This window comes from Rhabdaerophilum sp. SD176, assembly GCF_030143245.1.
GTDB lineage: Bacteria > Pseudomonadota > Alphaproteobacteria > Rhizobiales > Beijerinckiaceae > Rhabdaerophilum.
This window is the reverse complement of record NZ_JARJNS010000004.1, coordinates 509,899-556,468: the sequence shown is the minus strand read 5'-3', so window position 1 is coordinate 556,468 and position 46,570 is coordinate 509,899. Positions and strand designations below refer to the sequence as shown.

42 protein-coding genes and 4 pseudogenes (1 of these 46 cut by a window edge) are annotated in these 46,570 nt (G+C 59.1%); 14 read left to right on the top strand and 32 right to left on the bottom strand.

Features of this window, described 5'->3' with window-relative positions; translation table 11 throughout:
* Positions 1-382 precede the first annotated feature (382 nt).
* The 9 genes and pseudogenes from P0652_RS18790 to xylF all read right to left on the bottom strand — a co-directional run.
* Positions 383-1,189 (bottom strand): annotated as a pseudogene (locus P0652_RS18790) (EAL domain-containing protein); the annotation flags it as partial.
* 72 nt (positions 1,190-1,261) lie between these two features.
* A pseudogene (locus P0652_RS18785) lies at positions 1,262-1,891 on the bottom strand (GGDEF domain-containing protein); the annotation flags it as partial.
* Positions 1,892-2,858: 967 nt separating this feature from the next.
* Positions 2,859-3,287: an anthrone oxygenase family protein gene (locus tag P0652_RS12220; RefSeq protein ID WP_284179079.1), complete on the bottom strand. Its 429-nt coding sequence runs from the start codon at positions 3,285-3,287 to the stop codon at positions 2,859-2,861.
* Positions 3,288-3,540: 253 nt separating this feature from the next.
* Positions 3,541-3,747: a hypothetical protein gene (locus tag P0652_RS12215; protein WP_284179078.1), complete on the bottom strand. Its 207-nt coding sequence runs from the start codon at positions 3,745-3,747 to the stop codon at positions 3,541-3,543.
* Between the two features lie 24 nt (positions 3,748-3,771).
* Positions 3,772-4,065, bottom strand: coding sequence for a hypothetical protein (locus tag P0652_RS12210; RefSeq protein WP_284179077.1), 294 nt, complete (start codon positions 4,063-4,065; stop codon positions 3,772-3,774).
* A 142-nt stretch (positions 4,066-4,207) separates the two neighbouring features.
* On the bottom strand, positions 4,208-4,954 hold the full coding sequence (locus tag P0652_RS12205; protein WP_284179076.1) for an SDR family NAD(P)-dependent oxidoreductase: 747 nt from the start codon (positions 4,952-4,954) through the stop codon (positions 4,208-4,210).
* A 7-nt stretch (positions 4,955-4,961) separates the two neighbouring features.
* Positions 4,962-5,741, bottom strand: a complete 780-nt coding sequence (locus tag P0652_RS12200; protein ID WP_284179075.1) for an ATP-binding cassette domain-containing protein — start codon at positions 5,739-5,741, stop codon at positions 4,962-4,964.
* Between the two features lie 12 nt (positions 5,742-5,753).
* Positions 5,754-7,004 carry a sugar ABC transporter permease gene (locus P0652_RS12195; RefSeq protein WP_284179074.1) on the bottom strand — a complete coding sequence of 417 codons (1,251 nt, stop codon included), beginning with the start codon at positions 7,002-7,004 and terminating at the stop codon, positions 5,754-5,756.
* Positions 7,005-7,125: 121 nt separating this feature from the next.
* A complete protein-coding gene (xylF, locus tag P0652_RS12190; RefSeq protein WP_284179073.1) occupies positions 7,126-8,169 on the bottom strand; it encodes a D-xylose ABC transporter substrate-binding protein in 1,044 nt (347 codons plus the stop codon).
* A gap of 260 nt (positions 8,170-8,429) precedes the next feature.
* Between xylF and P0652_RS12185 the strand changes: the two genes are divergently transcribed.
* From P0652_RS12185 to P0652_RS12165, 5 genes are all read left to right on the top strand, one after another.
* Positions 8,430-9,644 (top strand): ROK family transcriptional regulator, encoded by a 1,215-nt coding sequence (locus P0652_RS12185; protein WP_284179072.1) that lies wholly within the window; start codon positions 8,430-8,432, stop codon positions 9,642-9,644.
* Positions 9,645-9,966: 322 nt separating this feature from the next.
* Positions 9,967-10,434, top strand: coding sequence for a DUF2269 family protein (locus tag P0652_RS12180; RefSeq protein ID WP_284179113.1), 468 nt, complete (start codon positions 9,967-9,969; stop codon positions 10,432-10,434).
* Between the two features lie 24 nt (positions 10,435-10,458).
* Entirely contained in the window at positions 10,459-10,881 is a 423-nt protein-coding gene (locus P0652_RS12175; RefSeq protein ID WP_284179071.1) for a DCC1-like thiol-disulfide oxidoreductase family protein, read from the top strand.
* Positions 10,878-11,495 (top strand): DUF4166 domain-containing protein, encoded by a 618-nt coding sequence (locus P0652_RS12170; RefSeq protein WP_284179070.1) that lies wholly within the window; start codon positions 10,878-10,880, stop codon positions 11,493-11,495. Before P0652_RS12175 ends, P0652_RS12170 begins: the two co-directional genes overlap by 4 nt.
* Complete coding sequence (locus P0652_RS12165; RefSeq protein WP_284179069.1) at positions 11,485-12,576, top strand: saccharopine dehydrogenase family protein; 1,092 nt, start codon at positions 11,485-11,487, stop codon at positions 12,574-12,576. The genes P0652_RS12170 and P0652_RS12165 overlap by 11 nt, the downstream gene beginning before the upstream one ends.
* A 123-nt stretch (positions 12,577-12,699) precedes the next feature.
* On the opposite strand, the gene P0652_RS12160 is transcribed toward P0652_RS12165, so the two are convergent.
* From P0652_RS12160 to P0652_RS12120, 9 genes and pseudogenes are all read right to left on the bottom strand, one after another.
* A complete protein-coding gene (locus tag P0652_RS12160; protein ID WP_284179068.1) occupies positions 12,700-13,254 on the bottom strand; it encodes a nucleotidyltransferase family protein in 555 nt (184 codons plus the stop codon).
* A gap of 245 nt (positions 13,255-13,499) precedes the next feature.
* Positions 13,500-14,879, bottom strand: a complete 1,380-nt coding sequence (gene otsA, locus P0652_RS12155; RefSeq protein WP_284179067.1) for an alpha,alpha-trehalose-phosphate synthase (UDP-forming) — start codon at positions 14,877-14,879, stop codon at positions 13,500-13,502.
* Entirely contained in the window at positions 14,861-16,657 is a 1,797-nt protein-coding gene (locus P0652_RS12150; protein WP_349774983.1) for a glycoside hydrolase family 15 protein, read from the bottom strand. Before P0652_RS12150 ends, otsA begins: the two co-directional genes overlap by 19 nt.
* Positions 16,654-17,397, bottom strand: a complete 744-nt coding sequence (otsB, locus tag P0652_RS12145; protein WP_284179066.1) for a trehalose-phosphatase — start codon at positions 17,395-17,397, stop codon at positions 16,654-16,656. The genes P0652_RS12150 and otsB overlap by 4 nt, the downstream gene beginning before the upstream one ends.
* Positions 17,398-17,553: 156 nt before the next feature.
* On the bottom strand, positions 17,554-18,078 hold the full coding sequence (locus P0652_RS18780) for an IS6 family transposase (protein ID WP_502947516.1): 525 nt from the start codon (positions 18,076-18,078) through the stop codon (positions 17,554-17,556).
* A gap of 74 nt (positions 18,079-18,152) precedes the next feature.
* Positions 18,153-18,542: a type II toxin-antitoxin system VapC family toxin gene (locus P0652_RS12135; RefSeq protein WP_284179065.1), complete on the bottom strand. Its 390-nt coding sequence runs from the start codon at positions 18,540-18,542 to the stop codon at positions 18,153-18,155.
* Positions 18,539-18,802, bottom strand: a complete 264-nt coding sequence (locus tag P0652_RS12130) for a type II toxin-antitoxin system VapB family antitoxin (protein ID WP_284179064.1) — start codon at positions 18,800-18,802, stop codon at positions 18,539-18,541. The genes P0652_RS12135 and P0652_RS12130 overlap by 4 nt, the downstream gene beginning before the upstream one ends.
* Positions 18,803-18,945: 143 nt before the next feature.
* Entirely contained in the window at positions 18,946-19,653 is a 708-nt protein-coding gene (locus P0652_RS12125) for an IS6 family transposase (protein ID WP_284179063.1), read from the bottom strand.
* A gap of 704 nt (positions 19,654-20,357) precedes the next feature.
* Positions 20,358-21,026: pseudogene (locus tag P0652_RS12120) on the bottom strand (IS6 family transposase); the annotation flags it as partial.
* A 285-nt stretch (positions 21,027-21,311) separates the two neighbouring features.
* Here P0652_RS12120 and P0652_RS12115 point away from each other — a divergent pair.
* Positions 21,312-22,652 carry a DNA cytosine methyltransferase gene (locus P0652_RS12115; protein ID WP_349774982.1) on the top strand — a complete coding sequence of 447 codons (1,341 nt, stop codon included), beginning with the start codon at positions 21,312-21,314 and terminating at the stop codon, positions 22,650-22,652.
* On the opposite strand, the gene P0652_RS12110 is transcribed toward P0652_RS12115, so the two are convergent.
* From P0652_RS12110 to P0652_RS12095, 4 genes are all read right to left on the bottom strand, one after another.
* Entirely contained in the window at positions 22,602-23,417 is an 816-nt protein-coding gene (locus P0652_RS12110) for a hypothetical protein (protein WP_284179061.1), read from the bottom strand. The genes P0652_RS12115 and P0652_RS12110 overlap by 51 nt on opposite strands.
* A 175-nt stretch (positions 23,418-23,592) precedes the next feature.
* The gene (locus P0652_RS12105) at positions 23,593-24,561 is read right to left on the bottom strand and encodes an O-methyltransferase (protein ID WP_284179060.1); all 969 of its coding nucleotides are present in this window, start codon (positions 24,559-24,561) and stop codon (positions 23,593-23,595) included.
* Positions 24,558-25,913, bottom strand: a complete 1,356-nt coding sequence (locus P0652_RS12100) for an ATP-binding protein (protein ID WP_284179059.1) — start codon at positions 25,911-25,913, stop codon at positions 24,558-24,560. Before P0652_RS12100 ends, P0652_RS12105 begins: the two co-directional genes overlap by 4 nt.
* A 140-nt stretch (positions 25,914-26,053) precedes the next feature.
* Complete coding sequence (locus tag P0652_RS12095) at positions 26,054-26,425, bottom strand: DDE-type integrase/transposase/recombinase (protein WP_284179058.1); 372 nt, start codon at positions 26,423-26,425, stop codon at positions 26,054-26,056.
* A 290-nt stretch (positions 26,426-26,715) separates the two neighbouring features.
* Between P0652_RS12095 and P0652_RS12090 the strand changes: the two genes are divergently transcribed.
* The 6 genes from P0652_RS12090 (at position 26,716) to P0652_RS12065 (ending at position 39,419) form a co-directional block, all read left to right on the top strand.
* On the top strand, positions 26,716-27,045 hold the full coding sequence (locus P0652_RS12090; RefSeq protein WP_284179057.1) for a plasmid mobilization protein: 330 nt from the start codon (positions 26,716-26,718) through the stop codon (positions 27,043-27,045).
* Entirely contained in the window at positions 27,042-31,733 is a 4,692-nt protein-coding gene (locus P0652_RS12085) for an LPD7 domain-containing protein (RefSeq protein WP_284179056.1), read from the top strand. Before P0652_RS12090 ends, P0652_RS12085 begins: the two co-directional genes overlap by 4 nt.
* 224 nt (positions 31,734-31,957) lie before the next feature.
* A complete protein-coding gene (locus P0652_RS12080) occupies positions 31,958-32,389 on the top strand; it encodes a hypothetical protein (protein WP_284179055.1) in 432 nt (143 codons plus the stop codon).
* A gap of 130 nt (positions 32,390-32,519) precedes the next feature.
* On the top strand, positions 32,520-33,215 hold the full coding sequence (locus tag P0652_RS12075; RefSeq protein ID WP_284179054.1) for a hypothetical protein: 696 nt from the start codon (positions 32,520-32,522) through the stop codon (positions 33,213-33,215).
* Between the two features lie 7 nt (positions 33,216-33,222).
* Complete coding sequence (locus P0652_RS12070) at positions 33,223-34,350, top strand: AAA family ATPase (protein ID WP_284179053.1); 1,128 nt, start codon at positions 33,223-33,225, stop codon at positions 34,348-34,350.
* A gap of 344 nt (positions 34,351-34,694) precedes the next feature.
* Positions 34,695-39,419, top strand: coding sequence for an NACHT domain-containing protein (locus P0652_RS12065; protein ID WP_284179052.1), 4,725 nt, complete (start codon positions 34,695-34,697; stop codon positions 39,417-39,419).
* A gap of 316 nt (positions 39,420-39,735) precedes the next feature.
* On the opposite strand, the gene P0652_RS12060 is transcribed toward P0652_RS12065, so the two are convergent.
* A complete protein-coding gene (locus P0652_RS12060) occupies positions 39,736-40,140 on the bottom strand; it encodes an RrF2 family transcriptional regulator (protein WP_284179051.1) in 405 nt (134 codons plus the stop codon).
* 82 nt (positions 40,141-40,222) lie between these two features.
* Between P0652_RS12060 and ric the strand changes: the two genes are divergently transcribed.
* Both ric and P0652_RS12050 read left to right on the top strand, forming a co-directional pair.
* Complete coding sequence (gene ric / locus P0652_RS12055; RefSeq protein WP_284179050.1) at positions 40,223-40,888, top strand: iron-sulfur cluster repair di-iron protein; 666 nt, start codon at positions 40,223-40,225, stop codon at positions 40,886-40,888.
* A gap of 3 nt (positions 40,889-40,891) precedes the next feature.
* Positions 40,892-41,251 (top strand): hypothetical protein, encoded by a 360-nt coding sequence (locus P0652_RS12050; RefSeq protein ID WP_284179049.1) that lies wholly within the window; start codon positions 40,892-40,894, stop codon positions 41,249-41,251.
* Here P0652_RS12050 and P0652_RS12045 read toward each other — a convergent pair.
* The 9 genes and pseudogenes from P0652_RS12045 to narH all read right to left on the bottom strand — a co-directional run.
* Positions 41,246-41,833: a DUF2478 domain-containing protein gene (locus P0652_RS12045; RefSeq protein ID WP_284179048.1), complete on the bottom strand. Its 588-nt coding sequence runs from the start codon at positions 41,831-41,833 to the stop codon at positions 41,246-41,248. The genes P0652_RS12050 and P0652_RS12045 overlap by 6 nt on opposite strands.
* A 15-nt stretch (positions 41,834-41,848) precedes the next feature.
* The gene (gene mog / locus P0652_RS12040; protein WP_284179047.1) at positions 41,849-42,391 is read right to left on the bottom strand and encodes a molybdopterin adenylyltransferase; all 543 of its coding nucleotides are present in this window, start codon (positions 42,389-42,391) and stop codon (positions 41,849-41,851) included.
* A 176-nt stretch (positions 42,392-42,567) separates the two neighbouring features.
* Positions 42,568-43,149: pseudogene (locus P0652_RS12035) on the bottom strand (carbonic anhydrase); the annotation flags it as partial.
* Positions 43,133-43,732, bottom strand: coding sequence for a hemerythrin domain-containing protein (locus tag P0652_RS12030; RefSeq protein WP_284179045.1), 600 nt, complete (start codon positions 43,730-43,732; stop codon positions 43,133-43,135). The gene P0652_RS12030 and the pseudogene P0652_RS12035, both read right to left, overlap by 17 nt.
* Positions 43,713-44,069 (bottom strand): hypothetical protein, encoded by a 357-nt coding sequence (locus P0652_RS12025; RefSeq protein ID WP_284179044.1) that lies wholly within the window; start codon positions 44,067-44,069, stop codon positions 43,713-43,715. The genes P0652_RS12030 and P0652_RS12025 overlap by 20 nt, the downstream gene beginning before the upstream one ends.
* 10 nt (positions 44,070-44,079) lie before the next feature.
* Positions 44,080-44,937 carry a peptidylprolyl isomerase gene (locus P0652_RS12020; protein ID WP_284179043.1) on the bottom strand — a complete coding sequence of 286 codons (858 nt, stop codon included), beginning with the start codon at positions 44,935-44,937 and terminating at the stop codon, positions 44,080-44,082.
* A gap of 5 nt (positions 44,938-44,942) precedes the next feature.
* Positions 44,943-45,674, bottom strand: a complete 732-nt coding sequence (gene narI, locus P0652_RS12015; protein ID WP_284179042.1) for a respiratory nitrate reductase subunit gamma — start codon at positions 45,672-45,674, stop codon at positions 44,943-44,945.
* A gap of 18 nt (positions 45,675-45,692) precedes the next feature.
* Positions 45,693-46,445 (bottom strand): nitrate reductase molybdenum cofactor assembly chaperone, encoded by a 753-nt coding sequence (gene narJ, locus P0652_RS12010; RefSeq protein ID WP_284179041.1) that lies wholly within the window; start codon positions 46,443-46,445, stop codon positions 45,693-45,695.
* A 1-nt stretch (position 46,446) separates the two neighbouring features.
* Positions 46,447-46,570 carry the end of a nitrate reductase subunit beta gene (narH, locus tag P0652_RS12005; protein ID WP_284179040.1) on the bottom strand. Its footprint extends 1,403 nt past the window's final position, so only the last 124 of its 1,527 coding nucleotides appear in the window; its start codon lies off the right edge, out of view — the gene reads right to left on this strand; it ends in the stop codon at positions 46,447-46,449.

The following is a 46,570-nucleotide window of genomic DNA, read 5'->3' as shown; positions in this document are numbered from 1 at the left end:
CTGATCACATGCCCGACCGTGCCCAAGATTCTGCTTGCATCCAAGGGGGCGTCCACACACGTCCGGTGAGCGCGCCTTTTCGATTTCCCGCGAACGGCTGAAGTTACGTCGCTAATTCCATATTTAGCGACGTCACGAGGGCTCGGGTGAGACGGTTGGAGATATTGACGGGGGTCGAGCGGCGCCGCGGCTGGTCATTTGTGTTGTCGTTCTTTAGAATTTTTTACAGCAGCAAAGCCAAAAGTGGATGTGTTAGACAGCTTCGGCCCCCATGGCAGCCATTCAGGTCTAAGGTGTCGTTCCTCAACAGCGGTCATTCGCTTGTTGGCTCGAAGCCGAGAAGCCATACAGGATCTTTGTCGATGCTTGGCACATGCAGCCGTCAGCCGGTGGATCGCTTTGCTTTGGAAAGCGGGGTATTGTCCTCGAAATTCAGCAATCCGAGCATCCGGCGAACATTCTCAATCTCCTGAGGCACCAACAGCGCAGAACAGGGGCGCGCGAAGAAATAGCCCTGAATGGCATTGCAGCCTGTTCGCATGAGGAAGCGTGTTTCCGCTTCGGTCTCTGCGCCCTCGACAATCACCTCAAGCTTCAGGCCTGCGGCAAGGGCTGTGATCCCCTTGAGGAGCCGTTGCTTGGCCCGATCCTTGTCAATATCCACCGCGAAGCTCCGGTCGATCTTGATCTGGTCGAGATGGACCCGATGAAGATAGCCAAGGGATGAATAGCCGGTCCCGAAATCGTCGAGCGCAATCTTGACGCCAACCGCATGCAGGCCGGCAAAGATGGACTGGATTCGTTCTTCGGAAAAATTCACAAACAGACCTTCGGTGACCTCAAGATAGATCATCCGTGGCGGAATCCGATGCCGCTCGAGTGTTTCCTTGACGGTCTCGACGAAGTTCGGTTGCCAGAGTTGGGCCGGAGACACGTTGATCGAGACATGCGGGACGAGGATTGCCGAATCGAGCCATTGCCGGATGACGCGGCAGGTCTCATCGAGAACCCACGAGCCAAGCTCGACAATCAGGCCATTGGCTTCGGCAATCGGAATGAACTCTCCGGGCGGGATCATGGAACCGCCGCCCTGTGGCCAGCGAACCAGGGCTTCGAGACCAAAGATATCGCGCGCCGTGGTTGATGCCTGAAGCTGGAAATGAACAGTCAGTTCGTTCCGTTGAAGCGCTTCGCGAAGGGCGATCGAAAGATCGTGTTCACGCTTTGCCCGAGCATCAAGCGTTGGGTCGAAAACCGACACGTTCCCCTTGCCCCTAGCCTTCGCAGCGCGGAGCGCAAGCTGGACGTTTCGTTCGGCCTCGTCGGCATTCGCGGCATGTGCGGGGAGTGAGACCACGCCGAAACCGACCGTGAATTCGACAATGGTACCGTCGAAGGCCCAGGGGCGAGACAGCCTATCCCGAAGATCATCAAGCGCATGATCCAGCCGCTCCGGCGGGCAATCCCGGAGGATCAGCGCGAATTCATCGCTCCCAGTCCGGGCGGGGCGCGGGTTGTCTGGGCCGGACCACGCCTTCAGCCGATCGCCGATCTCGATCAGAAGGCGATCTCCGATGGTGGCACCGAAACCTTCATTAATGCCCCGAAACTGGTCAATATTGATGAGGATCAGAGCACTCACTTGCGTCCAGGCTTCACGAGCAAAGGTGCGCTTCAACTCACGGCGCAAATGTGCACGATTGCCCAGTCCGGTCAGCGGATCCGAAAAGGCGAGGATCTCCAGTTCGTGATAAAGCTGGTTGGTGCGCTCGAGCCCCTCGGCAAGATGCCCGACTTCATCGGCCCGCCCGAGGCCTGGGACGGAAATGCCCTGTTCACCCGCGCCAATACGGTGGGCAACCCGTGCCAGTGCAGGGATCGGGGCGAGCATGCGCCAATGGAGCAAGCCGCCGATCGTCGTCGCAATGGCCAGAATCAGCAGACTGGCGATGAAGATTCTCTCCTTCAGCCGTTCCTGTCCGGTTACGAGGTCATCGCTCCACCCCACGTCGATGGCCAGCAAGCCCGCGAGTTCGCCGCCGGAAAATACGATTGGCGTCAGATAGGCATATCGCATCCGTCCCATGACGGGCACATCGCCCGTGAACACTTTGGCATCGCGGATCGACCCATAGGCGGGGTGCCCGGCTCCGATTGAAAAGGCTGGCGGCAAGGATCCGTCAGGTCGACGGAACGTTGTTGCAAAGCGGTCAAACGCCTGGGTCGTCGCGTTCCAGGCAAAGACGTTCGCCGCGCCATTGTTGATCCGGCCAATCTCTTTGACCAAGCGATCAAAGGCCGCCGGTTCGGCGCGAGATATCAGCGGTTCAGACCCCTTGAGGCGAACCAGTGCCGGCAAGTCCTTGTCCGTGCGTTCAACAAGGAAGGCATCCGGGAAACGGGCTTCCGTGAGGCTTGCGGCAGCCTTGGCCGCCCGCTCGATCCGCATCAGCGAATTCTCTGCCGTGTAATCCCTTAGATCCCGATAGCTCAATCCAGCCATCAGGGCGATGCCGCCCGAGACAAAACCAAGAAGCAGCATTGTTGCGCGAAGTGAAAGAGACCTTAGCGCTGTCATCGTCGGGGCATCCTCAGAACAACTCCGCGTTGTTAGCAGAAAGGACTTAAAATTTGCTGGAGATTGGCCGGCCGGAAAAATGACCTGGCTATCGGATCCAGCCTTGCAGCTCCGCGCGCCCCAATTGGTCGCTTGCGGCCCTTAAGAGTCAGACCGGAACTGGACATCCACACCGTCGAGAAAATCTGGGGCGAATTAGCCTGTCGATTCAGGCAAATTCCGCGCTTCGCAGACCATCACCAGCATCAAATTCGTGGACGGTCCGGAACGCACCGTGGGCTCAGTTCAACGCCCAAAGATATGCAAGCGTCGCAGAAATGCCGAGCGCCGTTCGAATGGCATGGAGGCGTCCCCAAGACTCGATCATCTTTCGGGCAACCGGCCCAGCATCGTTTTCGGCAATCGCCTTGAGCTTGTTGTTCGTAGGCATCATGCCAAAGAGTGTGTAGGGCCAGTTGGCTAGGATCAGTGCCGCACCGATAAGCCAACGCCAATCCTTAGTGAGCCAAGCCGCAGCAAATCCCATAATGGCAGACATGACAGCCAAGGTGCCCTGCATCGCGAAGCCGCCCGCATAGCTTGGCTTCCACTCCATGAGCAGGCTCTTGTCGTCAAGGCCGAGGCGCGCTGGTTGCTCCGCAACGTTGATGTAAAAGGCAGCACCTGCAAAGGCCGCAGCCAGCACAAGAGCAATTTGCCCTGCAATCATCTGGATTGGCCTTTCTGATCCCGAACATTGACGAGGACGTTAGCCCAAGTTTCTGGGGTTGAACATCACTTCATTTCGCGGCTGGCGGTCTCGGGATTTCTCCATTTGAAGCGCCCGCAGTGTCTTGGACGGCTTCGCGCCGCCGTTTCAGACACTCAAGGTGCGGTACGTAGACGCCGAAAGCCGACATTCACTAGATGGTGCTGTCAAACAAACCAAAAAAGTCTCGGAGTGCCCCCTACCCCGGCATGGATCAGGCCGCACAAAGCTGACGCCACTCGGCGAGTGAGGCGGCGCGGCGATCCTTGAATGCTGTTCTGGATGAGAGGTGTCGTTCCTGGTTGAAGCGGTTGTGAACGGAGCCGTGAACCGCGGCGAATTTCTGCAAACTTCGCGGCCCGGACCTGTGGTTCAATGCCGCCTTCTTGTCGCGACGCTTCGTGACGAAGCCTTCGGGCACCTCGCCCTCGTGATCGACGGGCCATCATAGATCGTGCTTCACGCCGTTGATCTTTACAAAAACCTCTTCGAGATGCCGGCGCCGATGCCGGAAACTCCACATCGCCTGGACCCGGCTGCGCCGGATCTCGGCCGCAAAAATCGTCCCGAACCGGTTCCACCAGAACCGCACCGTCTCATGGGTAATGTCGATGCCGCGCTCGTGCAGCAGGCCCTCGATGCTCCGGAGCGAGAGCGGGTAGCGGACGTATATCGCCACGGCGCTGCGGATGATCTCGGGGCCGGCCTTGAAACATCGAAAAATCCGGGCGTTGCTCATCCGGTCCGGCTATCCACCCTCCCCTTCAGCGGCAAGCCGATCTTGTTCTGACAGTGCCGCCGCGCGCGTTCCGGCGGCACCCCGATTTTCCATTGTCACTGTCGCGCTGACCAGGAAGGCGGGCCGCGCATATCAGCCCGCATTACACCCAGCCGCCATCGACAATCATCGTTTGGGCGGTTATGGCCGCGCTGAGATCCGAGGCGAGGAACAAAGCCGGCCCGGCAATGTCCTCCGGTACAAGGCGACGCTTGATGCATTGCTGGCGAAGCAGCTCTTCCTCACTTTCGGGCGTAAGCCACAAGTGCACCTGTCGCTCGGTCATGATCCAGCCGGGGATCACGCAATTGACGCGGATCCTGTGTTCCCCCAGTTCGCGCGCAAGGGCCCGCGTGAGGCCGACCACTGCGCTTTTCGCGGTTTTGTAAGCGGCAAAGGAATCCTTGGATTGCATGTAGCTTGTCGAGCCCATGCAGATCATGGCCCCGCCGCCAAGGCTGATCATGTCCTTGTAGACCGCCTGCGCCGCAAAGAACTGGTGGTCTATATTCGTTGCGAAACGCTCGCGCCAATAGGCGGGGGTCACCTCGTCGATGGTGTGGCGATCATCGCGCGCGGCGTTGTTGACGAGCACCCCGAACGGGCCGGTCTTTTCACGCAGACGGCTGATGGCCTGAGGAAGGGCATCGAGATCACGCAGGTCTGCGGTCTCGAAGGCCGCACGGGCTCCAAGTTCGGCCGCAAGACGCTCGCCATTCGCACGGTCGAAATCGAGGAAACCGACATGCGCCCCCTCACGATGGAACGCGCGCACCAGCGCTTCGCCAATGCCGGTCGCTCCGCCGGTGACAAGAACAGCCTTGCCCTGAAGATCGGAAAATCGCGTCATGTCGTCCTCACAGGCTTGCGCCAGGGCCGGGAATGGCGCCGGGCGGGCATTTGCCACCGATGATCATGCCGAGCACCTCATCGCGCGTCACGGCGCCGATGGGCGCCGTGCCCACCACCTTTCCGTTCTTCATGACGGCGATGCGATCTGCGAGATCGAACACATCATGCAGATCATGACTGATGAGGAAGATGCCGATCCCCTCGGCCTTGAGCTGCTTGGTAAGTTCACCAACCTGCGCGGTCTCGGCCGGGCCAAGTGCCGCGGTGGGTTCGTCCATGATGAGCACACGCGCGTTGAAATGGATGGCGCGACCAATCGCGACGGATTGGCGCTGCCCGCCCGAAAGCGCACTGACCGGCTCGTTGAAGCGGCGGAAATGCGGGTTCAGACGCGCCATCACCTTTCGGGTTTCGCTTTCCATTGCGGCATCATCGAGCGTCCCCCAGCGCGTGAGCTTCTCCCGGCCAAGGAAAATATTCGCTGCGGCATCGACGTTATCCGCGAGCGCCAGTGTCTGGTAGATTGTCTCGATGCCCAGCGCCTTCGCGTCGCGCGGCGAGTTGATTTCGGCCTTCTGGCCATCAACATGGATCTCGCCGGAATCCGCGCGATAGGCCCCGGAAAGGATCTTGATCAGGGTTGATTTGCCTGCGCCATTGTGGCCAAGCAGGCCAACGACCTCGCCGGGATAAAGATCGACGCTCGCCTCTTCCACGGCCTTGATGCCGCCGAAGGCGATGGAGATAGAACGCATCTCGACGAGTGGTGTCCGGGTTTCGGCCATTTCTCCCTCCCCTCAGCGAATTCGGCGGCGGTAGAGGCCGTCGAGCCAGATCGCCGCCACCAACACGATGCCCACCACGATGTTCTGGAGCGGCGTATCCAACCCCAGCAGCACCATGCCGGATTGCAGTGACTGCATGATAAGCGCGCCCAGCATGGCGCCGACAATCGTGCCCACCCCACCCGCAAGGCTCGTGCCCCCAATGACCGCAGCGGCAATGACATACAGCTCATCGAGCGTGCCGGCTGAATTCGTCGCAGCATTGAGGCGCGCTGTGGTGATACAGGCGGCAAGGCCTGTCAGCATGCCCATCAGGCCAAAGACCTGCATGGTCACGGCCCTGGTCTTGATGCCGGAGAGCGAAGCCGCGTCCGGATTGCCGCCGATCGAGAAGACATAGCGTCCAAAGCGCAGGCGTTTGGTCACGAAGGTCATCACCACACCGACCAGCACGGCAATCAGCACGGGCACAGCAAATCCGTGCGCGATATGCACGCCCCCTTGCGGCCAGGCGAGGCCCTGCGCCTCGATAAGGCGCCGCGCGATGCCGGGCGGAAGCGGATAGGCGTTCACCACCAGGGTTACCGCAACCACGCTTGCCGCCGCGAGGATGATTACCAGCGCTTCGGCCCAGGCCGGACGCAGGCTGAATCCGAATTCGGCGCGTCGCCGCCGCCGCGCGAGCATGGACATCACAATGGCGAGGATGGCGCTGGCAGCGATCACCCAGCTGGCCGTCGAGCCGATCGCACCCTCGATGCCCCCCCCGATCGCGCGGAAACGCCCGTCCATGGGCGCGACCGTCTGTCCTGTGGTGACCCACCAGGCGGCGCCGCGCCAGACAAGCAACCCACCCAGCGTGACAATGAAGGACGGGATGGCGAGATAGGCGATCAGCACGCCATGAAAGAGGCCGATGATGCCGCCGCAGAGCATGGCGAAGACCAGCGTCGTCGGTGCAGTGAGCGGGTTTTCGAGGCCCCAGAGTTCAGGAAGCCAGCGCGCCTGGAAGACGCCGATGGCCATGCCGACAAAGCCCAGCACCGACCCGACGGACAGATCGATGTTGCGCGTCACGATCACCAGCACCATGCCGCAGGCCATCACAGCGATGGCAGAGGTCTGGACTGACAGGTTCCACAGGTTGCGCGGGGTAAGGAATGCGCCCTGCGAGAGGATGTGGAAACCCAGCCAGATGACAGCCAGGGCCGAGAGCATGCCGATCAGACGAGCATCGATCTCGAGCTTGCGCAAAAGCTCCATGGCACTCTCCCGAAGGTATGGTCCATGAGTGAATGAAGGGGCACAAGACCCGGAACCTGCATCTGGATGACCAGCGACGCCACGCGCGCCGCAGGTCATCCGGGGATGCGTTCATACGGGCTCAGTTGCAGGCTGCGACCTTGCCGGCCGGAACGCCCTGACACACGGCCGATTTCGGTGCCCAACCGGCGCCAATCACGACATTCAGATTGTCTTTGGTGATGGCGACCGGCTTGAGGAAGATGGCGTTCATCTGGGCCTTGGTGGGACCCTCGTTCCACTTCACCGCCCCGGCCACTTCATCGACTTTTTTGCCCCCGGCAAGCTGGATGGCGATTTCGGCCGCTGTCTTGCCAAGCTCGCGCGCATCCTTCCAGACCGTCATGGTCTGGGTTCCGAGCGCGACACGGTTCAGCGCCGCGCGGTCAGCATCCTGACCGGAAACGAGCACCGAGCCGGCCAGGCCTTGGGCGGCCAGAGCGGCGACCGCACCGCCAGCCGTGCCATCATTGGCAGCCACGACTGCATCAACCTTGTTGTTGTTCCGGGTCAGGAACTGCTCCATGTTTCGCTGGGCATTGGCGGGAAGCCAGCCGTCGGTGAATGCCTCACCGACATTCTTGATCTTGCCTGCATCAATAGCCGGCTTCAGCACTTCCATCGAGCCCTTGAACAGGAAAGCGGCATTGGGATCCGCGCCCGAGCCCTTGATGAAAACGTAATTGCCCTCCGGCTTCGTCTTCTGGATCTCGCGGGCCATCATGCGGCCTACCTCGACGTTGTCGAAGGTGAGGTAGAAAGCCTTGGGATTTTCGATCAGCCGGTCATATCCGACTACGGAAACGCCCTCGTTCAAGGCCTTTTCAATGGCAGGACGGACCGCATTCGCATCTTGCGCGAGAACGATCAGTGCCTTGGCGCCACGCGCAATGAGGCTCTCGACATCTGTCAGCTGCTTCGCGGGCGAAGACTGTGCATCCGCAGACAGATAGGTTCCACCGGCCTTCTCAATGGCAGCCTTGATGGCGGCCTCATCGGTCTTCCAACGCTCTTCCTGGAAATTCGACCAACTCACGCCGATCACCGGCCCCTTGGCCTGAGCAAACGCTGCGGGCGAAAAGGCTACAAAAGCGGCCAGAGCGGCCGCGCCAAGCAACTTGTTCATATCATCCTCCCGAACCGCGCCCGGGCGGGGACAAGAGACCTGTCCACTTCCATGCCTTTCCCGGATGCTGGGCATCAGAACACAGCGACAATCACCGAGAGTCAACTGGAATAAGTTTATTCATCGAAAAAATTATTCTCGTGAATGTCCCTTCGCAGGTGCAAAAATTTTCATGCTCTCGATTTTCCCTCCATAATTGCCGATAATGCCCCCGTTCCTGGCCTTGCGGGCTTGACCTCATCGGCATATTATTTCGATTAATGAACATATCATCGGCGACCCGCGACAATCGATCCGGCAGACGCGACGACGCGCGCGCCCGTCTTCTCGAAGCCTTGCGGCGCAATGGATCGCAGAGCCGGGCCACGATCGGCCGCATGCTGGGCATGAGCCCCTCTTCCATCTCGGGGCTGACGAGCAAACTGATCGAAGAAGGGCTGCTTGCGGATATCGGCACCGATACCGCAGACCTCCAATCGGGACCGGGGCGACCGGGTGCTCTGATCGGCTTCAATCCGGCACGCGGGCAGATCATCGGCCTCTGGGTGGGGTTGGATCGGATTGCGCTGCACCTGGCTGATTTTGCCGGGAATACATTGGCGCTGGCCGACGAGGCCATCGCAATATCGCGCCTCGAACCCGCGGCGCTTGTGGCCGCCCTGGCAGAACGAATTGAGGCCTTCCGGCAGCTTCATGCCCCGGCGGGACGGGTGCTGGCCATCGCGGTTGCATTCCAGGGCTTCGTGGATCGCGGACAGGGCATCGTGGCCTGGAGCCCGGTGACCCCGCATGCCGACCTGCCTCTGGCACGATCGCTGGAGCAGGCAACGGGCCTGATGGTCGTGATTGATAACGATGCCAGCGCCATGGCGCATGCGATCCTGGTCGCAGAAAAGGAGTTGCGTGCGGGTGTAACCGCCTGCGTGATGATCGGCGATGGCGTTGGCCTCGGCGTCTTCATCGACGGCGAGCCCTTGGGTGGTCGGCGCGGTGGCGGGATCGAATTCGGGCATATTCCGCTTGATCCCGATGGCCCGCAATGCCGTTGCGGCGCGCGCGGCTGCGTCGAGAGTTACCTCGCTGACTATGCGCTGTTGCGCGATGCCATGGCGATCTCTGCCTTTGCCGACCCGATCCGACGGCTTTACCCTGGCGAGAGCGAGATGCAGGCCCTGGCGTCGCGCGCTGATGAAGGCGACCGCGCCATTCTCGGGCTCCTGCAGAATGCCGGTCGGGTGCTCTCGCAAGGCGTTGCCACGCTGATCCATCTGTTCCAGCCGCGCGCGGTTGTCTTCTGTGGCCCGGGCATGCGCGCGTGGCCACATCTCGAGCGCGGACTTCTGGAAGGTCTCAAGCGATATGCCATCCCCGGATTGTCGCGGGATGTGACGATCAGCGCACGCGCCTTCCGGGCCGAGATGCTGACGCGCGGCATCGTGCTCAGCGTGCTGGCGGAGATCGACCGCACATTGTAATCGCGCCCATTGCAGCAAGGGCGGAGGCTGTCTGGAGTTGGAGCTTACCCGTTTCCGTGGACTGTTCACGGCTATGGCGGGGGCACTGTCAGAGGAAAACTTGCGGTCGATGCTTCGCCGCCCCCATCGCAATCAATTGAGCACAAAATATCGAACTTTGAGGGAAAACCCCTCAGAAGATGGCAAAGCGCTGGCGATCGGGCGGTCAAAAAGTACAATTCCGACCCGATCGTCCGCAAGCCCGTTTTTTATCTGACAGTGCCCGATCAGGGGATGACGCGAGCATCGCCAAAGGATAGACCGCCTGCGCCGAGGCAGGTTGATCGTGGAATATCTGTTGTTGAAATTCGTCCATGTGCTGGGTGCTGTCGTCCTGCTCGGCACCGGAACGGGAATCGCGTTCTTTATGCTGATGGCGCATCACACTGCCGAGCCCGCCTTCATTGCCCGGACGGCCCGTATCGTCGTGATGGCGGATGCGATCTTCACGGCTACGGCAGCTATTCTCCAGCCCGTCACGGGGTATTTGCTGGTTGTTGCAACGGGGCGCTCGCTCGCGGAACCCTGGATTCTCGCGTCGCTCGCCCTCTATATCGGAGCAGGGGTTTTCTGGTTGCCCGTGGTCTGGATCCAAATGAAATTGCGCGATTTGGCAACGTTGGCCGCCGAGACCGGCACGCCCCTGCCAGATGCGTATCATCGATATTTCCGCATCTGGTTCGCTTTCGGAATTCCCGGCTTCGGCTTCACGATGGCGATCCTTTGGCTGATGATCGCGAAACCATTCTGAGTCGCAGGGCAACGATATGATCGGGTGCAGGCCGATATGCTGACCGGACAGGAAACGGGTGAAATCTGGTTCGCCTATGACGGCGAATGCCCGATCTGCACCTACGCGGCCCATGCGCTCCAGATCCGTGAGTGCGTCGGGCAGCTTTATCTTGTTGATGCGCGCGTCGACAAGGATCATCCCCTGATCCAACGGATCAATGCCGAACGGCTCGACCTCGACGAGGGCATGGTCATCCAGTTCGGCGACCGGCTCTATCACGGTGCGGATGCCCTTCAGGTCATGGCTCTGCTTGGTTCGAGATATGGCTGGTTCAACCGGGCGAATGTGCTGCTGTTCCGTTCGCCGAGGTTGGCTAAGCTGGCCTATCCACTGATGCGCGGCACCCGGAACCTGCTGATACGGATGCTCGGCGTGGCCCAGATCGACAATCTGAAGACGCGATGAGCGGGCATGACCCCATTTTCCGGAACATTTTCGGCGCGGGCTGGAATCAGCTGCCGGCGGTATTCCGGCAGCATTACGCGAACCGACCGTTTTCGCATGATGAGGTCGTGGTCGAGGGCGTGATGGCGGTCCAGCTTTCCCGGCTGGCGCGCCTGTTTGCCCCGCTGCTGCGCATGTCGGGCGCGCTTGTGCCGATTGCAGGGCGCGACGTGCCGGTGACGGTGACCTTTCGCAGCGAGCCGGGAAGCGCGGCCTTCGTTCTTGATCGGGAATTCCGCTTCCCCGATCGCAAGCCCTACCATTTCCGCTCCGCAATGGTGCCGGTGGGAGGCCATGAGGTGATCGAGTGGATGGCGATCGGGTTTGGCTGGCGCGCGGCTTTTTCCTATGACGAGGGGCAAGTCCGGCTTGACCATCGGGGCTACGCCCTGCGGTGTTTCGGCAGGGTGATCCCGATGCCGGTGGAATGGCTGTTCGGGCGCGGGGAAGCTTGGGAGCGCGCGATCGACGACACCTGCTTTGCGATGGAGATGACGATCCGGCACCGGCTGTTTGGGATGCTTTATGGCTACAGCGGCACCTTCCGCATCGGTGAGATGCGCCTTGACGGGTAAGGTCCTCATCCTTGGTGGCTATGGCAATTTCGGGAAGCGGATCGCCCGAGCGCTTACGGCCAACGGCACGCCGGTCATAATTGCCGGCCGCGATGAAGGACGTGCCAAGGCGGAATCCGCCGCGCTACCACACGGGCTCGCAACGCCAGTTGCGTTCGATGCTCGACATGATCTGCGCCGGCATCTCGACAAGGATCAGCCCGCTGTTGTCGTGAATACCTGCGGGCCGTTCCAGAACAGCGATTATGGGGTAGCGCAGGCCTGCATCGAAGCCGGCACCCATTACATCGATCTGGCGGATGGCCGTGATTTCGTAACCGGGATCAGCGCGCTCGATGCGCAGGCGCGAGACCAGGGTGTGGCCGTGATCAGTGGAGCCAGCACGGTTCCTGCTCTTTCGTCGGCTGTGATCGAGCATCTGCGACCGCAATTCTCGCAGCTCCACACCCTTCACTTCGGCATCAGCCCCGGCCAGAAGGCCGAGCGTGGCCTCGCTACCACTCAGGGTATCCTGTCCTATGTCGGCAAGCCCCTGCGCGCCTTTGCCGGGGATGACGGCCCTTCCTACGGCTGGCAGAACGTCCATCGACAGCTTTTCCCTGTGCTGGGCCAGCGTTGGATGGCCAGTTGCGACATTCCGGATCTCGATCTCCTGCCGCGGGCGTATGGGCTGCGAGCCATCCGTTTTTCCGCCGGGCTCGAACTCGCTCCGCTGCATCTTGGGCTCTGGGCGCTCTCTTGGCTCGTCAGGATCGGGTTGCCGATCGACCTGCCGCGCCATGCCGGATGGTTGCTCAAGGCCAGCAACCTTTTTGATCCGCTGGGCAGCGCCGATGGCGGGATGTTCGTGATTCTTGGCGGGCTGGATCGTGATGGTCGCCCACGAGAGCGTCGCTGGTTCATTGTGGCCAGGCGGGGCGAAGGCCCGCAAATCCCAACCATCCCCGCGATCATCCTGGCGCGGAAGGCTGCATGCGGGGAACTAGATTTCCGAGGCGCAACGGCCTGTGTAGGCCTTGTTACACTCTCCGAGTATCTCGCTGAGCTGAGACCTTATCCGATCGAGACATTTCTCGAATAAGCCTCGCGCGATCTGGCAGCTCTGCACCCAAGTTTCAGACACTCAAGGTGAGGTACGCAGACGCCGAAAGCCGACATTCACTAGATTTTATCAGCCTCCGGCAATCCGGGGGTGTTTCAGAACCTAGGTCTCAGCCTCTTTGAGTAGAGGCCAAGTGACCGTCCAACCTTTCGTTCGGACACGATCTTTATAGATATTGCGCTTCACACCAAAGAAATGTGGTGTCGGTCGCAGAAGTAGGCTCACCAGATCATCAATGCCAAACGGCGCGGCTATTTCGCAACCGTTCAGGCCTTGCCGACGAGCGGCGATTGCCGTTGCCGTTTCTGGCCAGTAGCACATGGCGTCGGTCGCAGAACTGTAGGGAGCATCGCCGTTCCGGACGTGCATCCGCGACTGGTTCTTTACTGACCACGAAATTGTCGGCTCAGCTCTACTCAAAGCTGCTTCATAGGCCTGGTCTTCGGCAGGGTCTGCTCTTTCAGGATCAAACCAGATGACGTCAACGTCGCCAGTCAACGGTGACGCAGGGCGTTGATGGAGATGATCCCAGATCGCGTTCCTGACGAAGCCTGCACCAATCCAGCAGTCCGGCAGATCGAGGGCGCGAACTACCCCCAAAAGGTGCCAGCGCAGCGGATCGGAACGAAGAATAGCACGAACATCGAAAACAGTCATGATGGCAAACCTAGCATCCACGACTGAGCGGGTGAATGCCTGCTGAGGCGTCAACTCGAGCGCTGAACGGCATTCATGCAAGCCGGTGCATAATTCTTGAATTGTGCAATCCGAGCCCATCCGCTTCGCGCCCCCATTCAGGTCGTTCAGGCAGTCCCTACGTTTGCTGGAAACCGGACATTCGCTGGAATTCCTCATGATCCCAGCAATGAAATAATAAAAAATGGATATTTTTGAATTGAGGACTAGAATTTTTTCATTTCATTGATGAATTTTTTAAGCCACCAATTCACATCCTGAGATTTTATGCAGTCAAACATTGATTTCCAGCGTTCAATACGCTCTTCTCTCGGCATCCTCAGGGCATTCTCTATTGCTTCAGCAATGTCATCTGCGCTGTAAGGGTTAACCAGAAGCGCCTCTTTCAATTGTTCTGCGGCCCCGGCGAATTGCGAGAGAATGAGAACACCGGGATCGTCGGGGTCCTGCGCGGCGACATATTCCTTCGCAACAAGGTTCATACCGTCCCGTAAGGGCGTTACGAGACCGATCCGCGCTGCGCGATAGATTCCGCCAAGCATGCTTCGCGACATCCCCCGGTTGACATAACGAATGGGGACCCAGTCGATATCGGCATGCGTGCCGTTGATCAGGCCGGATTGTGCATTGAGCGCCATCCGGATGTCGCGATAGCTCTGGACAGCTTCTCGGGTGGGCGGCGCAATCTGCAACAGATAAACTTTTGCAGCGCGCTCCGGATGCTTGCTCAGGAAGCGCTCGTATCCGGTGAAACGTTCTTGCAGGCCCTTGGAGTAATCCAGCCGGTCGACACCGACGATCAGGTCACGACCAATCGAGCTCTCGACCATTCGACTGTAGGCCGTGATCGCATCCTTGTGCGACCGCGCCTCGACAAAATCCTTTGTATCGATGCCGATCGGGCAGGCGATTGCCCGGATCGTCCGTCCGCCAACCCTGATCTCGTCTCCCTCGATCGTCGCATCCAGGTGGTTTGCGACGTAATCACGGAATGAATCCAACCATTCCTCGGTCTGGAAGCCGACAACATCATAAGCGAACAAGGTTTCGACCAGCTCCCGATGCTCCGGCAGAGCTGTAAGCAATCGTTTGGGCGGCCAAGGAATATGGAGAAAGAAGCCGATCTTGTTCTGAATTCCCTTGGATCGGAGAATGTCACCCAACGGAATAAGGTGATAATCGTGAACCCAGATCAGGTCATCCGATTGAATATGCGACTTGATCGTATCTGCAAAATTTTGGTTTACGCGCCGATAGCCGCCCTGAAAATCGCGTTCATGCTCAGCGATATCCAGCCTGTAATGGAAGAGCGGCCACAGGGTACGATTGGCATAGCCATTATAGTATTCTTCAACATCCTGTTCAGAGAGGTCAATCGTGGCGGTTGTGACGTCTGAATTGACTTCGAAGCGGAGTTCCCTGGAATCGCTCGTATCCCCGGACCAGCCGAACCAAATGCCCTTCTGCTGGCGCAAGGCTGCGAAGAGCGCCACGGCAAGGCCACCTTGCGCGCCCTCGTCATCGCTTCGGGGGACCTGCACGCGGTTGGATATGACGATCAGCCGGCTCAGCGCACTGTCCTCCATGGTTTGGAGATCAATGCCGCACAATTGATGAGGCCAACAAGCGAGTATGTTTGCGGGTAGTTGCCCCAGAGCTCTCCGGTTGACGGATCGATGTCCTCCGACAAAAGTCCGGACTGCGTCCGCCGGGAGATCATTTCGTCGAATAGGATCCGTGCCTCCTCGGTACGCCCAGTGATATGCAGGGCCTCGATGAGCCAGAATGTGCAGACATTGAAAGCGGTGGCCGGAAGTCCAAAATCATCCTCGGTGTTGTAACGAAGCATGTGTGAGCCGCGCCGCAATCCTTTTTCCACTGCCGCAAGCGTGCCGAGATACCGTGGATCGTCCGGCAAAAGGAATCGCAGGTCGAGAAGCTGCAACAGGCTCGCATCGAGATCATCGCCGCTGAACGTTGCCGAGAGGCGACCGGTTTGCTCCCGCCACGAAGCCTGTTCGATCCGATTGTGCATGATATTTGCGCGTCCGCGCCAGAAGCGTGCCCGCTCTTCAAGACCCAGCGCGGCCGCGGCATTCGCGAGGCGGTCGCATCCGGCCCAGCACATCGCGGCCGAGTAGGTATGGATGTGGTTGCGGGTGCGCAGTTCCCAGAGGCCGGCATCCGGCTTGTCGAAAGCAAGCCAGGCGCGTTCGCCGATTGATTCCAGCGCCTGAAAGTCGCTGATTTCGGCCATGCGGAACAACCGATGATCGAAGAAGGCCTGGACGTTGGAGAGGATGATCTGCCCGTAGGCATCATGCTGTACTTGCTCATAGGCCTGATTGCCGAACCGGACCGGCCCCATGCCGCGATAGCCTTTGAGCGCCGGAGCGATGCTTTCCGGCAGCAATTCCTCGCCTCCGACACCGTAGAGCGGCTGGATCTTTCCGCCCTTCGTGTTGTCAACGATGTTCCGGAGGTAGGAGAGATAGCCTTCCAGCGCATCAAGCGCGCCCAGCCGGTTGAGGGCCTGAACCGTGTAATAGGCATCGCGCAGCCAACAATAGCGGTAATCCCAGTTCCGGCCCGACCCGGCATGTTCCGGAATCGACGTGGTCAGTGCTGCAACGATCGCACCGGTCTCCTCGTGCTGGCAAAGCTTCAATGTGATCGCCGAGCGGATCACGGCTTCCTGCCATTCCACAGGTGTTGCCAGTCCGCGCACCCAATGGCGCCATTCGTCGCCGGTGCGGGTGAGCATGCCGTTGAGGGTCTCTGCAAGGTCGCCGTCGAAGCTCTCGTCGGGTCCGAGGAAAAAATAGAGCGGGTGCTCGACCCGAAATGCATGTTCAGACTCAATCCAATCGATGGGCGAAGTCGTCGTCAGCCGCAGATTTTGCTGAGGGGCGATGTAGCGAATGTGGTTGGAGCCGCGTGTTTGAACGGGGCGGCCTGCGCGATAGCTATGGGCTGGCCTCAGTCGCACAGTGATGCGCGGACTGCCCGAAACCGGCCGGACGATGCGGGCAAAGGCAACAGGGCGATACATCCGTTCGTGGCGTTTGAAGCGTGGACAAAAATCGATGATCTCGACGGCATTGCCATCGCCGTCCTCATGGCGGGTAACAAGGATTGCCGTGTTGCGCAGATAGCTTTGCCGGGTTGAGACTCCGCCTTCAAGATCAATCGCCCAGAAGCCGAAGGCATCGCGCGGATGATCGGCGTCATCCAGCAACGAACAAAAGACCGGATCCCCATCGACCCGCGGGATGCAGCCCCAGACAAAATGCCCGGACCGATCCACCAAGGCCGACACCTGGCAATTGCCGATGGGCCACAGATCGAGTGTGGGCATTGTCATGCTGTCTTTCCTGCCAGCCACTCGCGCACGCGCAAGACGTCGTCCAGACGATAACGTGCAGCGGTCGGTCTTTGTGCCCCGACAAGGATGCCCGCACCGCCGTTGCTTTCACAGACGGCAAATCCAGATTCGTCCGTAAGGTCGTCGCCTAGGAAGACGGCCGGGTGCCCGAGGAAAGAGGGGTGTCGAAGCAGAGCGGCAATTGCCGAGCCTTTGTCATGGCCCGATAGCCGCAGTTCGATCATCATCTTGCCTTCCTGGATCGCAAGCCCGTTCTCACGGGCAAATGTCCCGAGAATGGCTCGCACCTCTGGTTCCGCCGAGGGCGCCAGCCGGTAATGTACGGCAACACCCAGGCTCTTGTTCTCCACCAGCACGCCAACATGGTCGGCAAACGCTTTCGAAAGCACATCTGCGGCTTTTGCCAGCGCCGCAGGGCGCGGCGGCCGCATCAGACTCCCATTCACGATCTTGAGTTCGGCCCCGTGGCTTCCGATCAAGGTCAGGACTTTTGCGCAATCGCCAAGCATGTCCTGGAGTTGATCGATGGGACGTCCACTGACAATCGCGACGCGGCCTGATTGCCGCATGACAAGGCTATGCAGCAGGGTGGCCAGTCCGGGATCAATGAAAACTTCCGTCGGTCTCGCAGCGATTTCGACAAGCGTTCCGTCAAAATCCAGAAGTACAGACTGGGCGCCAGTCAGAGGCGGCGGCTTTGGCAACGCACGTTCATCCATGGGTGCATCATAGAGACCGCGCGCAGCATGACCAGCATTCTATCATCGTCCCCTGATCTCGAACTGCTTCTTGACCCAATCTTGGTCGCGCTAAGCCAAAAAGGTGCTGTCAGACAAACCAAAAAAGTCTCGGAATGTCCCCTACCCCGCCATGGATCAGGCCGCGCAAAGCTGGCGCCACTCAGCAAGAGCGGCGGCGCGGCGTTCCTTGAATGCTGGCCTGGATGAGAGGTGTCGTTCCTGGTTGAAGTGGTTGAGAACCGAGCCGTGAACCGCGGCGAATTTCTGCAAACTTCGCGGCCTGGACCTGCGGTTCAATGCTGCCTTCTTGTCGCGGCGCTTTATGGCGAAGCTTTCGGGCACTTCGCCCTCGTGATCGACGGCGCGCCAAAGATAGTGTTTCACCCCCTTGATCTTCACGAAAACCTCGTCGAGATGCCATCGCCGATGCCGGAAAGACCGCATCGCCTGGACCCGACTCCGCCGGATCTCGGACGCAAAAATCGTCCCGAACCGGTTCCTCCAGAACCGCACCGTCTTATGCGTGATGTCGATGCCGCGCTCGTGCAGCAGGTCCTCGACGTTCCGGAGCGAAAGCGGGTAGCGCACATACAGCATCACCGCGAGGCGAATGATCTCGGGGCTCGTTTTGAAATACCGAAAAATGAGGGCGTTGCTCATCCGGTCCGGCTAGCCGCCTTACCCATTACCGGCAAGCCGATTTTCCTCTGACAGTGCCTATCCAACAAGCATGGTCACGCCGCTCCCGTCACATCGGTGTGGACGAAGTCATTGCCCTTGTAGAGCAACGGCTCCTGCCGCGACTTGGCGAGCGCATAGGCGAACACGTCGCCGAAGTTCAGCCCGGCGCGGTGCCGGCCCTTGCCAAACATCGCATAGGCGCGACGTGCCAGACGGGTGTGTTCCACCGTCACCGGCTCGATCGCGATGCCGCTGAGTTCGATGAAGGCGTCGAAGGCCTGTGTCGCCACCACACTGTCCTGCTGGTCAATCCGGATCGCCGCTTCAAGGTAATTGACGGCCGACATGCGCGGCGCTTCCGCCTGCGCCAGAAGCGCCGCGAATTGCTCCGCCTCCGGTTCGTCGAAGAGAATGGCGAGCAGTGCGGAGGCATCGACGATCATTGCGGCAGCCCCTGTTCGTCATAGAGGTCCGAATGATCCGAGCTCACGCCCTTGGCCTTCATGGCCGCCGCGCAGGCGCGGGCGACATCGAGCAGCTGCGCGGCAGAGCGGGCCGGCTTTCCCTCGCCCTGCCCCTTTTCAACCTGGCGCAGCCGGGCTCCGAGCGCATCGCGCACCGCCGCCGTGATGCTGGTGCCGGTCAGGCCGGCCAGCTTGCGCGCCTGGGCATGCACGGTTTCGTCCTTAATGTTGAGCGGCATAATTCCTCCATTTCCTCCAAAATATAACGAAATGGAGGAAAGCTCAAGAATATTCTCTCGTTTCTCGTCTATGAGCATCCTCTTTTGAGGGTGCTGTCAGACTAAACAAAAAAGTCTCGGAAAGTGCCCTACCTGAGCATAGATCAGGCCGCGCAAAGTTGACGCCACTCGGTCAGTGCAGCGGCTCGTCTTTCCTTGAATGCTGGTCTGGATGAAAGGTGTCGTTCCTGGTTGAAGTGGTTGTGTACCGAGCCGTGAACCGCGGCGAATTTCTGCAGACTTCGCATGCGCCGGAACCGGAGCATCGCCCGCTCTCGTCGTCGAAATGGCTGGTGAGAATTCTCGATACGATTATTCAGCCAGCGCCCAACTTCGCGTTTGTCGATGGCACCGATGGCTTTCAATGCCGCGCCGTATGAAGCAAGGCGATCCGTGACGATCGTATCGGTCGGACCATGCATGCGCAGCGATTTCCTGAGGAATTTCAACGCCGCCTTCTTGTCGCGACGCTTCGTGACGAAGCTTTCGAGCACTTCTCCCTCGTGGTCGACAGCCCGCCAGAGGTAATGCTTCACTCCGTTGATCTTCACGAAGACCTCGTCGAGATGCCACCGCCGATGCCGGAAATTCCGCATCGCCTGGATCCGACTCCGGCGGATCTCGGCCGCGAAAATCGTCCCGAAGCGGTTCCACCAGAACCGCACCGTCTCATGGGTGATGTCGATGCCTCGCTCGTGCAGAAGGTCCTCGACGTTCCTGAGCGAGAGCGGGTAGCGGACATACATCATGACCGCCAGGCGGATGATCTCGGGCGACGTCTTGAAGTACGGGAAAATGCGGGCGTTGCTCATCCGGTCCGGCTAGCCGCCCTCCCCGTCAGCGGCAAGCCGATTTTCCTCTGACAGTGCCCCCGCCGCTTGCGGGGCTGATCAGGGAACCGAGACGTGTTGAGGGGGTGGGTGGCGGAGACGGAGGGAGTCTACGCCAAATTTTCTATTTTTATTTATTTCAATAGGTTAGCGTGCATCGCAGACAGGATTTTGACCAATTTTTTGACCATGATTTTGACCACGATTTTAACCAGCCAGATATCCACAGACTAATTTCAATGTGGGCACGGCAACCGCATCATTCCGGAGACGAAATGCTTGAAAAAGGGAGCGGAGATGATCGCAGGCTACCCTCAAAATGGTGACACGGTTACAGCGCCGCGGGTCCGAACTTGGATTGCCATAAATCAAAGGCGCGGTCGACAAGTCCCCTGGCCTTCAGGGCCTGGCCCATCCTTGGCGTTCCCGCTATTGGCTCGCGCTCTCTGTGAAGGGGTTGAGGATTTTTAAGTCATCTATTGTTCGGCCATGCTGCATGTCCTCGCTATAGAGCGTATCGCAGCCAGCCTCGATCGCGGCTGATCTGCTCCCGCCAAATTAGACCGTTTTTGGATAGAGTTTTCCGTGTCATGAGCCTGCCCCCGATGTTGGACCGGCTCGCTGGCTGACGCGGTGCTGTCAGACTAACCAAAAAAGTCTCGGAAAGCACCCTACCCCGCCATGGATCAGGCCGCGCAGAGCTGACGCCACTCGGTGAGAGCGGCGGCGCGGCGTTCCTTGAATGTTGGCCTGGATGAGAGGTGTCGTTCCTGGTTGAAGTGATTGTGGATCGAGCCGTGGACTGCGGCAAACTTCTGCAGACTTCGCATCCGCCGGAAGCGGAGCATCGCCCGTTCTCGTCGTCGGAATGGCTGATGCGAGTTCTCGGCGCGATTGTTCAACCTGCGGCCAACCTCGCGCTTATCGATGGCGCCCAAACTCTTGAGCGCGGCGCCATATGAGGCCAATCGATCCGTGACAATCGTCTCGGTCGGGCCATGCATGCGCAGCGATTTCCTGAGGAACTTCAACGCGGCTTTTTTATCTCGGCGCTTCGTGACGAAGCTCTCGAGCACCTCGCCCTCGTGATCGACAGCCCGCCAGAGATCGTGCTTCACGCCGTTGATCTTCACGAAAACCTCGTCGAGATGCCAACGCCGATGCCAGAAACTCCGCATCGCCTGGACCCGACTCCGGCGGATCTCCGCCGCGAAAATCGTCCCGAAACGGCTCCACCAGAACCGAACCGTTTCATGCGCAATGTCGATGCCGCGTCCGTGCAGCAGGTCCTCGACGTTCCGGAGCGAGAGCGGGTAGCGCACATACATCATCACCGCGAGGCGGATGATCTCGGGCGAGGTCTTGAATTAGCGAAAAAGACGGGCGTTGCTCATCCGGTCCGGCTAGCCGCCCTCCCCGTCCGCGGCAAGCCGATTTTCCTCTGACAGTGCCTTGGAACCCAAGGATTGAAACAAACAGAGAACGTGATAACAGAGCCTTAATCGAGCTGAGGGAAGCTGGCGGGGAGCCGCTTGTTGTCTGGCAATGCGAACTTAGGGACCTCGAAGAAGCCGTCGGCCGCGTCGAGGCCTTCCTCGGAAGCTAGGTTTCGCTGGTCAATCCAGCACCACACCGATATCATGAGTAAAGACGACGGGGAGCAAGGCATGGCTAGACCGATAGGAGTCGACCTGTTCGCAGGGGCCGGAGGTATGAGCCTCGGCTTTGAGCAAGCCGGCTTCGATGTGGTCGCGGCCGTCGAACTCGACCCTGTCCACGCTGCGGTGCACAAGTACAACTTCCCGCGGTGCGCCGTTCTCCCACGATCTGTCACGGCTGTCTCAGGCGACGATATCAGGGCGGCAGCCGGGATCGGCAACAGTCGTGTGGATGTAGTGTTCGGTGGCGCTCCGTGCCAAGGCTTCTCGCTGATTGGCCAGCGGGCCTTGGACGATCCCAGGAACGGACTCGTCAAGGATTTTGTACGCATCGTCAGAGAACTGGATGCCGCCTATTTCGTCTTCGAGAACGTGAAGGGGCTCACGGTCGGAAAGCACCGAAAATTCCTGTTCGAACTGATCGAAGAGTTCGAGGCTGCCGGTTACGCGGTGCAGAAGGATTGGCGTGTGCTGAATGCGGCCGACTATGGCGTGCCGCAGGATCGTCAGCGCTTGATTTTGATGGGTGCAAAGAAGGGCCGCTCACTACCAGACTACCCTAAGGCATTCGCTGAACGCCCGACCTGCCGGGACGCTCTTGCCGATCTTCCAAACGCGGAGGAGTTCGAGCGCCTTCGAAATTCGGACTCCATCGAGACAGCAGTCTTCGGAAAGCCGAGCGGATACGCAAAGCCGCTGCGGGGCATTGGCAACGACGCATGGTTGTATGGCCACCCTAGAATTTGGGATCCGAAGAAACTTACCTCCAGCGCGCGTACCGAACACACCGAGATTTCCCGTCGGCGCTTTCGTGAAACGGAACAGGGTCGCGTGGAACCGATCTCGCGCTTGTTCAAGCTGCCCGCCGACGGCGTTTCGAATACGCTGAGAGCGGGGACGGATTCTGCTCGTGGGGCGTTCACTAGCCCGAGACCGATTCACTACGCATTCGACCGGTGCATAACTGTGCGCGAAATGGCGCGCCTCCATGGCTTTCCAGATTGGTTTCGCTTCAACGTAACCAAGTGGCATGGCGCTCGCCAGATCGGAAACTCAGTGCCGCCCCCACTGGCGCGTGCAGTGGCCAGCGTCGTTATCGCTGCGCTGGGGGTCCGCGCCACGCGGCCGACCGAGGCCGTGGATCTCGGCGACGAAAAGCTTCTGAGTATGGGGAACATCGAGGCCGCTGCGTATTTCGAGATCCACAACCCTATCGGACGCCGCGACAAGAAGAGCGGTGCGCGAAAGCGGAAGCAGGAAGAGATCGAGGCTTCATATGCCCTTCACACGGGGGCGCAACTCGTAGATGGCGTCGCTGGCTAGGGTCAATTCCTGCAGCGCCGATGCTTCCGACCGCTCCACGGCGGTGAACTCGGTCAGGTAGAACCCGACGCCTTTGATCGTGCGCAAACCGATGGGAACGACCGTGTCCACCTCCGCTTCCGCGAAGGCGGCACGGACCTGGTTGATAATCTGACTCTGAATAAGCGGGTCCTTGGCCTGCTTCGCTTCGCAGGTGACTAGAACGCATTCCGGGCGTTGCGGATCGCCAGTCTTGCCAAGAAAGAGGGCGTCGATTTCAGTCGAGCGCAGCTTGATCCCCATTTGAAGATGGGCAAGTTCGAGCAATGGAAACGCGCCTGCCACCGCGAAATGGGTCTCGACAACACGCAGGTTGATCGCAGTTTGAACCAACCAAGTTTCGTCTGAACGCCCCAGCGACTTGGTAACGAGCGGAATACTGATCGACTGGACTGGATACCGCGGCGCATCTTCGCGAACTCCGAACGCATCGGGAAACGGCTCGGTCTGCCCAGGTCGGTAGGGTATGAACTCGAAGCACTCTCCGTCGCCGGTCCGCTGGACCGCGGCGAAGCGTTTTGCCGCGACCGAAGTCGGCCAGTTGCTGGAGGCATTTGCGCCGCGCAGCAGATCTTTCATGAAGTTCGCAGGATTGCGATCACTGAGCGTCGAACCGCAAAGATCGTTGCACTCGCGAATGGCCTGCGCGACGTCGTCCAAGCTCATAAGGCTCTTGTCCAGAGCGCCCGTCGAAGCGTTCCAGTACTTGTCAAACAGATGCTCCACGACCCTTGTTTTCTGCGAGCGTGCCAATCGACCTCTTCCCACTTGGAACTCAAGCACTTATCGCCCAAGTGTAAGCATCCAATCAATCCCAATCCGTCGAAGAAAACTGCGAAGCACTCCGATTCCCTGCCAAGTCTTCCACTGAAGTCGTCGATCCGAGCTGCTTGTCCAACCGTTACTGCTCGAACGAGGCAAAATTCGGCAGGTATCGGTAGAGCTTGGCGTAGTGTTTTCCGTCCGCCTCTGGGATCGGGCCCAAGTCCAGGTGCCCAAAATCGTGACAGGGAAGGCTGCGGTCAAGGTGACGCATTTCTCGGGGCGTGAGCATCGGAACCTTAACACGCAAGGCTTCGTCACCATCGCGAAAGAAAGGCAGGGCACGAAAACCAGCAGCCTCGAAATGACCGTTTTGGCCATGGTCGACAAAAACCCCGACAATCGTCGTCATCTTTGCACCATCCGCATATTCGAAAGCGCTGATCTGATGAAAGCGAAGGACTTGCCCAGCGTTGCGCCCCGCGTTAACGGATTTAAGCCCCGCATCAATCTCGTCACGGATTACCCGTCGAGATGTCTTAGAAAGCGACCATCCGCGCAGACCCGCTGGTTCAAGGTCTTGTGGTGTGCGAGCATCGCCGAAACAATCGCGAAATCCGTGAGCGGATGTAATCTCCAGCGGTTCCTCCAAATGAGGTCGCTTGTCGACGAGGCCTTCAGCCTGCACAGAGACGGCCAGAACCGTCCCGCTGGTTGCACGCGTCGCAACGGTTCTGACGTCGTCTAGGATCCCTGGGTTGAGCGGGTCATCGTAGTCGAGCCACACTATGGAACGATGTGCCCAATCCAGTCCTGGCAAGACATCTGCCGCAAACCCCATCATGAGTCGAATGCCTTTGTAAGGCTTGTTGAATTCAAATCGAGCCTTGTGTGCCTGCTCTTTTTCGATTGAAATGACATCTTCGACACCAAGGGCTTTGTGTAACAGAATGCAATCCGAAAACCAAATTGAGCCAAAACCGATGTAGCGATAGCTTTCAAGTGAAGCGAAGACTTTTAATCTTGAGCATACTTCGCTGATCATTTTTCTCTCAGCGAATTTTGCTGGCCGTAGCGAATAGTCAATAATCCTATAGCTGGCGGTCATTGATCTTCACCACCCTGCTCTTCGAAAATGATATCGAACGTTTTTTCTCCAACCGCTTTCGCCGAAGTGACTCCCAACGCGGCCATAAGGCTCTGAATCTTTGTCTCCTCTCTCGAGTACTGTATTTTTATCATCTTGGGCCCTGGGATTTGCGGAGTTCGGTTCCAAGAGAACGTCGTCGGGCCCCGAAACTTCTCGACTTCCTTCGCTAACGTCTCCTTGTTGAGCGCGACCAACAAGGGCGACGCTTTCGCGCCATATTCCTCAATGCTGCTGTCAAGAGCGTTCAAGAAATTGATGACCGTTCGAGTGTGATCCAGCATCTTCGGGAAGGTCAGTTGCCAAACCGTCGTAGACGCGTCGAGACCAGTTTTGGTCGTGTTCCATGGGAGCTTTTTTGAATCGCGACAACTGAAGAAGACCGCACCACGGAATCGAGCGTATTGGTTGTGGTACTTGGGTATTCCGTCCTTTTGTTCGGAAACGGAGTTCCATCCAGTTGCCTCGGATCTATCCGCTGAAAGAATCACTCGGCTATTGCAGATTACATACCAGCCAGCGGCTGTAGGAGAGGACTCCGAGACACCTGCGACGATACGAACGTTCACCGGTGCATCGGTGTCATCATCAACGGCAAACTCCTCGATTGCTGGATTAAACTGACCGCCTGACCGAATGCGAAGGTCCGTATTGGTCAAGTGCAGGCCGCCGAAATCTATTGCCAAACCACAAGCCAGAAACTGTCGCTGGTGTGAGCGGATCATCTCGGAGAGCTGGCGCTTGAAGTGCTCAGATGCGAACTGCCGCGACACCTCCGGCCGCAGGCGCTTCACTATGATTCTTGTTCCTACCTCGGCGTCTGCAAATTGACCCTCTTCAACATTCGCAAAGTCGAAAAACCAGTTTCCCTCGTCCCGTTCCCAGGTGTCTACATCGACATGCATCGACCATCTTTGCTTGGTGGTCGTGGAATGTACTTCGAAATAGCGCCCGAATTTGAACAGTGCGCGCTTCATGCCAACGCCGAATTGGCCTATCGAATAGTCGGTGGACGCTGCTTTTTCGGGCCTGCCGAACCGGAAGGCATAATTCCGAGCAGTTTCCACATCGAAGCCGCCACAATTGTCTGCAATCTCAAACCCGTCCCCGTCCAAGAGGACTGAAACGTTTAGCCCGGTAAAATCGGGCTCCTCTCCGGGGCGCATACGTTTCGCGCCATCAATACAGTTGTCGACCAAGTCAAGTACGGCACGCTCCAAGGGGATATCCCGAACCAGCATGTCGACAAAGAATGCCTTTGTCGGCATCGCATCAATGTGCAGTTCCTCGTTCGGCATAGGAATACGGCTCATGTTCCGGTTGCTCGCTTCACTCCAGTTTTCACCGTGATACTGTTCTATTACTGCGTCAAGGGAGCGTGGGCTCCTGACGATCGTTTCGGTCGGGCCGTGTAGGCGAAGCGATTTCCTGAGGAAATTCGCTCCGCGGACCTTCAGTTCAACGCTGCTTTCTTATCGCGCCGCTTTGTGACGAGTCTTTCGAGCACTTCACCCTCGTGATCGACCGCGCGCCAGAGATCGTGCTTCACGCCGTTGATCTTCACGAAAACCTCGTTGAAATGCCAGCGTCGATGCCGGAAATTTTGCATCGCCTGGACCCGACTACGCCGGATCTCCGCGGCAATGATGGTGCCGAAACGGTTCCACCAGAACCGAACCGTCTCATGCGTTATATCGATGCCCCGCTCGTGCAGCAGATCCTCGACGTTCCGGAGCGACAGCGGGTAGCGCACATACATCATAACCGCGAGGCGGATGATCTCGGGGCTCGTTTTGAAATACCGAAAAATGCCGGCGTTGCTCATCCGGTCCGGCTAGCCGCCCTCCCCGCCAGCGGCAAGCCGATTTTCCTCTGACAGTGCCCCTGGCGAAGCTAAAGCGTCTCGCGCGCGCGTGAAGCGGGAATGCCGGTAGACGAAGGGCTGCGCTGGGATCCAGGTGCTATCCGTGCTTATGGTCGAGACTTGAAAAGTTCATAAGTAAACGATATTTACAGGATGGCATATGCTATACATATTCATGTATCTCATATGCGGACCTCGCTCGGCACTGACGTGTCTCGCGGGAGGTCCCCTGCCCTCCGGGGGTTTAAGCCATGGCACCAAGACGCGGCCGCCCGAGGCGCGGCGAGGAAGAAAATCGAAAGGCACAGGTCAACGTTCGCCTGACGACCGCAGAGCATGAGGACCTGCGCCAGGAAGCCGATAGCGCTGGTCTCTCGATCGGCGATTATGTCCGCCGTCGGGTTATCGGTCGCCCAGTGGCAGCCCATGTCGACCGAGCGATGATCAACGAACTCCGCCGGTTGGGCGGATTGCTCAAGCTGGTTCACGGCGAGAGCAAAGGTTCATACCGCGCCGAAACGCGGGACACGATTCTGGCGATCCAGGCAGCAATCACTCGGGTCGGGATAAGCGACCAATGATCGTCAAAAAGGTCCCTGACCCCAAGCACTCCGCTTCGGTTGCGGACCGGATCCGAGCTTTGACCAATTATATCGTGCGCCCGGAGTTAACCGACCCGGCAGAGAAGTGCCTCTATGCCGGCGCCCGCGGCTTTATCTGCGCGGATCTCCGTGACCAACAGAACGAAATGATCGGATTGGCGACCGCGCCGCGCCGCGCGTCCAATCCGATCATCCATTATGTCCTGAGCTGGCACGAGGACGAGGTGCCCACCTCGCAAGATATCGAAGAGGCGGTCGATCTGTTCCTCGGCCATCTCGGCTTGGCCGAATGTCAGGCCATCTACGGGTTGCACGTGGATACCTCCAACGCCCACCTGCATATCTGCGTGAACCGCGTAGATCCGGTGGAGGAAAAGCTCATCCGCATCAATGGTGGCTTCGACCTGGAAGCCGCGCACCAGGCTATCGCGATCATCGAGGAGCATCAGGGCTGGCGGCGGGAAATCAACGCGCGCTACGTCGCCTCTGGCCCCAATGTTTACCGTTCTGGCTGGGACGCCGAGCGACCCGAAATCAGCGCGGCGGCACGCGACAAAGAACTCCGGACGGGTGAGATCTCGGCCGAATTAAAGGCGCACCATGTCCTGAAGCTCGCCCTCGAAAGCGCGCCGAATTGGGCAGAGTTCCACAGCATCCTCGGGCGCGCCGGCATGGTCTATCGGAAGGAAGGCAACGGCGCGATCGTCATCATCGATGGCGTGCAGGTCAAGGCCTCAAAAGCTTTGCGGGCAGCATCCTGGAGCAAGCTCGTCAAGCATTTCGGCGCCTATGAGGAGGCGACAGTAGCGCCAAAAGCAGACCCATATTTCACCCCCTGGCTGGATGAGCGGCGGGAAGCGACCTGCTCCATCATCGGCAAAGGCGAGTCCAACCAATCGCTCGGCTGGCACAAGGTTGAAGGGTTCGAGGCGTATCGTATCGACGGCCGAACCTATTACAGCCGCCGGCGTGGGGGAGCCGTTTCCTTTGTCGATGAGGGCGAGCGCATTCGGGTCCTGGCTTCCCGCGACGAGGAGGCTGCGCGCGCAGCCCTGAAGCTCGCAGCTGCGAAATGGCCGCAGGGCGTAAGCGTTGAGGGCAGCGCAGATTTCAAGCGCTTGATGATCCGCCTGGCGGTGGAGGAAGGCATCACCATCGGCAATCCCGAGCTGCAAGCCGACATCAAGAGGGAACAGGCGATCCACCGCACGAAGACTGTCTTGTTCGCGCGGCAGCACGATCTCAAACGTGCCGTCGCCAAGATGGTTGAACCCCTGGGGGCAGAACGTTACGAAGTCTTGGTACCAGGTCGGACAAAGGCAGGCGAGAAGGCCCGGGACGCTCGCCAGGTTCTCGCCAGCCCTGATGGTCGCGGGTTTACGGCAAGCGCTTTGGCAGCTGCCATCCACGATGCGCTGGCACGCGGAGCAAAGCCACCGGATATCAATCTTGCCCCTCGCGTGATTGGGCGCGATTACCTTTGGGCCTTACTGAATGAGCCGGCAGATCCGAAGGAGCGCCCGAAACTACCCGGTCCTGCTCGGATTGCGTGGCACCTCCCGGAATGCAGCCCGCTCGCCATCGGGTCGGTCCGGCGTAGCAACCGCCTCGCGCTTGGTTGCCTGGCAGCAGAACTCGCCGAACCGGGTCTTCATGATAAAGGCAATCCGAGCTTGGCACTCTCTCGCCATGCGCTGCCGCTCGGATTCGTGAACCTCGAGCGCGCTCGAATTATCGCAGCTTCCGATCATGATAATTCAGCACTCGCTAACCGCCTCGCTGCGATTGCGAAGGACTGGGACAATGCCGAGGCGTCGCTGAGTGCGATCGCTCTCTCCTCGCGACATTGCTTGCGCCCTCCGCCGACCCCGGCGACTTCAAACTCGGGCATCCAGCAATCCGACCACGACAGCTACACGCGGCTCAGGGCTCTCGTGATCCAGGATTTTCCCAACGACCTCCGCGTTCACCCTTCGCGCATCGATGCGGCCATTGCTCTCCGTCTCCGGGCGATGGGGCGATCGCCCGACGAAATCCAGAACATCATGATGGCCAGCGCAGCGGACCATGGGCGTGACACCTATGTCACGCCAGCCATTTATGCCGGGCGTATCCGGGATTTTTGCTGGTCAACGGCTGCCGAGCAATGGCTTAAGGACCACCAACATCTTGTTGAGGGCTGGCAGGCGATCGCCGTCGGTGGCGCGATCAAGTGGCCAGAGCCGCAAGCCGAGCCCCACCTTGAAGACGCCACGATCCGGTCGGGTACCGATGCGAAAGTCCTGGCGGCCGTCGAACACGTCCGTCGTCGTAGGCTGACAGCCGCCCGCGCCCGTGGGCAATCTAAAGGCCCTGGCAAAAATGAACCTCTCGCCGGCGCGCCTGGCGCTTCGGAGCACACGCAAAACTCGCCTAACCCTGCTAAACTGAGGTTGGGCTCGTCAGCGAATGAGGATCGGGGATCCGAAAGCCGGTCTGAGCAACCTCAGATCGGAACAGCCGAGGACCAGCGCGCACCCCAAAAAGGCAATGGCGGCACCGCTCACGCGAGTGATTTCCGCGCGATTTTGCAGGCCGGAGCCGATGGGGTCGGCAGTGAGATCGAGCTCGGCGGTCCGCTGGATCAGCAACCAATAACGTCCGCAGCCAATACACTGACGAAATCCGGGGCCGAAGGTCCCCAGCTCACAAACGGGACGACCGAAAAGACAATTTCGACAGGACAGCACAGGGCCGAGGTCCGCTCAACCGAAAAACCCAATGCCAAGATCATCGAGACGAAATCGTCACCGCCAGCAGCGGCACCCGCTGCCGCAACCGGCACACCAATCCGAGAATATTCGACGCCGGGACCGGCGACTTCAGCAGCTTCGCCACCCCCCTCACCTCCTGCACCGACCGAAAGCAAAACAGGTGGCGCCGCAGGTGGCGCCGTTGGAAGCAAAGCAACAACCGAGAGCGCGCCGGTACGCGTGATCGGTCGCGAGCCCGTGCCCGCTATAGCGAAGCCAACAGAAAAGCCAGCCCCGGCTGGGCTCACCGCGCCAGCCAAGACCCAGGTGCCGAAGCCCACGGAGCGTACCACTGGCCCGTCCATTCCGCAGGCGACGGAACAACATAAAGATCCAGCATCCCGCGTGCTTGATCCGCACATGGCGAAGCGGCAAGGACCGGGAACGGACGGGTCGGTCCAGCCTAAGCCTGACCAAGACGTGGAGGCCGCCCCTGCCAAGCACGCGGAGGTCAATAGAGGTGTTCCATCTCCGCCTCCCGAATTGTCACGGGCGAGCGGTCCGGCCAGCGCGTCTAACGCCCGGTCAGCCGGAACAACCCCGCAGCCCGGTCCCGTTTCCCGGCAGAACCAAGAGACGACAAAGGCACCTGGCGTCGCAGAATCATCTTCGCCATCTTCGGTCGCGCCGAAGCCGGGAACACCAGCGCCAGCGCCGACACCGCCTCCTTCAGGTCTGCCAACGGTGACCCCGGCGACCAAGGCCTTGCCATCCGCTGGGCCTATGGCCGCAGCCAGTCAGAAAGAACGACCGCCTCTCGGCAATTCCACCCCAACGGATCCGCCATCCCAGGGCGCCACGCCGTCCAACGTTGGAGGGCAACCGCAGGAGCCGAGCCTCCGGGAACTCATGAAGGGTTTGCCGAGGGAAGTCCCGATTCTGCTCGAGGCATCTCACCGTCGTGGATTTGACCCTGGCGATGACCAGCCTGCCCAAGATCCGCTCGCACCCGTTAAGCGCCTCGTGATGTCGTTTCCCGATTGCCTCGTGCCGACGTCTCCGGGAAACGACGAAACCTTTGAGATCTCGCACAGCCTCGACGTGCAGAAGGCCGTGCAAACGGCCTTGGCGAAAGGTTCCGCGGAAGCTGAGAAGACAAAGGCGCTGATTGATAAATCCGTCCTGGCCATCAGCAGGCTCATCAAGCCGCGTTGGCAAGAACTCGCAAAGGGTAGTCAATGTGCACTTTATTCATCCGAACCCAACTCACCCTTGCGAGCGCTTGTGAGGCTCTGGCTGGATCACCGCCGCGCGCTGGATCAGGAGGATATCAGGAAGCGTCCGGATGACGCCTATCGGGCCCATTGGGTCTGTCATCGCGTCAGCAAAGACCTCGCTGATCTGCTACCCGACGGCCTTCTGAATCCGCTGTCCAACTGGCGAGGCATCCAAATGCGAGTCGGCATGACGATCATTGCCGAGCTGACCCTTACCGCGCGCAAGCTGAGCGCCAAGACCTACGCGGACGTATTGGCAGCAGCGCACCAAGAAGCGGGCCTGATCAGGGCTTCACAAGCCCCGAGCGCGGATGATCGAGCCGTTTTTCCACCCATCCTGCCCTCGGATCTTCGCCCCGATCAACGAAAAGCCCTTGTTTTGGCTGCCCGCCTCGACGCCCATAACCAACACACCCTGACAAACAAGCTTCTCGCGCGAGATCCCGTTTTGCGCGCCCTCCATGAATTTGCGCGCCAGGCGATAGAGACCACCCCGTCGGGTCCTGATCGTGAAAGCCTGGCCGTTGCGATCAAGGCGACACGGCAGGCAACGCTGGACCGCCCATTTGTCGAGGCCATCCTCCAGCCACTGGGCGCATCACCCAACCTGATCAACCGCGTTCTGGATCAAGCCTCAAATAAGGGGCGGCAACGGTAATCGAGCGGGTTGCCAGTCTCGCGTCTAACGCCCCCGGTCAAAGCTTTACCTCCAGAAGTTTATCCCCGTGAAAGGCGCGCCCCTTGGGGGCCCGGCTTTGCTGACCCGACCCATTTTTTCCTTCTTCTGATTTTTTGCCTCTGGGACACCTCAAATCCCCCGAAAGGCTCCCCCTCCCCCTATCAGAAAGGAATAGCCCGTGCCGCGCGCCCGGGCGCAGACCCATGCCGAAACCTCCAGAAAACTCTCAGAAAACTCCAGAAACCAGCCTCCAAGCCGTGCTCGACGCAGTAAGCATTCGATCCGCTTTCGCGATGGCTCTTCCGGACCGGATCGATCGGCTCCAGCTCATCGAAACGACGCTCGCAACGTGGCGCGACGATGCCGACGCAAAACTCGTCCAGGAGCTCCACAGCCGTCGAACAGAGACGCTCCTCGCCCTTGCCAGTTATGCCACGAGCGACGAGGGCGAGTTTCAGATCAAAGCGGCAGCCATCGGAGGCGATTTCGACCTTCCCGACGGCAAGATCACAGATCAGCATCTTGTCATCATCATGATCCTGACAGCGCTGAGCGCGGATGGCCGACAACACGGCATCGAACTCCAGGTCAGCAGAAAAACCTCTGCGAAAGACGAGGTCAAAAGGCCTCACTAGCCCGCGCGCCAGCGCGACCACCGGGGCCAGCGTGTGCAATCGAGCCACAGGCTAGGCCCCCTCCCCTCCCCAAAAAAACATCACGCTTTTCCATCGAAGAAAGGACCGGCACCAGCCGGATCGAGTAAACATGTCCAAATCATCCCCCAAGAAGGCGCCGTCTTGTCCCAGCTCATTGGAGAACGAGCTCGCGCCCCTTCGCTCGCGCAATCCTCTCGTCAATCCAGCCAAGGGCACGCATCGCGTGATCGTCTACGCAGCAGGTTCGCGAGGGCTCATCAACTTTGCACGCCCGCTCGGGATCCCGCTTTACAAGATCGGTGTGACGTCGAGCCAAGACCCACAACGCCGAGTGGAAGACTTGCGCCGCAAGGGCTATGCCGCGCTTTGGGGCCGTCAAGAACAGCCGCTGGACCAACTCGTCCGCATCCCACAAGGCCATGAATGGTGCCTGTCACCATTTCGCGCGGCTGACCTGGATGGGGCGCTGCCGTCCGGCGTTCACTTGGTCGATGGTCATCTCGAGATCGAGGTGCCGTTTGGCGTGACAGTCGAGGCCATTGACCGAGCGGTGCATGCCCTCCTCGCGCGTCGTTCCCTCGAGCAATTCCTCAAGAGCGACGAAGGACAGAAAAGACTGGTCCAGGCTGGCCTCGATCCGACAGGGCAGCTCCTTACTCGCTACACGCTGATGACGCGTATCGACCGGATTTCGGCTGTCGAAGAACTCTATCTCATTCGACCCCAGCGCGATCTCGGCAAACTTGTTCGCGGGCTCAGCCTTGCCCTCGCCCCCTTCATGGCGAAGGGCCGGGAACGAGTGTGAGGCAGACATGAAGATGACCTCGACAGATCGATCCGGCCTGGATCGAAACCCCTTCGACGACCCGCTCGAGCTCGAACCCGATTTTCTGGCTGCTTCGGTAGAGATCCAGCCATCAGATCACGGTTCATCGTCGTTCCCGAAACAGGAAAACCCGCCGCAATGGCGGGTTTTTACGCCCGCCGAGGCTGCGGCACTTCTCGATGAAGCCGAAACAGAGGCAGATTTCGGCAAAGGGGCGTTCCGGGCCGATTGGATCCGTCGGATGGCAGAGGATCCACGCGATGGGCAACGGGACCTGCTTCGCCCGCATCAAGCGCAGATCGATGCGGTCGATGCCCTCAGCTCGTCTGCTCCACACTTTCAGCAATTCTTCGACATCGTGCGTCCTGCGCTCGGTGCTGCCTTGCGGACGGGGCGTCCCTTTTCTCTGCAACCCATTCTGTTGGTGGGCGAACCAGGTGTGGGGAAGACCCATGTCGCGCGTGAATTTGCCCGCGCGATTGGTCTCCCCTTCCAATCCTATTCGATGCCGAACCAACTCGGGGCAGGTCTACTGACTGGAAGGGACATGTCGTGGAAGACACCGGCCATAGGCATTGTGGCGAAGACGTTGATTGCCGGCGGCGTTGCCTCGCCAGTCTTCCTCCTCGACGAAATCGACAAGACGCCGGGCCGCGGCTCGGAATATGGCGATCCCCTCGGGCCACTTCATGATCTGCTCGAGCCTTCGAGTGCTCAACGCGTGGAGGATGATTGTCTCAAACTCCATTTTGACGCGCGCCACGTCATCTGGATGGCGACCGCAAACGACCTCGGGTCTCTCCCGCCGTCCCTCCTCGATCGGTTCCTCATCCTTGAAGTTCAGCGACCGAGCCAATCGCAGATGCAGATCGTTCTCGAGCATCTCTACCGCGAGGTAATCCTAGACTGGGGCGACTGGTTTGAACCGTCGCTTTCGCCGGAAGCCCGAGAGGGGCTTCGTGCCGCACATCCCCGTAAGGCGCGCCGCATCCTTGCGCAAGCTCTCATCATTGCAGCACATCACAATCGCCACAAACTTGACCGGGTTGACATCGCGCAAGCTGCTGAGATCTTCGAGCAGTCTCCAGCCTCTTCGCGAATGGGGTTCGTTTAGGCTGGTTTGGGGCCGGGAACGGAATGACGGGTTTCTGGAGCAAAATTGCTCCATGCAGACATCGCGCTCTATGAACGCTGTCGTAGCTACTGAGCCGTTACGGATATGGCTCGGCTTGGACTGCCAGTTGCAAGCGCCTTGCCCCGCTTAAGTGCGCCAGCAAGGGGCGTCCAAGTCGCCTCATGGGGCTCAGTTTACCTCGGGCATCGCCCCCTGTGGTGTCGAGTCCCGCAGCGGCCACCAAAACGACGCTGCTGGCTGTGGGTTGCTAACGGCAGTTTCTTGAACAGCAGCGATTAATCGTCCAGCTTGTTCAATCTACAGTGCGATGAAACGAGGCCTCAGTGTACGCGGGTGGCATTGCCGACAAGTTGGGCAATAGATACGAGGCCAAATGGCTCGTGCTTCAGTTCTTGGAGGTCCTTGGCGGCAAAGCCGACTCCATAAAGTTCGAAGGCATCGATGCCGCTTTCCAGGGATTTGAGTTTTCACTGGTACGCCATGGCACTACAGAATGGCATCAAACCAAGATAAATAGTCCGAACGGAAACTGGACAGTTCGCGCACTGGAGAAGGAGGGCGTTCTTTCTGCGTTCAAGCGCCGGTTATCGGCAAACGCGCGTGATCTTTGTGTATTTGTCTCACAGCATCCTGCAAAAGATATTGATGATCTTTCGAAGAAAGCTTCAATTGCCAAAGACTGTGACGAGTATCGGAAATCACTTGGTAAAGAGGCAAATGATGTTTTTGATCAGCTGAAAAAGATATGGTCTGTTGATGATGTCACCGTCTACGATTGGCTCAAACGCTCTCGTTTTCGGATAGAAAGTGAACCGTCGATCGAAGGCATTTCAGATACGTATTGTGACTTCTATTTTGAGCACACGGCCAAGAACGGCTTTGCGTCATTGCGAGATTTCTTAGAAAAACGTCTCAACACCGAGTTCACTACAGATATTGCGCGGGCAGAAATTCGGTCCGAGGGAAAGCTCAAGCTGAAGGACTATGCGCTTGATGCCACGCTTCCTCAGCGAATGCGTGACGCTACCGCCGCATACCTCGATACCTACATTCCCTTCGGTGCGGGGAAGGAGGTCATTCCGAGGCAAGAGGCCGAGCAATTGGCGGCAAAATGCCTCGACTCCAATGGCCCCACTGTTCTTTTGCTTACCGGAGTCGCAGGGGCAGGCAAGTCAGGGGTTATTCGAGAGCTAATTGCAAGACTGTCGTCAGCTTCAGCGCCGCATCTGGCGTTTCGAGTCGATCATCATCTGGACTGCAAGAGCCCGCAGTCGTTCGGGAAAGCAATTACAAATCGCGAAGAAAGCCCAGTTGCCACGCTGAAGGGTACGTCTGCCGATCGAAGATCGGTGCTCATTGTTGATCAGGTCGATGCTGTTAGCGAGATTTCCGGACGAAATGGCGCGACTAAGCAAGCCGTCCTCAGACTGGTGGATGACGCGCGCAATTTCGGCAACATTGTAATAGTCATTTGTTGCCGTACATTTGATCTTGAAAATGACGAACGACTTAAAGCTCTTAGAGAGTCGCTTGGCGTCGAACATGTAGATGTCCAACTGCTCGATTGGGAGGCGACGGTTAAACCTCTCTTGAAATCAAAGGCGATTGCAACCGATAATTTCTCAGCACGTCAAATTGAGCTTCTTCGTCTGCCTTTGAATTTGGCGCTCTTCATTGAGACATATGATCCTCTATCGCCATTCTTTACATCACGTAGTGAATTGTTTCGACGGCTCCTTGAAAAGAAGCGCATTTCGATTGAAGCTGACAAAAGTATTACGTGGGGATTAATTCATCCCATATCACGAATCGCAGAGTGGATGAGCGATCAACAACGACTGGACGCGCCTGAAACTATCGTTTCAACTTTTTCTCGAGCATTGAACATATTGCCGTCAGAAGGATTGATTGTTCGATCGAAGGGAAACATCAATTTCTTCCATGAGAGTTTCTTTGATTATATCTACGCTCTAACGTTTTCAGAGCGTGATCTATCTTTGGAGGCATTGCTTCTTCAAACTGAGCAACACCTCTTTCGAAGAACACAAGTCCGGCAAATCCTCGAAAATCTGCGGCAATCCGATCCTATCCGGTATCTCCGAGAGTTGCGCTCCGTCTTCGGCAATACGAAGGTGCGCTATCACATCCAGGTCGCCGTAGCGCAATGGCTCGGATCACAGGTCGACCCTTGGCCAGAAGAACGCGACATTCTGCTTTCGATCGATACGTCAATCGGATCGTTCCCGGCTTTGCTCAGATTGGCATTCTTCACGTCACCTGGCTGGTTCGACAGGCTACACACGGACGGTTGGGTTGATGAGCAGATATCGGGCGGTAACGCCGAAAGAGCGGAGGCGGTTCTTTGGTGGCTTTCTAACATTGCCGCCAGCCGGCCCTCTGAGATCGCCGCGCTGCTTGCAAAGTGGTGGGGCAGTGACAAGGAGCGGGGCGCGCGACTCCTAAACTGGTTCGGCCTCGTCAAACGCCAGAAGCCGGACGACGCTCTTGTCGACTTGTGCGCTGAGGTCACCCGTTCAAATCCGCCGGGAATGTTCGAAGGACGTGGCCATACCAGTCGCGATCTCTTGCTCCACACATGGGCTGGCGATAACCCGCGCGGCGCTGAGAAAGTCCTCAAAGCCTACTTCGACGCTTGGTTTGATGCGCATCCCGGCCAGCATCCGTTCGAAAGGGACGAGTTTCGCGATTTAGACGCGCATTCAATGGGGGAACTCGCGAAGAAGGCTCCCCAGGTCTTTGTCCAAGGCACGATCGAAGCCTTTGTCCGATCAGTGCAAATGATCCAGCAGGCGAACTCCAACGGCACCAACGACTACTCTTTTGGCATCAGGATCGCGTCGGGGCACCATTTTGGGGCAGATGCCTTTTTAAACATGTTCCGTAGTGCTTTGGGCGAGGTGGCAGCTAAAGTCCCTGATGATGCCGCAGCAGCATTGAGAAAAATTGATCCTTCAATACACCCGGTGAACGCACACCTTTGGCTGGAGACGATCGGCAGAAATGGCGAAGCACTCAAGGCGCTCTTTGTCGAGATACTGAACTGCAAGCACGTATTTGACGCAGGGTGGCAGGGCGCAGACTGGCAGTCATTTGCAACGGCCGCCAAAGCGGTATTGCCGCATTTGACCGCCGAGGAAGTGGCCAAGTTCGACGATCTAATCGCTAGCCACAAACCTGAATTGGATTTCGCATCGCGTCTCTTGCAGAAGATTTCCACGGACGGCGAGGAGCCGCCTTGGCGCAGACGATCTTCGATTTCATACTATCTCAAACGGTCAGGTCACGACATTTGGTGTATTCTTGAGTCAATTGGCGGGGAAGCACTCTCGGCGACCTCTAGGGTGAGGCTGGAGGAACTTCGTCGCAAATTTGGGGCTGAGAAAATCCCCGAACCGGATCACGCAGCAGCCCATCGGGTTCAATCGCCGATCAAGCGCGAGAGTGCGGCGCGCATGACCGATGAACAGTGGCTGTCAGCGATCAAGAAATATGACAGCGACGAGCATCGCCGATATGGGCGCACATTTGTGGAGGGTGGCGCTCGGCAACTGGCCACAGAACTTCAACACTTGGCGAAAGAGCAGCCGAGCCGATTTGCTGCCTTCTCGGAAAAAATTCCCCTGGACGCGCCTTATGCCTATCTGAACCACCTGCTGTGGGGTTTGGCTGAGGCGGAGCAGATCGCGATCGAAGATGTGAAGCGAGCAATCCTTGCGGCGCATCGGAGGCCCGACCGTGCATATGGCAGCGATATTGCTCGATTGATTGAGAAAAAGCCAGAAGTTGCGCGCGATACGGAGGTCTTTGATGTCCTTGCTTGGTACATAGAAAATGGCCACGCCGATGAACGTGACGACGTTGACCAATCCAACACCGAGCGTGAGATCACATCTGTTGAAGATCTGATTAGCCAAGGACGCCTTCATATTCGCGGCGTAAACGGTGCACGCGGAGCAGCGGCGGAGGCGCTGGGACAAGTGCTCTGGCACGTCCCCGAAGCCAATGAACGAGCGTGGCAAATTCTTGAACGTCGATCTGCGAATGAAGCTCTTGTTAGCGTAAGGTGCTGCTTAGTTCGCGCAGCATTACCGCTTTACAACTCTGACAAGGCACGATGTGCGAAGCTAATTAATGAGATTGCGCATCGGCCCGGATCAGCAACAACACCTACCTTGTTGCAGAAGGTGTGGTTGGAGGCCGCGTTTCCATCAAATGATCTTCCATCGATAGCAAAGATATTCTCGATAAAGACCGCATACTTGGCCGAAAGAGCTTTGCGCCTGAGAGCGGCCCACTTAGAAGAAAACGCGAACGCGTACTGGTTGGCACCCCTTGTAACACATCATGGAGTAATGTTGTTACCTTACATTATTCGTTGGGAGCCGTCTGTCGGAAAATTCATCATCTGTCGCATGATCGTCGAGGGCGACGACAACACGCGAATGGTCGCCGCTTGGCTCGTGTTCTGGCAGAGCTTCCATAGCGAAGAGTTTATCCGCTTGGCAGACGCACTGGCGCTAGACGGCGTTGTATACCGCCGGATTCTAGCCGATGTTGCCTCTCGCGCGATTGAAGGGGCTGAGTTTCGGCATCGAGCCGAAGCAGTCTTACGACGCTGCTTCAACGACGAGGACAAGCAAGTTAGGGGGCAAGCTGCTGACGTCTTTAGGAGGGCCAAGCCTAATGAGTTTGACCGTTATCGCAACTTGGCATCCCAATTTATTCGTTCCGGCGCATTCGAAAGCGGGTCGTATGCCTTCTTTCATGCGCTTGAGGAAGCAGAGTCGAAGGTCGTCGACCTTGTCGTACAAGCGACCGAAATACTGATCGATGACATAGAAAAGAACAGGAATGTCGCTGGTCGAAGATCAATGGACCTTCATGAGATTGTTGACATCATCAAGAAGGAGTACACGGCATCCGAAAACGATCCAATTGTTCGGGGAAAGCTGCTCGACTTGATAGATCGAATGATGAGAATGGAACTCTACGGTGTTGACTCCATCGTGAATCCTCACGAACGGTGATCTCAATTTGATTAGAGCGACAGGTCCTACGCTGCCCTCTTCAGGTCAGGCGCTTTCGACCACTTGCGCAGCGAAATCAAACTCGCAGGGTCGTTTCGGCCACGGTGAAAGTCACATTCCGTGCCTCCTGCCAGACAATGACCACAGCCGCATAGGAACTTTGTGAAGAAGAGCTGACATGCATTCGCATCGGCTAATCTGCATGATTCTGAGCCGCCCCCAGTTTGTCGAAGGCTGATAAAGGGTCAGAAATGTCTGCTTTCGGCGTCTACGCACCTCACCTTGAGTGTCCAAAATGGGGGCGCATTCCAGCCCTTCATTGCGGATACCGGCAATCGGCCAGCGTTGACTGGTTGAGATCATCGATGAAGGCGCGCTCCGCGCGGGCAAGGCGTGCCTTGAGGCGGCAATGCGGAAGGAGGCGGCACGTTCCGCCATCGGCCTCGAAACATTCGACAAGGGCATGACGCCCCTCGAGGGCGGCCACGACATCGCCGAGGCGGATTTCATGCGCCGGCCTCGCAAGCCGGAAGCCGCCAGCGGCACCGCGCTGTGTTACCAGAAACCCATGGCGTGCCAATTCCCGCACCACTTTCGTCAGGTGATCGCGCGACAACGCGAATTCAGTCGCAATCTCGTCTACCGTGTAGAGACGGTTTTCCCCGCCGGCCAGTTTCATGAGGGCGCGCAGCCCGAAATCTGTGAAGCTCGTCAATCGCACGCATGGTTCTCCAAAAGAGGTATTTACAATGCCGCTTTGGCTGCCGTAAATAGGCATTGTAAATACCGAATTGGAGATCGCCATGGAACTGAACCAAGCCATCCATCCCGACATGCATGTCGGTGAGCTTGCCGCCGCTCTCGCGGGAGCCACGGCCATCTTCAGGAAGCACAAGATTGATTTCTGCTGTGGTGGCAATGTCCCGATCGGCGAAGCCCTGGCGAAGAAGAACCTTGATGCAGGCCTTGTCCTCGGGGAATTGCAGGCTCTTGCGGCCAAGCCACCGGAAGCCCCCTCCGAGACCATGGCGCTGATCGAGCACATTATCCGGCGCTATCACGATGTGCATCGCGCCGAGTTGCCCGAACTGGTCAAGCTGGCGAAACGCGTCGAGGCCGTCCACCGCGATCATACGGATGTTCCGGCAGGGCTGGCGGATATCCTGGAGACAGCCCTTGAAGATCTGGGCGACCATATGGAGAAAGAGGAACTGATCCTGTTCCCGGCGATGCGTGGCGGCATGATCGGGATGGTCGATGGTCCGATTTCGGCCATGCGCGAAGACCATGACGACCACGCGCTGACGATCCGCGCCTTGCAGGAGATCACCCATGGCTACCAGCCGCCTGCGGGGGCATGCCGGTCTTGGCAGGCGCTTTACCAAGGCGTCGACAAACTCGTCACGGATCTGACGGAACATATGCACCTTGAGAACAACGTTCTGTTCCCTCGCTTTGAAAGCCGGTGAGCGATGCCGCGCCCATCGATCCGCGCGGCTACCCATGATCCGACCGTTGACGGCCTGATCCGCATTCTCGCCGGTATCAAGTTCGACTGCGATTGCAGGGAGCAGCTCGATACAGCCTTGGCGCGCTATTCGAAATTCTCGGATCTTCGCCGTCGAAAACTGGCCTTGTCGGGCGCGCGCGAGCGCGCCCTTCGCCTTTCAGGACTTCTGGACCTCCTGAAGGATCTGGACGAGCTTCCGGCTTCCGAGCCGGATCACTCGGTCTTCGCCGACATGGCTGATCTCTTCCGGGATGCGGCGACAGCAGCGTCCGAGGCAGAGACGCTGCTTCGATCGATTGCCGGCGATGTTGATCGCCTATAGACCGGAACCGCGAGGTTCCCCGCCGGAGCCGGCCGCTGCTGCCGGACCATAGCCCAGGACCGCGAGGAGGCCCGCAACGGTCTCGGCTTCGCCTTCGAGGGCGATCTCCTGACCCATGCCACCGGCAAAGGCGCGCCAACTCTCGATATTCCGCCAGGGAACCGCGATAACGAGGGGGATGCCCGATCCAATCACGGTGCTGATCAGCGGGCGGAAGCCACCGCCCTCGGATTCGGATTTGCCGAATTTGTTGAGGATCACGAGTTCTGGCTCCTGAGAGAGCGAATCCTCGACCATCAGCGAGGCTGTCAGCAACTGGCTGACATCGAGCATGCATCCCCGGGCTTCAGGGCCACGATCCTGGGAGATCGCGACATGGCGGCCGCTCCCGAGATCTTCAAGGACCATGTCGCAACGAGACCGTCCGGGCCGGGGCGCATTGTGCTGCACCAATCCGGCAAGGTTGACATCTTGTTCGAGCAGCACCATCGCAAGCTGCGTCAGCACCCGATCAGCCCCCGCAGCGTCGGTGTAGACAAGGGCTAGAAGTGCGGGGTCCTGGCTCTCGTGGAATCGCGACATGGTTGGCACTCCTGTTCAGGGGTTCTGGGAAGGACGAAAGGCCTGCAACCGTTCAGGGCGCGTTTCGAGACGCGCGGCACCGATCAGGTCGAGGCAGTAGGGAATGGCGGAAAAGACGGCATCAAGGCAGGTTGCGATGGCCGAGGGCTTGCCCGGCAGGGAGACAATGAGGCAGCGCCCCCGCAATCCGGCCTCCTGGCGCGACAGGATGGCGGTCGGAACCTCGCGAAGGCTGGCGCGGCGCATTTCTTCGCCAAACCCTGGCAGAAGGCGTCCGACGACCCGGGCCAAAGCTTCGGGCGTCACATCCCGCGGCGCCGGGCCTGTTCCACCCGACATCAACACGAGATCGCAATGGGCCTTGTCGACAAGATCGATCAGGGTTTCGGCAATGGCCTCGATTTCATCGGGAACGAGGCGATAATCGCCCTGCCATTCGCTGGTCAGCACATCGTCGAGATAGGCCTCGATGGCTGGCCCGGAAGCATCACGATACTTGCCTGCATGGGCGCGATCCGACGCGACGACAATCCCGATCCGGGCGGCAGGAGCTTTCATGAGCGGGGTCCTTCCAACCGCGCATCGCAGCAACAATCCGCGCCATGCTCGCCGGGCAACGCCTCGAACGCGGACAAAGCGTGCCTGCGCATGCCGCTGACAGGTTCGACATTCATGGTGACGCGGTGGTCGATCGAGGGGAGCTGATCGCGCTCTTCAACAGAAGAAAGATGGGGCCCAAGATCCCGCAGCAGCCCGTCATGGATGCCGTAGATCCAGCCGTGAAGATACAGTTCCTGCCCGCGCCGCCATGCATTTTCCACGAGCGGCGTGGCTGCGAGCCGCCGGACCTGCATCTCGATATTGATTTCACAGAGCCGGTCGAGTCGGTCCTCCGGCCTGAGGATCCGGTCAAAATGCGCCCGGTGCTTCCGGTAGAGCATGGTCAAAGGCTGGAGCCAGTGATCGAGCATCGCTCCGCGCTCCTCGGCGATGGCACGATAAACCCCACCACAGCCATAATGGCCGCAGACGATGACATGGCGAACGCGCAGGGTGTCGATCGCGAATTCCAGCACCGAGAGGATGTTGAGATCGCTCGTATGAACGATATTCGCGATGTTGCGGTGGACGAAAACCGCACCGGGATCGAGTCCCAGCACATCATTGGCTGTCACCCGGCTGTCCGAGCAGCCGATCCAAAGGTAATCGGGCGTCTGCTGTTCGGCCATGCGTCGGAAATAGTCCGGATCGAGCCGGGTTTTCTCGTTGGCCCAGGTGACATTCCGGTCGAATAGATGATCAAGCGTCTGTGACATGAAATGCCTCCCGACGGGCTTTCATGGCCGCGCTGAGCCCGTGCAATTCGGCCTTCCTGAGCCGGACGCCGGCAATGGCGAGCACCACGGCATTCTCGACCGCGAGGTGCCGGGCCTCCGTGGCGGTATAGGTCAAGATCAGGCCACAAAGCCGCCGTTCGAGCGGAACGGGATCATGATCAGCGTCCAGGATGACCGAAAGCCCATGATCGATCGTGCGGACCAATGCCTCGTTCATGGCGTGGTCCTGGCTCAATCGGGTCAGGACCTCGGCAAGGCCATCTTCCGGCAGGGCATGGCGGCGCAGGATCGGGAACAGATCCTCCTCTTCGTCAGCCCAGTGGAGGGGAAGCTCCGACGCGAGAAACAGATGCAATCGCGCGGCCTGATCCCGGGGGATCTCAGCAAGCGTCGCGGCATAGCGCAAGCCCGCGAGGTAGCTCCGGTGGCGGTGATGCTCCGCCATGAGATAATCAAGCGGCCGCTCCAGAAGCGCAGCCGGCAGCGGCGGCGGCAAAGGGCCGGGCGGCCGCGGCTTCGGCGATGCCGCTTTCGACGGGTTACTAGCGCGGGGCCTGGCCATGGTGATGATCCTCCCCACAGGAACATGCGGGTTGAAGGCCCTGTGGTGGGTTTCGCTCCTCGCTGTCGCGCTTCAGCGCCCAATGGAGAACAAAGGTAAGGAAGGCCTCAGCAGGGCGCTCGCCCCGTTCGAGCTTGCCCATGACGGCGAGCCAATCCTCATCATTGGCAAGGCGCGCGAACCGGCGCACCGCACCGACGACATAGTCCCCTCGCGTTTCCTCGAACAGGGCAGCTTCGGCTTCAATCGCCGTCAACAGAACCAGATCGCCAAGGCCGATCAGGGCCTCCTCGGCGAGCCTGTCGTCTGTCAGATTGCGCAGAATATGACTGAGCATCATGGGCGCCTCACTGGACAAGGGGAGTGGAGGAGACGTCCATCGTGACGCCCTCGATTGAGGCGAGGCTCGCCAGTTGCTGGAGGTAGTGCCGGGCGGCGATGGCCTGGGCACGCTCCCGGAGGAAAAGCGCGATGCGGTCCCTCACCTTTTCAAAAGGCAGGTCCCTCCCCTCGATCCGTCGATGCACGGTCACGATGTGAAAGCCGTAGCGGGACTCCACAATCGAGAAGCGATCCGGCCCGACCGGCAGTTGCGGCAGCATGATTTCAAATTCCGGGACGGTCTGGCCGGATGAAATCTGCCCGAGATTGCCGCCCATCACCCGGGATGGACAATCCGAATGGGCCTCGGCCAGGCTTGCAAAGAGCGCAGGTGTTGCTTCGACCTCGCGGAGGATCGCTTCCGCGCGCTCCCTGGCGGCTTGCAAGGCCACCGGCCCGCTCTCACGCACGCCAATCAGGATATGGGCAACTTCATAGAGATCCGGTGTGCAGAAGGCTTTGCGGTTATTGGCGTAATAGCGTTGCAATTCCTCCTCCCCGGGGACCGGTGAGGAGACTTCCTGTTCAAACAAGGCACGGATCCGCGCTTCCTCGTCTGTCTCGCGGCGCCCTTCGCCATCGCTCAGGGGATCGGCGATGATTTTGAGCCGGGCCGCTTCCTGAAGGAGCAATTCCCGGATGACGAGAGCACGGGCGGCCGCCTGCCAGGCTTCGATTGGCTTGGCGGCCGGGTGGTTCTGGGTTTCCCGCGCAATCGCCTCGCGCGGGATGGTGATACCATTGACCGTGACGGTGCGCGGCTTGGCGGAAACATTCGGGTTCACAGTGCAGCCGGCTTTGGGGGCGTCGAGAACAACACTCATGGCCGTTACTCCGCCGGCCGGTGCGTCGGGCGCTGGGCATCAGAGCCGGCCAGCGGGCGCCGGGTCCGAACGACCTGATAGCCCTTCCGGCCGAGATACCAGACCGGCGCCGACCAGATATGGACCAGCCGGGAGAAGGGGAAGAGCAGGAAGATCGTCATCCCGAGAACCAGATGGGCCAGATAGGGCCAGTCGAGTCCCTGCAATGTCTTCGCATCAACCGGCTGCACCGTCAGGATGCCTTGCGCCCAGTGCGAAAGCTGGATCATCACCGAACCATCGGAATGGGCGAGCGAGAACGGCAGGGTGATCAAGCCGAGGCAGAGCTGGACCCACAGGATCGTCAGGATCGAAAGGTCCATATAGGTCGAGGTCTGGCGGATCCGGGCGTCGAACAACCGCCGGTGCAGCAAGAGGCTGAGCCCGACGAAGCACACCGTCCCGGCAATGCCGCCCGCGACAATCGCGACAAGCTGCTTTTCCGCCGGTGTGAGGAAGATCGAATAGATCGCCTTGGGCGTCAGAAGTCCGACGGTATGGCCAAGGAACAGGAACAGAATGCCGAAATGAAAGAGGTTCGACCCCCAGCTCAGCTGCTTCTTGCGCAGGATCTGGCTGGAATGCGCCTTCCAGGTGTATTGCTCGCGATCAAACCGGATGATGGATCCGAAAATGAAGGACGAAAGGCAGACATAGGGATACCAGACGAAGAGGATGTGAAAGATGGTGTCGCGCATGGAACTCTCCCTCAGGGGTCAGCGGCGGAGCGCGGTTGACGTGGTGACGGCGGGCCGGAGGCTGGCCGGATCGGGGGTGGCAAGGCCGGGCGCCGGGCGCCGGGCCTGGCGCAGCTTCGAGGCGAGGCTGTCATGCCCGCAGCCATCAGAACCGGCTGCCGGCCCAAAACGGACTTCCTCTTCCTCCCAGGCGGCATCGAGGGCCTCGAGATCATCCGGCTCGGGATCCGGCTCGGCGAGCAGGCGTTCGAGCATCGCGGCATCCGGTTTCACGCGGGCAAGTGCCAACAACGCATCGAAGACCGGGAGATAGATCGCCCCGCGCTTGGCAAGGCGTTCCCGGAGCGCGGCCATCACCTGAAGCGGCTGCTGGATCAGATCCCGCGCTTCTTCCGGCTGACGGGTCGAAGCAAACTCTAGGAAAAGCGGCAGGAAATCCGGCAGTTCCTTGGTGGTTGGCGTGAAGCCGCCATCCTCGTAGAGCTTGATCAGGTCCACCATCGCCTGGCCACGATCCCGGCTTTCGCCATGGACATGCTCGAACAGGTGCAGCGAGAGCGAGCGGGTCCGGTCGAAAAGCAGGATGTAGCGTTCCTGCGCCTCGATCGGGTCGCTGGCGGCGAGCGTGTTGATCAGGCCGGCCAGCGCCTTGCGCTCCGATGCCGGCAGCCATGCCTCCCGTTCGAGAACCGGAACGAATTCCGGCAGGGCGGCGAGGAGATCAGCATCGGGATAGGTCAGCAGGGCTGAGAGAATACGTAGCGTTTTCATCTCAATAGGCCCCCACCTTCGGCTTATCGTTCTTCAGCTTGATGCCGCCGAAAAGGTTGGTGCTGCTGTCGGAAGGCAGGCAGCCATCGCCGAACGAAAAGCCGCATTGACCGCGCAACTCGTAG

Bases quoted from the DNA above. Each gene is read 5' to 3' on its own strand.
- P0652_RS12200 (WP_284179075.1), bottom strand. From the start codon at position 5,741: ATGGCCGAAACCCGGACACCACTCGTCGAGATGCGTTCTATCTCCATC.
- narJ (WP_284179041.1), bottom strand. From the start codon at position 46,445: ATGAAAACGCTACGTATTCTCTCAGCCCTGCTGACCTATCCCGATGCT.
- P0652_RS12195 (WP_284179074.1), bottom strand. From the start codon at position 7,004: ATGGAGCTTTTGCGCAAGCTCGAGATCGATGCTCGTCTGATCGGCATG.
- P0652_RS12105 (WP_284179060.1), bottom strand. From the start codon at position 24,561: ATGACCGCCAGCTATAGGATTATTGACTATTCGCTACGGCCAGCAAAA.
- P0652_RS12070 (WP_284179053.1), top strand. From the start codon at position 33,223: ATGAAGATGACCTCGACAGATCGATCCGGCCTGGATCGAAACCCCTTC.
- P0652_RS12045 (WP_284179048.1), bottom strand. From the start codon at position 41,833: ATGTCGCGATTCCACGAGAGCCAGGACCCCGCACTTCTAGCCCTTGTC.
- P0652_RS12130 (WP_284179064.1), bottom strand. From the start codon at position 18,802: ATGCCGCTCAACATTAAGGACGAAACCGTGCATGCCCAGGCGCGCAAG.
- P0652_RS12160 (WP_284179068.1), bottom strand. From the start codon at position 13,254: ATGACTGTTTTCGATGTTCGTGCTATTCTTCGTTCCGATCCGCTGCGC.
- ric (WP_284179050.1), top strand. From the start codon at position 40,223: ATGGAACTGAACCAAGCCATCCATCCCGACATGCATGTCGGTGAGCTT.
- P0652_RS12100 (WP_284179059.1), bottom strand. From the start codon at position 25,913: ATGAGCCGTATTCCTATGCCGAACGAGGAACTGCACATTGATGCGATG.
- P0652_RS12185 (WP_284179072.1), top strand. From the start codon at position 8,430: ATGAACATATCATCGGCGACCCGCGACAATCGATCCGGCAGACGCGAC.
- P0652_RS12090 (WP_284179057.1), top strand. From the start codon at position 26,716: ATGGCACCAAGACGCGGCCGCCCGAGGCGCGGCGAGGAAGAAAATCGA.
- P0652_RS12080 (WP_284179055.1), top strand. From the start codon at position 31,958: ATGCCGAAACCTCCAGAAAACTCTCAGAAAACTCCAGAAACCAGCCTC.
- P0652_RS12135 (WP_284179065.1), bottom strand. From the start codon at position 18,542: ATGATCGTCGATGCCTCCGCACTGCTCGCCATTCTCTTCGACGAACCG.
- P0652_RS12020 (WP_284179043.1), bottom strand. From the start codon at position 44,937: ATGAGTGTTGTTCTCGACGCCCCCAAAGCCGGCTGCACTGTGAACCCG.
- P0652_RS12220 (WP_284179079.1), bottom strand. From the start codon at position 3,287: ATGATTGCAGGGCAAATTGCTCTTGTGCTGGCTGCGGCCTTTGCAGGT.
- P0652_RS12030 (WP_284179045.1), bottom strand. From the start codon at position 43,732: ATGGCCAGGCCCCGCGCTAGTAACCCGTCGAAAGCGGCATCGCCGAAG.
- P0652_RS12050 (WP_284179049.1), top strand. From the start codon at position 40,892: ATGCCGCGCCCATCGATCCGCGCGGCTACCCATGATCCGACCGTTGAC.
- xylF (WP_284179073.1), bottom strand. From the start codon at position 8,169: ATGAACAAGTTGCTTGGCGCGGCCGCTCTGGCCGCTTTTGTAGCCTTT.
- P0652_RS12150 (WP_349774983.1), bottom strand. From the start codon at position 16,657: ATGACAATGCCCACACTCGATCTGTGGCCCATCGGCAATTGCCAGGTG.
- P0652_RS18780 (WP_502947516.1), bottom strand. From the start codon at position 18,078: ATGAGCAACGCCCTCATTTTTCGGTATTTCAAAACGAGCCCCGAGATC.
- P0652_RS12025 (WP_284179044.1), bottom strand. From the start codon at position 44,069: ATGCTCAGTCATATTCTGCGCAATCTGACAGACGACAGGCTCGCCGAG.
- P0652_RS12095 (WP_284179058.1), bottom strand. From the start codon at position 26,425: ATGAGCAACGCCGGCATTTTTCGGTATTTCAAAACGAGCCCCGAGATC.
- P0652_RS12075 (WP_284179054.1), top strand. From the start codon at position 32,520: ATGTCCAAATCATCCCCCAAGAAGGCGCCGTCTTGTCCCAGCTCATTG.
- P0652_RS12205 (WP_284179076.1), bottom strand. From the start codon at position 4,954: ATGACGCGATTTTCCGATCTTCAGGGCAAGGCTGTTCTTGTCACCGGC.
- mog (WP_284179047.1), bottom strand. From the start codon at position 42,391: ATGAAAGCTCCTGCCGCCCGGATCGGGATTGTCGTCGCGTCGGATCGC.
- P0652_RS12125 (WP_284179063.1), bottom strand. From the start codon at position 19,653: ATGAGCAACGCCCGCATTTTCCCGTACTTCAAGACGTCGCCCGAGATC.
- narI (WP_284179042.1), bottom strand. From the start codon at position 45,674: ATGCGCGACACCATCTTTCACATCCTCTTCGTCTGGTATCCCTATGTC.
- P0652_RS12085 (WP_284179056.1), top strand. From the start codon at position 27,042: ATGATCGTCAAAAAGGTCCCTGACCCCAAGCACTCCGCTTCGGTTGCG.
- P0652_RS12210 (WP_284179077.1), bottom strand. From the start codon at position 4,065: ATGAGCAACGCCCGGATTTTTCGATGTTTCAAGGCCGGCCCCGAGATC.
- otsA (WP_284179067.1), bottom strand. From the start codon at position 14,879: ATGGAGGACAGTGCGCTGAGCCGGCTGATCGTCATATCCAACCGCGTG.
- P0652_RS12170 (WP_284179070.1), top strand. From the start codon at position 10,878: ATGAGCGGGCATGACCCCATTTTCCGGAACATTTTCGGCGCGGGCTGG.
- P0652_RS12115 (WP_349774982.1), top strand. From the start codon at position 21,312: ATGAGTAAAGACGACGGGGAGCAAGGCATGGCTAGACCGATAGGAGTC.
- otsB (WP_284179066.1), bottom strand. From the start codon at position 17,397: ATGGATGAACGTGCGTTGCCAAAGCCGCCGCCTCTGACTGGCGCCCAG.